The organism is Massilia sp. Soil_C_3, assembly GCF_057657035.1.
Genome location: NZ_JBDGJG010000004.1, coordinates 114,117 through 171,669, shown reverse-complemented (window position 1 = coordinate 171,669; position 57,553 = coordinate 114,117). Strand labels below are relative to the sequence as shown.

Genomic DNA, 57,553 nt, shown 5'->3' with positions numbered 1-57,553 from the left:
CTGATCGTCGCGGTCCTGGCGCTGTTGTTTGCCTGGATCGGCGGCTGGTTCGGCGGCAACGGCGTCACGCCGCAGGCCATGGCCAATACGGCCGAAGCATCGGGTTCGCCCCAGCCGGGCTTCCGCCGCGCCCACAGCAAGGGCATCTGCATCGTCGGAACCTTCGCGCCGACGCCGGCAGCGGCGCAACTGTCGACGGCGCGCGTGTTCTCGCAGGCGTCGACGCCGGTGCTGGGCCGCTTTTCCAATCCCGGCAACGATCCGCATGCGCCCGACAACAAGGCAGCCGTGCGCGGCATGGCGCTGCAGCTCAAGACGGACGACGGGCAGGAGTGGCGCATGGCGATGAACAGCTTCCCGTTCTTCGCGTCGTCCACGCCGGAAGGGTTCCAGGCGATGAACGTTGCGCGCCTGCCGGATCCCGCAACCGGCAAGCCCGACCCGGAAAAAATGAAGGCAGTCCTGGCAAAATATCCCGAGATCGCCAATTTCATGGCGTGGTCGAAGGATGCACGGACGCCCGACAGCCTGGCCAACACGCGCTTCAACGGCGTCAACGCATTCCGCCTGATCGACGCCCAGGGCAGGGAGCGCGCGGTGCGCTGGTCGATGCGGCCGCATGCGCCGTTCGTGGCGGCCGACCCGAAACGGCTCGAGAGTGCGAGCCGCGATTTCCTGGGCGAGGATCTCGAGCGGCGCCTGGCCGCCGGGCCGCTGCAATGGGATATGGTGATGCAGTTCGCCGCGCCGGGCGACCCGATCGAGGATCCTTCGAAAGCCTGGCCCGATACGCGGCCCGAGACCAAATTCGGGACCCTGACGCTAAGGCGCGCCGAGGCGCAGGCCGGCAGACCCTGCTTCGACCTGAACTTCGATCCGCTGATCCTGCCGAAGGGGATCGTGGCGACCGCCGATCCGGTGCTGCATGCCCGGTCGGCAGTCTATTCGGTCTCGTTCAACCGTCGTGAACGTGAAATCAGCCAGGGCCTGGCCAAGTCGGGCAACGGGAGCGTGCAATGAACCGTCAACCCCACTTCAACCTGCTGGCCCGCGTGCTGCACTGGTCGATGGCCGTCGCAATCCTCGCCATGCTGTTCGTCGGCGCCGCCATGGTGGTGTCGCTGCGTCACCGCGAGCTGCTGCTCGATCTGCATCGCCCGCTCGGGCTGGCGATCCTGTTGCTGGCGATCGTGCGCCTGGTCAATCGGCTGCGCCATCCACCGCCACCGCTGCCGGCGGACCTGCCGCGCATCCAGGCGTGGGCCGCCAAGGCCTCGCACTGGCTGCTGTATGCCCTGATGTTCGCGATGCCGATCGTCGGCTGGGCCATGCTGTCGGCCGGCGCCTATCCGGTCGAGTTGTTCGGGGGCGTCAACCTGCCATCGATCCTGCCGCATAGTCCGGTCATGTACGGCTTCCTGCGTCCGCTCCATGGCGTGCTGGCCTATGTGTTGTTCTTTACCATCCTCGCTCATCTTGGCGCAGCGCTGTTCCATGCATGGGTGAGGCGTGACGGCGTGTTCGGGCAGATGGCGCGGCGGGGGTAAGTCCGGTTTAACGCCGGTGCCTGCCGAAGAACTCGAGCGCCAGGCGGCTGGCGTTCGGCGTCGCTTTCGCATTGAACCTGAGCGTCGGGTCGCCGCCGCTCCATTCGTGGCGCAGGCCCGCGATGCGCACCACGCGCAGGACGAGCTTGCGGCGCGCCGTGAAGTCCTGGATTTCATGCGCGTTGCGGCTGCCGCCGCGTCCCGCCGGCATCGCGACGACGCGGTTGGCCGGCCCCGGCGGCAGGCCGTTCAACTGCAGCCATTGGCGCGTCAGGTGTTGCTGGTTGACCTGGCTGACCACCGGATCGTCTTCGCCATGGATCAGCAAGGCCGGCATCAGCGGCATCGCCTGGGCGGTCAGGTGCGTGGAGCGGCGTTTCAGCACGCCGTCGATCGCCGCATCGGCCTGCGTCGCAGCGCCGTGGCGCATGACGTGCAGGGCGCCCAGCGATGTATGGCCGACACCGAACACGGGGCCGGAATGCAGGGCGATCGCCGCGATCAGCTCGGGATGGTTCAAGGCCAGCACGGCAGCCATGCCGGCGCCGGCCGACAGGCCGCACGCATAGATGCGGCGGCGGTCGATACGGTGCCCGGCGCACACGTGGTCGATGAGCGCCGCCAGCACGCCGGTCTCGCCGCGGCCCTCCTGGGCGGCCCGGTCGAACCAGCGCCAGCAGCGCTGGGCATGCGCGGTCGCCGGTTGTTGTGGATACAGCACTGCGTAACCCTTCGCCTGCGCCAGCCGGTTCATGCGCGTGCCCTGCGCGAATTCGGCGGCGGTTTGATGGCAGCCGTGCAGCATGACGACCAGCGGCCAGCCCGCTTGTGCGGCGTGCTCGGGTGTGCGTTGCGGAAGATACAGCCAGTAGGGGAGTAGGTGATGTCCCTCGAGCCAGCGGCCCGAGGCGGCCGGCAGGCGCGCTTGCGCCGGAGGCGCCGTTTTCGGCCGCGCCGGCTTGGGGGGCCTGGCATTGGCCCGTGCGCTCGGCTTCGCGCTATAGATATCGAACAGCTTGGCAACCAGCTTGCGTTGCGATTTGGCGGCGCGCGTCAGGTCGCGCAGCAAACGGGTGCTCGAAGTAGTTTTTGCCACTGCCGCCTCCGCAGTTATGTTGCAGTGCAATATAACTGCGAAGGCGGACTTCTTCGGTGCGCTGGCTCACGCCATCCGCGCCCGCGCCGGCGTCAGGCGCGATATTCCGGCTCTTCGCGCCCCGCCACGTCCATCTTGATGGACAGCACCTTGCCGCTGAGCGGATTCTGTTCCAGTTCTTCCTTCGACCTGCCATGGCTGGCGCTGGTGATGTACAAGGTACGCAAGTCCGGTCCGCCGAAGGCGACCGAAGTCGGGCATTTCACCGGCAGCTTGATTTCGCGCACGATCTCGCCATTCGGCGCGATGCGCAGGATGCGAGCGCCTTCGAACATCGCCACCCAGTACATGCCCTCGGAATCCATCGTGGCGCCGTCCGGACGGCCGCCGTAGTCCGGCGCCGACTTGTCGCTCGGGAAGGTCACGATGGTGCGGCGGTTGCTCTGCTCACCGGTGGCCGGGTCGAAGTCGTAGCAGTCGATGCGGTGCGTGGTGGTGTCGGCGTGGTACATCGTGCGCCCGTCCAGGCTCCAGGCCAGGCCGTTCGAGTTGGTCATGCCGCCGCTCCAGGCCTGGCGCAACTGATCCTTGTCCAGCACGTACATCTCGGCGGCCGGTTGGTCGCGCGGTTCGTACATGGTGCCGATCCAGAACCGGCCCTTCGGATCGACCCGGCCGTCGTTGAAACGCACCTTCGATGGATCGTAGGGCGCGTCGGTGATCGGCTTTTCCGAACCGTCGGTGGTGTTCAGGCGCAGCAGGCCGTGGCGGGTGGCCACGACCAGGAAGTTGTTGTCGTCGATCGCCAGCGCCGATGGGTTCGACCCCATCTTCCACGAGGTGAACTTGCCGCTCGCCGCGTGCAGGCGGTTGACGGTGTAGCCCTCGATGTCGACCCAGTACAGCGCCGATTCGACTTCATGCCAGATCGCGGACTCGCCGACCAGCATCGGCGCATCGTGTACTACCTCAAATTTTTCCGTTGCCATAGTGTGGTGGTGTAGGTTTCAGAAAGCAGCCTTGGCGCGGGCGATCAGGCCGTTCGTGGAACTGTCGTGTTGGCCTGGTGCGGGTTCTCCGGCCAGCTCGGCTTCGATCTTCTTCGCCAGCACTTTACCTAACTCAACGCCCCACTGGTCGAAACTGTTGACATCCCAGATCACGCCCTGCACGAAGGTCTTGTGCTCGTACAGCGCGATCAGCGCGCCCAGGGTCGATGGGGTCAGGCGTTCCATCAGGATGGTGTTGCTCGGGCGGTTGCCGGGGAAAGTCTTGTGCGGTGTGAGACGCTCGATTTCTTGCGCCGCTAGGCCCTGGGCCTGCAGGTCGGCGCGCACTTCAATCGCCGTCTTGCCCTTCATGAAGGCTTCGGACTGGGCGAAGCAGTTGGCCAGCAGGGCGGTGTGGTGGTTGTCCATCTCGTGGGCCGGACGCAGGGCGGCGATGAAATCCATCGGCGTCACATCGGTGCCCTGGTGCAGCAGCTGGAAATAGGCGTGCTGGCCATTGGTGCCGCACTCGCCCCAGATCGCCGGGCAGGTCGGCGTGTCGACCGGCTGGCCGTCGCGGGTCACGCGCTTGCCGTTGCTTTCCATGTCGAGCTGCTGCAGGTAGGCCGGGAAGCGGTTCAGGTCCTGGTGATAAGGCGCGATCGACACCGAGGCGCAGTCGAGGAACTGGCGGTTCCAGAAGCCGACCAGGGCCAGCAGCGTCGGCAGGTTCCGCTCGAGCGGCGCGCTGCGGAAGTGTTCATCCAGCTCGTGCGCGCCGGCCAGGAAGTCCTTGAAGTAGCCGAAGCCCACGGCCAGCGCCACCGGCAGGCCGATCGCCGACCACACCGAATAGCGGCCGCCGACCCAGTCCCAGAATGGGAACATATTCGCCGGGTCGATGCCGAAGGTCTTGATCGCTTCGGTATTCGTGGAGACGGCGATGAAGTGTTTCGCCAATGCGTCCTCAGGCGCATGCTGCAGGAACCAGGCGCGCGCGGTCTGTGCGTTCATCATGGTTTCCGCCGTAGTAAAGGTCTTGGAGGCCACGATGAACATCGTGGTCTCGGGATCGACCTGGGCCAGCGCCGCATCCATGTCGTGGCCGTCGACGTTCGACACGAAGTGCATCGAGAGGCGCGGGTGCGCATAGTGGCGCAAGGCCAGCACCACCATCTTGGGACCGAGGTCCGAGCCGCCGATGCCGATATTGACGATGTCGGTGATCGGCTTGCCGGTATGGCCCAGCCACTCGCCGCTGCGCACGGCGTCGGTGAAGGTCTTTACACGATCGAGCACGGCGTGGATGTCGGCATTGACTTCCTGGCCGTCGACCGTCAGCGTCGCGCCGCGCGGCGCGCGCAGGGCGGTGTGCAGCACCGCGCGGTTCTCGGTGTTGTTGATCTTTTCGCCGGCGAACATCGCATCGCGGCGCGCCTCGAGGCCGCGCTCGCGCGCCAGCTGCACGAGCAGTTCAAGCGTGCGCCCGTCGAGGCGATTTTTTGAATAGTCTAGGAACAGGCCTGCGGCCTCGTCGGAGTAGCGCTCGAAGCGGTCGGGATCGGCAGCGAACAGGTCGCGCATCTGCCACGTCTTGGCGGCGTCGGCGTGTTGGGCGAGGGCTTGGAAGCTGGCGGTACTGGTCAAAGGAGGCTGGCGCATGGGGTCGGGGTGCGTGGCACAATGTTGGCAATAATAGATTATCGAATAATACAAGCATCTGCGCGTAAATTCACTACAAAAAACAGCGCGAACGCAATTTACAGGCTGCTTCTCCCCATCATGTGGCGCCGCTCGACCAGTCTTTTCTCATAGAGAACCAGGGCTGAGATGAGCGCAGCGTACCGATCTGTAGTAAAATTTCAGATACTAAATTCAGGAAGGAACGAACATGGCGCTCCACCCCGTAGTAGAACAGGTCACCAACCGCATCATCGGGCGCAGCAAGCGCTCGCGCGCAGCCTATCTCGAACATCTCGAAGCGGCCCGCATCAAGGGCGTCCAGCGCGGCGCCCTGTCGTGCACCAACCTGGCCCACGGCTTTGCCGCCTTCCCGGCCAACGACAAGCTGAAGCTGCGCGAATACAAGGAACCGTCGGTCGCCATTGTTTCTTCCTATAACGACATGCTGTCGGCGCACCAGCCGTTCGAGTATTTCCCGAAAGTGATCAAGGAAGCCGTACGCGAAGTCGGCGCCGTGGCCCAGTTCGCCAGTGGCGTGCCGGCCATGTGCGATGGCGTGACCCAAGGCCAGCCGGGCATGGAGCTGTCGCTGTTTTCGCGCGACGCCATCGCCATGGCGACCGCGGTCGGCCTGTCGCACAATATGTTCGACGCCGCCCTGTACCTGGGCATCTGCGACAAGATCGTGCCGGGCCTGCTGATCGGCGCGCTGCACTTCGGCCACATTCCGGGCATCTTCGTGCCGGGCGGCCCGATGACCACTGGCATCTCTAACAAAGAGAAAGCCGCGATCCGCCAGCGCTACGCCAAGGGCGAAGCCACCCGCGAAGAACTGCTCGAAGGCGAGTCGGCTTCTTACCACGGCGCCGGCACCTGTACCTTCTACGGCACCGCCAACAGCAACCAGATGCTGATGGAAGTCATGGGCTTGCACCTGCCGGGTTCGGCCTTCATCACGCCGGGCACGCCGCTGCGCGATGCACTCACTGCCGCCGCGGCCCACCGCGCTGTCGCGATCTCGCAGCAGGGCGGCGACTACATGCCGATCGGCCGTATCGTCGACGAGAAAAGCATCGTCAACGCCATCGCCGCGCTGCACGCCACCGGTGGCTCGACCAACCACACGCTGCACCTGGTGGCGATCGCGCGCGCGGCAGGCATCGTGATCGACTGGAACGATTTCGACGAGATGTCGAAAGTGGTGCCGCTGCTGACCCGCATCTATCCGAACGGCGATGCCGACGTCAATCACTTCCAGGCCGCTGGCGGCCCGGGCTTCGTGATCCGCGAACTGCTCGACGCCGGCCTGGCGCACGAGGACGTCAACACCATCCTCGGCCATGGCTTGCGCAAGCACTGTAAAGAGCCGTTCCTGGGCGACGACGGCAAGGTCGTGTTCCGCGACGCCACCCCGGTGAGCGGCGACGAGAACGTGCTGCGTCCGGCCACCAACCCGTTCAACAACAATGGCGGCATGGTGCTGGTCAAGGGCAACCTGGGCCGCGCGGTGATGAAAGTCTCGGCGGTAAAGAAAGAGCATTATTCGGTGGAAGCGCCGGCGCTGACCTTCGACTCGCAAGAAGACTTCATGCACGCCTATAAAGATGGCAAGCTCAACCGCGACTTCGTGGCTGTGGTCCGCTTCCAGGGCCCGCGCGCCAACGGCATGCCGGAACTGCATGCGCTGACCCCGGCGCTGGCCAATCTGCAGGATGCCGGCTACAAGGTGGCGATGGTCACCGACGGCCGCATGTCGGGCGCGTCCGGCAAGGTGCCGGCGGCGATCCACGTGTCGCCCGAGATCCTGGCCGGCGGCCCGCTTGGCCTGGTGCGCGACGGCGACATGATCCGTGTCGACGCCAATACCGGCACCATGGAAGCGCTGGTGCCGGCGGACGTCTGGGCGCAGCGCAAGCAGGCCACTGCCGACCTGACCTCGAGCCACATCGGCATGGGCCGTGAACTGTTTTCCATGTTCCGCAACTCGATCAGCGCGGCGGAGGAGGGTGCTGCCACCTTCCCGCTGCCGTCGCCGAAACAGACCGTCGTGCCGCTGCACGATGGCATTGACGCCGGCGAGATCATCCCCGGTTCCGACGAAGACCATCTTTTCAGGACTAATAAGTGAGCCAACCAATGACCCTACTTGAGATCATGCGCTCGGCGAGCGTCATCCCCGTCATCGCCATCGACGACCCCGACCACGCCGTGCCACTTGCTCGAGCTCTCGTTGCGGGCGGCATCCGCGTGCTGGAAGTGACGCTGCGCACCGAGCACGGCCTTGGCGCGATCCGCGCCATGAGCCAGGTCGAAGGCGCCATCGTCGGCGTCGGCACGCTCACCCAGCCCGAAGAGTTCGCCGCCTCGCGCGATGCCGGCGCCGTGTTCGGCGTGTCGCCGGGCCTGACCCAGTCGCTGATCGACGCGGCCAAGTCGAGCGGCCTGCCGCTGCTGCCGGGCGTGATGACGCCGTCCGAAGTGATGGCCGCGCGCGAGCAGGGATTCAGGCAACTGAAGCTGTTCCCGGCAGTGCCGGCGGGCGGCGTCGGCATGCTCAACGCGATCGGCGGCCCTCTGCCTGACGTGACCTTCTGCCCGACCGGCGGCATCTCTATCGAGAGCGCGCCGAAATTCCTGGCCTGCAAGAACGTGGCCTGCGTGGGCGGCTCGTGGCTGACCCCGAAGGACGCGATCGCGGCCGGCGACTGGGCGCACATCACCGAGCTGGCCAAGGCCGCGGCGGCGCTGCGCGCGGCTTAAGGACAGAAGGATCGCATGCTGCGATCGCGCCTTCCTTGCCGTTTTCGCCCCCTGAGCGAGGGCGAGACGGCGATGGCGTCGCTGCTGTTCGGCGACGCCATCGATTATCGCCGGGTACGCGTGTACAACCGGCGCTACATGCCATTCCAGCCGCGTAACTGCGCGATGACGCCGAATGGCAGCATGTATTTTCACCGATCCTGCTTCCTGCGCGACTACGCGCGCGGCGATCCGCCGGCCATCCACTGGTTCATGCACGAGATGGCGCACGTGTGGCAGCACCAGCTGGGCTATCCGGTGCGCCTGCGCGGGGCTTTCCGCATTGGCCTGTCCTACGGCTATACCCTGCACGAAGACGCCACCCTGGCCGACTACAATATGGAAGCCCAGGGCGATCTGCTGGCCGATTACTTCGTCCTGAAATTCCTCAAGAAACCGGGCGTGATGCGCCAGCAGCGCTACCGCGACAGCCTGGCGCTGTACGAGCGGGTGCTGGCCGAGTTCCTGCACGCACCGGGCGACCGCGCCAACCTGCACCGCGGGCCGGCGCGCTGGCTGGCAATGAGAATGCGGCCGGCCTGGATGTGAAAGACGTCGTGCAGGTGTAGTTTTGTGGCGGGCGGTGAACGCCCGCTGGCTTCCTACCTTTTCGATGCCGGCGCGGAGCCGTATTCGTCGGCGCCGAGGTCGATCGTGCCTTCGATGCGCGCCTGTCCGTTGATGTCGGTGACGCCATTGACGACGATGGCGCCGCCGGCAAAGTAGCGGCTCCACAGCGGCGAGGTCCAGCTCGTCAATGCGACGCTCGTTGCGCCGACACCGATGGCGGGCGAGGTCGGTTGCAGGTTCAGGTCGCCGCTATCCGGCGCGTTGAAGCGTGGATTGGCAAGCACCCGCACGCCGGGCAGGCTGCCGCCGCTGGCGTTCGTGCCCCACCACAGGTTGGTTCCCCACACATTGCCGCTATGGCCGCTGCCGTAATTCCCATAATTGTCCGCCGCGGGGCCCGTCCCGAAGAAGATGTTGTTGCTGAGGCGCGAGTCGATCACCTTGTGCTGGAACACGATCTCGGTGCCCCAGCCCTTGTTCTTGTAGAACGAGTTATTGTGCACATGGATGCGGCGGGCGGCGCCGACGCTCGCATTGTAGCCGCCGATCGTCAGCCCCACTTCACGGTTCTTGTAGACGAAGTTATTCGACATCACGATATCCTCGGTCGCTTTGCCGGCATGTTCGCTGGCGAACTCGAAACCGAGATCGTTGCCGCTCGAGATGTTGCCGTCGAAGACGATGTAGCGCCCGCCATCGACGTAGAAGCCGGCTGCCGAGCCCACATTCATATACCAGGGATTGGTCTTGCTCGAGTTGTTCACCGCACGGTTGTTCTTCACGATGCCGTTGCGCGCGCGGTCCTTGTCGCCGCAGTCGCACTCGCCCTCGAAGCCGATGAAATCGAGTCCGATATTGTTATTGTCGTGCACGTAGTTATCCAGGACTTCGAAGCGGTCGATATTCCCGTTGAGTACCAGCGCCTCGCTGGACTGCAGCACGTTCTGATAGACCTCGTTGCCTTGCAAGAGCAAGTCGGTGATGCCGGTGGCATTGGTGCCGAACACTGCCAGGCCATGGGCGCCGACCCAGCACGCATCTCCATCGTCCTGCGTACAGGTGCTCGTGTGCTTGATGCCGTGGATTTTGTTATTGACGATCTGCAGGTTGCTCCCGTTCCCTTCGACCAGGATACCGACCGGCGACGCGCTCACGCTGCTGGTCGTGAATGCGGTGATCTCGAATCCCTCGACGCGCACGTAGTTCGAGTTACGGATCGTGATCAGGCCCTGGCGGCCCGAGGGTATCACACCGGTGCCGCCGCGCAGGACGACGCCTGGATCGGCCTTGATCAGGATGGGTGCGCTGGCAGTGCCGGATTTTCCCGAGACGAGCACTTTCTGCGTGTAGGTACCTGGCAGCACACGGACCGTATCGCCCGCGACGGCGGCATTGACCGCGGTCTGGATCGACTGGCCTGGCGCCACCGTGATGACCGCGGCATGCGCCAGTTGCGTCGAGACCAGCAGGCACGCGGCGGCAGCGGCCGGCGTCGTCAATTTGAGGAAGGCTTCGAAGTGTTTCAAAGGTGTCTCCAGTGGGTGATGGTGCATAAATACTAATCACCCGACTTCGTTAACTCAACCTCTTTTTGTGTTTACAATCGATATTCGAAAGGATATTTAAGCAAATACGTAATAAAACGAACTAACTAAGAACGGATTCGACAGTTTCGTTAATTTTCGTTTGGCGGATTTCTGGCTTGATGCGACCGGATGCCCCGCGCACCGCCAGCGCCTGGCCGGCGGTCGTCGGAGGTGCGCTCCGTGCAGCATGGCGCTGGGCGCCGTCGTCGTCGACCTTGAACACGCTCACTAGCCGCGCCAGCGTGGCCGCCTGATCCTCGAGCGAGGCGGCGGCGGCTGCCGCTTCTTCCACCAGCGCGGCATTCTGCTGGGTCACGCTGTCCATCTGGGCGATGGCTTCGTTGACCTGCTCGATGCCGACGGTCTGCTCGGCGCTGGCCGTGGCGATCTCGGACATGATGTCGGTCACGCGGGTGATGCCTTCGACGATTTCCTGCATGGTCGCGCCGGCCTGGTCGACCAGGCGGCCGCCGGCATCCACCTTGGCCACCGAGTCGGCGATCAGGCCGCGGATCTCCTTGGCCGCGCCGGCCGAGCGCTGCGCCAGGTTGCGTACTTCGCTCGCCACCACCGCGAAGCCACGGCCTTGCTCGCCGGCGCGCGCCGCCTCGACGGCGGCGTTGAGCGCCAGGATATTGGTCTGGAAGGCGATGCCGTCGATGACGGCGATGATGTCGCCGATCTTCTTCGACGATTCGTTGATCGAGGCCATGGTCGACACCACCTGCGACACCACATCGCCGCCATGCGCGGCGATCTGCGACGCGTTTTTTGCCAGCACATTGGCCTGGCGCGCGTTGTCGGCGTTCTGGCGCACGGTGCTGGTCAGTTCTTCCATTGAGGACGCCGTTTCTTCCAGCGAGCTGGCCTGCTCCTCGGTGCGCGACGACAGGTCGAGGTTGCCGGTGGCGATTTCTTGCGACGCCGTGACGATGGTCTCGGTGCCGGCGCGCACCGCGCTGACGGTCTTGAGCAGGCTGTCGTTCATGGTCTTGAGGGCCGCGAGGAGCTGGCCGACTTCATCGCGCGAGGCCACGTCGATGCGGGCGGTGAGGTCGCCCGCGGCGACCTGGCGCGCCAGTCCCACGGCGTGACCCAGCGGCACCGTGATGCTGCGGGTGAGCAGCCAGCCGAAGACGGCGCCGATCGCGAGCGCGCTCACGCCGAGCGCCGTCAGGACCTGCCTGGCCGAGACATTGAGCGCGTCGATATTGGCCTGTGCCTCGGCCGACAACGACTCCTCAAAGGCGACCACCGCCTGCACCGACGCGACGTATTTGTCGACTTCGGGCATCACCTTGTCGCGGAAGAAGGCCTGGACCTCGGGATGCCCGGCCCCCAGCGCCGCCTTGCGCTTGAAACCCTCGTCGCGCAAGCCGGTATAGCGGCTGCGCTGGCTGGCGACGGCGTCCATCAGCGCCTTGCCCTGGCCGGTGTCGACCATCGCCTCGAGCCGCTTCTGCGTGGCGGAGACGCCGGCGCTGGTCTTCTTCATCTCGGCGTCGTAGTGCGCGTCCTCGGCCGGATCGGCGCTGGCGGCCTTGGCGCGGGTGCGCACGGCGTTGCCCTCGATGCCGCGCAGCCACTGCTGGGCGAGGTTGACGCTGAGCGCGGCGTCCGCCATCACGGTCTTGGCCTCGGCGATGCGGTTGAGCTGCCACAGCGCGCTGACGAGCATGACGGCCACGAGGGCGAGGACGGCGGCGAATGCGCCGCCGAGCCGGATTCCAATCTTGAGGTCGCTGATTTTCATTGTTGTCTCCTGTTCGAATGACGAGGTGCACGGTGATCCCACGCGACGTCACGGGTGTGACAATGTGTGAGATTTCATTGCTCTACATCAAGGATAAGCATGGATCGCGGGGCATGGACTACCGGGAGTCCACAAATATCCATGCTTGTTGCTGACAGGGGACAGAAAAATAGCGGAACGATATGAGTCGGTAAGCGATTGATATCGTTTGTTTGTGCGGCGACCACACAGATAGCGGGCCGCCGCAGCAGGTGCAAAAGTCGGACGGATCAGGCGATCGCGTCTTCTTCCAATTCCGCCTGCACGGTGCGCTCGACACGGCGTCCGCCAACCTGCGGCGTGCGCACGACCAGCGCGCCGCCAGCCGGCGCGCGCCGCGCGCTGCGGACCGCATTCTCGTCGCCGACCTTGAACACGCTCACGATCTGCGCCAGTGCGGCTGCCTGTTCCTCGAGCGAGCCGGCTGCGGCGGCCGCTTCTTCCACCAGCGCGGCATTCTGCTGGGTCACGCTGTCCATCTGGGTGATGGCTTCATTCACCTGCTCGATGCCGACCGTCTGCTCGGCGCTGGCCGAGGCGATCTCGGACATGATGTCGGTCACGCGCGTGATGCCATCCACGATCTCCTGCATCGTCGTACCGGCTTCGTCGACCAGGCGGCCGCCCGCGTCGACCTTGGCCACCGAATCGGTGATCAGGCCGCGGATCTCCTTGGCCGCACCGGCCGAACGCTGCGCCAGGTTGCGCACCTCGCTCGCTACCACCGCGAAGCCGCGGCCCTGCTCGCCGGCGCGCGCCGCCTCGACGGCGGCGTTGAGCGCCAGGATATTGGTCTGGAAGGCGATGCCGTCGATGACGGCGATGATGTCGCCGATCTTCTTCGACGATTCGTTGATCGAGGCCATGGTCGACACCACCTGCGACACCACTTCGCCGCCGTGCGAGGCGATCTGGGAAGCGTTCTTGGCCAGCACATTGGCCTGGCGCGCGTTGTCGGCGTTCTGGCGCACGGTGCCGGTCAGCTCTTCCATCGACGAGGCGGTTTCTTCCAGCGAGCTGGCTTGCTGCTCGGTGCGCGACGACAGGTCGAGGTTGCCCGACGCGATTTCCTGCGATGCGGTGACGATGGTCTCGGTGCCGGCGCGCACCGCAGTGACGGTCTTGAGCAGGCTTTCGTTCATGGTCTTGAGCGCGGCCGTCAGGGTGCCGACTTCGTCGCGCGAATCGACGTGGATGTCGGCGGTCAGGTCGCCCGACGCCACTTGCTGGGCCAGGCCGACGGCGCGCGCCAGCGGGTGGGTGATGCTGCGGGTGAGCAGCCAGCCGAACAGGGCGCCGATGGCGACCGCGGCGACGCCGATCAGGGTCAGCATGCGCTGCACCGAGGCGCTGATGGCGTCGATACTGGCATTGGCGTCGTCGGCCAGCTTTTCCTGGAAGTCGGCCAGCTTGCCGGCGGCCTCGGTATAGGCGCGCATCTCGGGCATGACCTTGCTGTCGAGGAAGGCCAGCAGTTCCGGATTGCCGGCCCCGAGTTCGGTCTTCATCTTGTAGGCCTGGTTGCGCACCGCGCCGTACTTGGCGCGCTGTTCGATCAGCGCCGTCAGCAGCACCTTGCCTTCGGCGCTGACAATCACTTCTTCGAAGATTTTCTGCAGCTCGCCGGCGCGCTTGCTGATCGCCTTCATGCCATCTTCGTAGGACTGCTCATCGGCCGGATCGGTGGCCCGGATTTTCGCCACCGTGCTGACGGCATTGGTGATGATGCCGGCACGCATCTCCTGGGCCAGCTTTGCTTTCTCGGTGGCCGACGCCATCTCTCCCTTGGCGGTGGTGATATGGTTCAGCTGCCAGAGGGCGGTGCCCAGCATGACGACCATCATGGCGAGGATGACGGCAAAGGCGCCGCCGAGGCGAATGCCGATATTGAGATCTTTGATTTTCATGGTTTCCAGTTCCGAGGACGAGAGAGCCTTGTGACTTGTCAAATCGCAGGATGTAACGTTGGGAGAGCGTTATCTAATCCGGTCAAAAGTACACGTTGTAGCTAAGCAGAGGAAACCCAAAAGTGTGGTTTATGCTCTCGATGTTGCGAACAGGAAACGAAATAATGTATGGATGTTACGGGTCAATAACACTTACATATTAGAGTTAATATATATTCAATATAATTTTGGTATAGATTTATATCGCCATCATATATATGGCTCCAATCGATTTTTAACAAATTTTCGACATTTGATTACAGCAAGGCTCTGTTTTCGGCGGCTTCCAGCACCCGCAGCAGATTGCCGCTCCACAGCTTCGCGAGATCGGCATCCGACATGCCGTCAGCCTTCAGGCGTCGTGTAATGCGCGGCAGATGCGCGACATTGTCCAGTCCTGCCAGACCGCCGCCGCCGTCGAAGTCGGCGCCCATGCACACGTGATCGATGCCGGCCACCGCAATCAGGTGCTTGAGCGACGCGATGTATTGTTCGAAGCTGGTCTGCCACAAGGGTTCGACCGCATCGAGCGCCAGCCACTCGCGGCTCAACGCGGCTTGTTCGGCCGGCGCCAGCGTGCCGATGTGTTCGAGCCGGTCGAACAGCGCCGCGCGTTGCGGGCCCATTTTCAGTTCGCTCAGGTAGATGGTGGAGGCGCAGATCGCGCCGCCGCCGGCCGCGATCTTGCGGATGCGTGCGTCGTCGATATTGCGCGGGTGATCGTAGCTGGTGCGCGAGCTCGAGTGCGACAGCAGCAGCGGGGAGGCGGACAAGGCCAGCATCTGGTCGACTGTGGCGTCCGAGGCATGGCTGGCGTCGATCACCATGCCCAGCCGGTTCATTTCGCGCACCCAGTCGCGCCCCAGCGGCGACAGGCCGTTCCACGCGGGCTTGTCGGTCGACGAATCGGCGAACTGGTTGTTCCTGCTGTGGACGATGCCGACCAGGCGCACTCCCTGGCGCTGGAAGTGCGCCAGCGCCGCCATCGCCGCGGCGCCGTCGCCCAGCGGATAGCTGTTCTCGATGCTCTTGAACGCCACCAGCTTGCCGGCGGCGTCGAGGCGGCGTGCCTCGGCAGCGGTGGTGGCGACGCCGATGCGGTCGGCATGGCGCGCCAGCGTCGTGTCGATCAGCTGCGAGCGCGCCAGCGCATGGGCGCGCGCCGCCGCATAGCCCTCGGGCGTCAACGGCCCCTGGTCGGTGAAGATGGCGAAGAAGCCGCCATCGAGGCTGCCCTCGCGCATGCGTCCCAGATCCACCTGGGCCAGGTCGACGGCGGGATCGTGGCGGGCTCCAAAGTCCCAGCCCGCGCGGCCAAAGTGCACCGGGGTGTCGAGGTGGGCGTCGAGCGTGAGCAGGCGGAGGTGCGTCTCGTCGATCTGCGGCGCGCCGCCGGGCGCGGCGCAGCCGGAAAGCGCGAACAGGCAGGCGAGGGCGAGGCTGGCAGTCGTGGTCTTTTTCATTCGGTCGTCTTGATCGGGGTGAAGTTCAGGTCCGCATAATCCCAGCTGAAATCGGCGATCGGCGACACCGGCGCGAGCTTGATGCCGCCCACCTTGCCGTCCTTGTCGAAGGCGAAGCTGAGGTAGGCCGGTTCCAGCGCAGGGTCGTCGAAGCGGGTGATCCAGGTATCGTACTGCCAGTGCTCGAGCTGGCCCGCCATGCGCTGGGTCGAGGTGAAGTCGACCCGCAGTCCATTCTTGTCCTGGGTGATCGCAAGCTTGCCATACCACGGATCGACATAGGTGCCGACGAGGCTTGCCGGCGGCAGCGACGGCGTCGATTTCACCGGTTTGGCCTGCCTGGCCTTCACAAGATCGAGTCCCTGCTTGACCTTCTTCGCCTTGTAGGCCTGGAAGGTCGCCGGCCAGTCGGCCTGTGGTTTACCCAGGTAGTGGTCGGCCAGCTCGTACATCAGGCCGCGCACCAGTTCTCCATCTTCGCTGTTGATGGCGATGGCGAAGCCCACGTTCTGCTCGGGCAGCAGCACCACGGCCGTGCCGAAGCCGAATACCGCGCCGCCGTGCCAGATCATGCGCGCGCCGCGATAGTCCATCAGGTCCCAGCCCAGGCCATAACTCGACAGCTTCGATTCGATCAGCTTGAGCTCGGGCGGCATGGGGCCGGTGGGCATCGGCATCGATGGCGTCCACATCTGCTCGTGGGCCGCGGCGCTGAACACGCGCTTGCCCTCCGGCGTGGCGCCGGCGCCGAGCAGTGTGTGCAGCCAGCGCGCCAGGTCGTTGGCGCTGCTGGCGATGCCGCCGGCCGGGGCCGCATTGCGTCCCAGGTCGTCGCGCTCGTCGAGCCGCGCCTGGTCGCCGGCGCCGCGCAGGCCACCATTCATTCGCGCGTGCGGATAGGCGCGGTTCGCGGTCGCGAAGTTATCGAGATTGTGGGTGGTCGACACCGTCATGCCGGCCGGACGCAGGACGTGCTCGCGGGTATAGTCTTCCCACGTCTTGCCGCTGACCTGCTCGATCAGCTGGCCGGCCACCACGTACATCAGGTTCGAATAGGCATAGGTGCTGCGAAAGCTGGTCGCCGGCTTCAGGAAGCGCACGCGGTGCACGGTCTCGGCACGCGAGAGCTTGCTGCGCGGGACGAACAGCAGGTCGCCGGCGCCGTAGCCAAGGCCGCTGCGGTGGGTCAGCAGATCGCGGATCGTGATCTCGCGCGTCACCCACGGGTCGTACATCTGGAAGCCCGGCAGGTGCTCGGTCACCTTGTCGTCCCACTTGATTTTTCCATCATCGACCAGCGTGGCCAGCGCCGCCACCGTGATCGCCTTGCCGGTAGAGCCGGTCGGGAACAGGGTGTCGCCATCGACTGCCGCCGGCGCGCCCAGCTGGCGCACGCCGAAGCCGCGCGCCAGGGTGGTCTTGCCGTCTTCGACGATCGCGATCGCCAGGCCCGGCACGCCGATGCGCTGGCGGAGCAGCTCGGCGCGGGTTTCGAAATCAAGCGGCGGCGCCGCCAGCGCGGGCGCGCAGGCGAGGGCCAGCAGCAGGGAAAGCGCAATCTTCATGGTGTCTCCTGGCAGGCATCGAGCAGGCGTTCGAAGGCGGGGCCACCGCGCATTGGATCGGCGACAGGATACGGCAAGCGCGCGGCATAGGCAGCAATTTCGGCCTCGGCCGCCTGTGCATCCATGCCGCCGGTGTTCAGGGCCACGCCCACGCAGCGGATCGCGGGATTGGTCACCCGGCCCAGCGCGATGGTCTGCGCGATTACGGTCTCGATCGACGGCAGCGGCGACGACGGATAGCCGAGCAGGTGGTCGCGCCGCGGATCGTGGCAGACCACGAACATATCGGGCTGGCTGCCGTGCAGGAGGCCCAGCGAGACGCCGGCGAAGGCCGGATGGAACAGCGAACCCTGGCCCTCGATCACGTCGACGTGGCGGGGCGCGGCGGCGGGGCTGAGGATCTCGGCGGCGCCGGCCACGAAGTCCGAGACCACGGCGTCGATCGGCATGCCGCTGCCGGCGATCATGATGCCGGTCTGGCCGGTGGCGCGAAAGCTCACGTCGGCGCCGCGCGCGGCCAGGCCGCGGCTCACTGCCAGCGCCGTGTACTTCTTGCCCAGCGCGCAGTCGGTGCCGACCGTCAGGATGCGGCGTCCGCTGCGCGGCAGGCCGGTGGCGATCGGGATGTCGGCCGGCGGCGTGCGTACGTCGACCAGGCGCCGGCCGCTGCGCTCTGCAGCTTCGCGCAGGGCGGGCAGGGCGTCGAGCCGCACGTGCATGCCAGAGACGATGTCCAGGCCGGCGTCCAGCGCCGCCGCCAGCGCCGGCACCCAGGCATCGGGGATGCCGCCGCCGGGCGCCGCCACGCCGATCACCAGCGCGCTCGCGCCCTGCGCCGCCGCCTGTTCGCAGGTGAGCGACGGCAGGCCGGCCGAGACGGTGGCTTGCGGCAGGCGCAGCTCGCCGACGCAGCGTTCGCCGGCCCAGTCGCGCAGGCCGAAGGCGGTCTTGGCGAAGCCCGGTTCGGTGACGTCGCCGAGGAATAGCAGGCAGCGGCCGACGGCGTGGTTTTCCAGTGCTGAAGGCATCAATACTCCCGGGTCAGGGTGAAGCCGACGGTGCGCGGCGCGATCACGCCGGTGCCGAGGGCGCCGTTCGGATAGGCGAACATCCCGTTCGGCATGAGCTCTGCCGTCGAGAGCTTGCCGTCGCTATTGCCCAGGTTCTTGCCGAATACCTCGACGGTCCAGTTGCCGAGTTCAAGTCCGGCATAGGCGTCGACCACGTTATACGACGGGATCTCGCGCTGGCGGCCGTTGGCCAGGCGGTAGTCGGGATCGAAGCTGGCGTGTTGTCCCGCCATGCGCCGTACCGAGGCGCCGGCGAAGGCCGGCGTGGTGTCGCCGATGGTCCAGCGGTAGTCGGCCAGCAGCGACGCCGTGTACTTCGGCGAGAACGGCAGGCGGTCGCCCTTGTAGCCGCCGACCAGCACAGGGTCGGTGTCGTCGTCCAGGCGCGCCTTGTTCCAGGCGCCGTTGGCCGACAGGCGCAGTCCCTGGAGCGGACGCCAGCCGGCGCTGATCTCCACCCCGTCGGCGGTCGCGCCGGCGCCATTGGCGTTGATGCCGAAGCCGTTCACGTTCGCCAGCAGCTGGATGTCCTTCCACTTGATGTGGAAGGCCGACAGGTCGAGCGACCAACGGCCATCGTTGCTCTGGGTCTTGAGGCCGGCCTCGTAGCTCATCACGCTGTCGGACTCGTAGCTGGTCGGCGTGCCGGGTGGCGCGGCCGGCGGCAGCACGTTCGGCCCGCCGGGACGGAAGCCCTTGGCCGCGCGCGCATACACGGCGGTGCGTTCGCTGAACTTGCGCTTGAGCGAGACGGCGTAGGTGAACACGTCTTCCGACGATTCCGCGCGGTTGTCGGCCGGGGTGGTCAGCACGCCGTCGCCGAGCTGGTGCGCGTCCTGCTTGTTGTGGCTGTAGCGGCCGCCGATATCGAGGTCGTACACCGGGTTCAGGTGGATGGTGGTGTTGGCGAAGGCCGCGACCTCGCGGTAGTTCGAGCCCAGTTTCACGTCGGCCAGCGTCGGCAGGCCGGAGGCCGGCGTCATCGTGCCCGGCACCAGGGCGTGGTAGCGCTGGGCCAGGTCGCCTTCCTCGTCGGTGTAGTACAGGCCGGCCAGCCAGTCGAGCCGGCCGCCGCCGTTGGAGGAGAGGCGCAGCTCTTGCGTGAACTTCTTGACCTCCAGTTCCATGCCCATGTACAGCTCATTGGGCACCTCCAGATTGTCTTCGACAAACTGGCTCAGATTGAACGTGACGTCCTCGCGCGCGTATTGCTTCTGGGTGCTGTAGCTGGTCGACGAGGTCAGGCTGGCGCTGCCCAGGTTCCAGTTGGCGGTGCCGTTGAAGACGCGGTAGTGGATGTCGCGCATCTGCGGCAAGAATTGCGACTGGGTCGGACGACCGTAGAGGGTTTCGAGGGTATCCGGATCGCTTTCGACCATGCTCGGCGCGTCGGTGGCGATGTTCTGCGCGACCGCCGTCAGGCGCAGGTCGAAGTCCTTGTGCGGCTTGTACAGCAGCGAGGCGCGGCCGCCATAGTTTTCGGCCTTGTTGATGTCCTTGGCCACGTCCGAACCGGCGGTGCCGATCGAATCGATGAAGCCCGGCTCCTTCTGGTACGAGACCGAGGCGCGCGCGGCAAGCGTCTCGCTGATCGGGGTATTCACCACCAGGTTCGTCCGGTACGAGACGCCGCCGCCGTCGACCGACGCCGCGCCAATGCGGGCGCGCATGGCGAAGCCGTCGAAGTCCGGCGCATTGGTCACGAACTTCACCAGGCCGCCGAGCGAGCTGGCGCCGTACAGCGCGCCCTGTGGGCCGCGCAGCACCTCGACCCGCGCCAGGTCGAAAGTATCGAAGTCGCCGGCCAGGATCGCGCCGTTGGCCAGGCCGCTGCTCGAGCCGAACGGCGTCTCGTCGAGGTACACGGCGACGGTGGAGGCCACGCCGCCGGTGTCGAGGCCGCGCAGCACCAGGCGGCCTTCGCCGGGCGTGCTTTGCACCAGCTGCAGGCTGGGCACCAGTTTCAGGTAGTCGGCAAAGCCGGTGGCCTGGTGTTTTTCCAGTGCGTCGCCGCCGACCACCGACATCGACTGCGGCACGTCGACCATGGTTTGCGCGCGCTTCTGCGCGGTTACGACCACCTGCTGGACGTCATCGCGCTGGCGCTGTTGTTCCTGTCCGGCGGCCCAGGCGCCGGATACCGCGAGTGCCATGGATGTCAGGACGATGCTGCCTGCTGCTTTTCTTGGCGTGGGAAATGCCATGTGGTTCTCTCCTGTTTCTCGTTATCGTTTCAGGGACATCAAGCATTGGCGCCGGCGGCGACGCCGCCGGCATGCAGCCGGTCCGCGTGCTGCATCGGACCGTCGAGGCGCCACAACAGGCCGGCGGCAAGCGCCGCCAATGCCGCCAGCAGGGCGAAGAAGGCACCGGGTTCGAAGCGGCTCCACAGGCTGCCCACCAGGCCGGCCGACAGGCTGCCGGCGAAGGTGACCAGGAACCAGGCCGCGACCGTGGTGCTGCCCAGGTGGCGCGGCGCCAGGCGGGCGAACAGCCCCAGGCCGGTGGGCAGGATGAACAGCTCGCCGATCGTCAGCACCAGGAAGAACAGCACCAGCCAGATCCAGCCGGTGGCGGCGCCGTCCGCGCGCCAACCGGCGGTGGCCAGCACCAGGTAGGCGCCGGCCACGATCAGCGCGCCGCAAGCCATGCGCCGCAGCGGCGCCTGGTCGACGCCGGCCGCCGCCCGGCGGTGCCAGTAGGCCAGCAGGGGTGGGGTGAGCAGCATCACGAACAGCGGGTTCAGGGACTGGAACCAGGTCATCGGAATGGTCCAGTCGCCCAGGGTACGATCGACACCGCTGTCGGCCCACAGGGCCACCGTGTTGCCGACCTGCTCGTAGGCGGCGCGGAACACCGTCACCGCCAGGCCGATGCCGACCAGGACCAGCACGGTCTCGCGACCCAGCCCGCGCGGGGGAGGAGCGCCCGCCGCCTGCGTGCGCGGCGTCTCGGGCGGCAGGTAGCGCTGTCCTGCAACGTAAATCACGAGGCCGAGCAGCATGCCGATGCCGGCCAGGCCGAAGCCGTAGTGCCAGCCATACAGCTCGCCGACCGTGCCGCAGATCAGCGGCGCCAGGAAGCCGCCGATGTTCACGCCGACGTAATACACATTGAAGGCCCAGCCGCGGCGGGCGTCGCCATGCTTGTACAGGTCGCCGACCTGGCTCGGGAGCGACGGCAGGAACAGGCCGTTGCCGAGGGCGATGGTGGCCAGCGCGACGTAGAACAGGGTATCGAAGGTCATCATGAAGTGCCCGGCCGCCATGATCGAGGCGCCGATGATGATGGCGCGCCGCTTGCCGAGCCAGCGGTCGGCCAGCACCCCGCCCAGGATCGGCGTGAAGTAGGCGGCCGCCGTGTAGGCGCCATAGATGAACGAGGCCTGGGTCTGCGCCAGCAGCAGCTCCTTGGTCATGAAGTAGACCAGCAGCGCGCGCATGCCGTAGTACGAGAACTGTTCCCACATATTGGTCAGGAACAGGATCGTCAGCCCGCGCGGATGGCCGAACCAGGTGGGCTCGGTGTGCATGCCCGCGCTCATCGGGAGGTGAATCCCGCGATCGCGGCCTGCCCGCCCCAGACTTCGGGGCCGGACCAGACATCGCCATCGACGTACGCGACGCCGGGACGGCGGTCATTGGCCAGGAAGATCGGGCCGTCCAGGTCGACGATGTCGCATTCCTGGCCCAGCACGAAGCTCGGCCCCATGGACAGGCTCGAGCCGCCCATATTGCCGACCATGACGCCAAGGCCCAGGCGCCGCGCTTCCTGCGCCATCAGCAGGCCTTCGGTCAGCCCGCCGCACTTGTCGAGCTTGATGTTGACCACGTCGTAGCGGCCGACGGCCGACGCGACGTCGCGCAGCGACAGGATGCTCTCGTCGCCCGCGAGCGGGATTGGCGAGCGCAATCCTTCCAGCTCGGCCTCGTGGCCGCGCGCCAGCGGCTGTTCGAGCAGGCGCACGTCCTGGGCCTGCAAACCGGCGATCAGGGCGTCGAGCTGGCCGGCCACGAAGCCCTGGTTGCCATCCACCCCGAGCCAGGCGTCGGGCCGTGCGGCGCGCACCGCGGTCACGCGCTCGAGGTCCAGATCGAGCTCGCCGGTCAGCTTGATCTTGATGGCGTGGGCCTGGGCGTAGTCGAGGGCCGTCGTCGCCATCGCTTTCGGCGTGTCGGCGCCGAGCGTGAAGGTGGTGCGTAGCGGCCTTGGCGCCGCCTTGCCGGCCAGCTGCCACACCGGCACGCCGGCGCGCGCCGCGTCGAGTTCCCACAGCGCGCAATCGACCGCATTGCGCGCGCCTCCCGGAGGCAGGATGGCGCGCAGCTCTTCGCGCGTGGGACCGGCGGCGATGGCGGCGCTGGCCCCGTCGAGCACGGACAGCATATGGGCCGCATTGTCGCCCAGGTAGTAGACGCCGCAGGCTTCGCCGCGGCCGCGATGGCGCCCGTCGCCCAGGGTGACGACCACCACCTCGAAGGCCTCGAACACATGGCCCGAGATGCGGAAGGGTTTGAGGAGTTGCAGCTTTTCGGTCGTGACCGAGATCGTCAGGCGGGCCATCAGTAGTTCACCGTCATGGAAAGAAGGCCGCCGCGCAGGGCCACGTAGGCCAGCAGCAGCGCGGACAGGAGGTACAGCACACTCCAGAACTTGCGCAGGCGTCCCGGTTCTTTGAAGGCCAGTTGCAGGTTGCGCGCACCGGAGGCCAGCGCCGCCACGAAGGCGAACAGGCCGCCGATCTGCAGGAGCCACAGCCACGGGTCGAGCGGGGAGGTCGCGTTTTCCAGGGTCGACTCGAAGGCCGTCACGACGCCGCCCCAGCCGGCCAGCACCGCCAGGATGGCCAGCGCCGAAAGACGCGTGGCCAGCACCGCCTGGCGCGACGGCTTGTCCAGCGTGTGCTGCAGCTTGTAGCGGCGGCGCACGATCCAGCCGCCCGGCATGGCCAGCACGGCGAACAGCAGCACCGCGGCGGCGACGCAGGCGGCCGGGATCAGCCAGGCGCCGTCCTTGCCGGCCGGGACGCGGTCGAACACCATGAAGGGCGACATGAAGTCCATGCTCCAGCGCACCACCTGACCGTTTTCGAGCTGGCCCGCGAGACGGTCTTCACCGTTCTTGTCGCGCCACACGAAGGGCGCGATCTCGACCCATTCGCGCGGGCGGCCATTGGGGCCGAGCAGGGCCGGCACCACCAGGTTGCCCTTGTCGTCGAGCGTGACCTTCACCTGGCCGAGCAGGCTGAACAGGGCGAAGAAGTTCGATTCGGAGCGGCGCGTGCTCTCCCACGAACCGGTCATCATCTCGGCATGGCGCTTGGCCTCGGCCTCGGGCACACGGCCGTCGGCGGGGAGGGTGGTGGGGAAGTAGCGATCCGAGAAATCCTGGAACACGGCGCTGCGCAGCGTACTGGATGCGCCCTCGCGCCCGCCGCTGTTGACCGACAGGTACAGGCCCACGCCGTCGTCCATGTACAGGTGCAGCGAGCTGTGGAAACCCTCGGTGTCGCCCAGGTGGGCGATCACGTCGCGGCCGTTGACGTTGGTTTCGAAGAAGCCCAGTTCCATGCGATTGAGCGGCGGCAGCAGCGTCGACTTGCCGATCTTGTCGAGCGGGCTGTCGTGCATCGTCTTGGCGGTGGCGGCGGACAGGATGCGCTGGCCATTGAATTGGCCGCCCTGCAGATGCGCGATCATGAAGTTGGCCATGTCCTGGCCGCTGGCCGAGAGCGATCCGGCCGGCGCCGAATTGACGATCTCGAAGCCGAGCGACGGCTTGCCGGGTTTGCTGTAGCCCTTGGCCATGAGCGGCTCCAATGCGGCCGGCAGGGGCTGGCGGAAGGTGGCGGTGCGCATGTTCAGCGGCGCGAAGATGTGCTGATCGACGTAGTCGTCGAACGGCATGCCGGACACGCGCTCGACGACGTAGCCGGCCAGCGAGGTGGCGTAGTTGGAGTAGGCGGGCGCGGTGCCGGCATCGAAGATGCGCTTGGGTGTCCATGCCTTGAGCAGTTCTCCCAGCGGCCTGGCATTGCCCTTGTCATAGACGATCAGGTACTTGACCGCTTCTTCGAAGCCGGCGGTGTGGGTCATGATCTCGCGCATCGTCACCGGTTTGCCGGCGCGCTCGGGGATCTTGAAGTCGAGGTAAGTGTTGACGTCGGCGTCAAGGTCGACCTTGCCCTGCTCGACCATCTGCATGACGGCGGTCCAAGTAACCAGCTTCGACACCGAACCGACGCGAAACAGCGTGCGCCCGCCATCGACCGGCGTGCGCTTGTCGACGTCGGCATAGCCGAATCCGCGCGCGCTCAGGACCTGACCGTCCTTGACGACGACGATCACCGCGCCCGGGATGTCGCTGGTGTTGAGCGCGAACGGCATGTAGCCGTCGAGCCAGGTGTCGAGATCGGTCTTGTCGAGGGTGTGGCCGCCGGCGACAGCGGGGGATTGGACGGCTGTCTGCGGCGTAACGGAAGAAGGCTTGGCCGGGCCCGGGGTGATCGGCGGCGGCGGCAGGGTTGGCGTTTGCGTGGCCTGCTGGGCAAGTGCGCCGGCGTTCCAGCACAGCATGCTCACCAGCAGAATCTTCAGAAATCTCATCGAGTCTCCCTTCTCCCTGTTCGTTCGGTTGATTTGCGATCCACCGGGCCAGCCTATAAAATAAAGCTTGATCCGAGTTATTTTTCTCTGATTGGAGAAATATCTTCCTAATCAGAGACTGTGTCAACATATAAAAAAATTGGCTTATGACATCTGAATCTCCAACACTCGGTGCATTGATCCGCAGCCTGCGCAGCCGCCAGGGCTGGACGCTGAAGGAAATGAGCGTCAAGAGCGGCATCCCGGTATCCACCTTGTCGAAGGTGGAGCATGGCCAGCTGACGCTGACCTACGACAAGCTGTATCAGCTGAGCCAAAAGCTGGGCATGCGCATGTCGGAGCTGTTCGCCGAGGAACCCGAGGCCGAACCGCCCGTCACTGCGCGCCGCAGCCTGGGCGACCTGCAGTCGGCGGTGCGGGTCGAGACGCCCAATTACGATTACCACTACCTGTGCGCCGAGCTAAGGCGCAAGCGCATGATCCCGGTGATCGCGCGCATCCGCGCCAAGTCGGTCAAGGAGTTCGGACAGCTGGTGCATCACTCGGGAGAAGAATTCACCTACGTGCTCAAGGGCGCGGTGGTGCTGCACAGCGAGTTCTACGATCCGGTGGTGCTCAGGGAAGGACAGTCGATCTATTTCGACTCGAGCATGGGGCATGCCTACCTGACGCCGGAAGGCTGTGACGAAGCCGAGGTGCTGACCGTGATGTCCAGCGCGGACGAGGAGCAGATGCAGTCGATGATGTCGACGCATACCCACGCGCATGCGGGGGAGGGAGATGGCGTGGAAACGGCGCCGGCAAAACCGCGCAAGCGCAGCATCAAAAAATAGCCGCTTATCCGGAAACGCGCATCGTGTAATGTGGACGCGTGGGCGGCAAGCCGCCCACGCCAAGGTCATTCGTAACGCAGGCAGTCTACCGGCAGCAAGCGCGACGCCCTCCGCGCCGGATAGAACCCAAAGAACACCCCCACCGCCGTCGAGAATCCGCACGCCACCAGGATGCCCGACATGGTGAGATACACCTCGAAGTCGCCGCCCCCGAACTTGGTGATCAGCGCCGCGCCGCCCGCCGCGATCGCGATCCCGACCAGTCCCCCGGCCAGGCAGATCACCACCGCCTCGGCCAGGAACTGCAGCAGCACGGCATTCGGCCGGGCCCCGATCGCCATGCGGATGCCGATCTCGCGCGTGCGCTCGGTGACCGACACCAGCATGATGTTCATGATCCCGATTCCGCCCACCAGCAGCGAAATCGCGCCGATCAGCCCGAGCAGCAGCGCGAGACCGGTGGTGATCTTGTTGGCCGTCTCGGCGATCGTGTTCAGGTTCTGCACCCTGAAGTCGTCCGGATCGTCGACCCGGATCCGGTGGCGGTCGCGCAGCACTTCCTTGATGTCCTCGATGGCGTCGACCATCGAGCCGTCGGGCCGGCCCTGGGCATTGATGTAGTGGACGTTCTGCGGGAACGGCGACTTGACCAGGTGGGCGCTGGCCGCCGTGATCGGCACCACGATCTGTTCCGCCAGGTCGGTGCCGTCGGGCTGGCGGCCTTCGCCGGCCAGCACGCCGATCACCTGGAACGACACGTTCTCGATGCGCAGGTAGCGCCCGAGCGGGTCGGCGCGGTAGAAGAACTGGTCGGCCACCTTCTGGCCAATCACCGCCAGCCGCGCGCTGGCCCGCACGTCGGCCTCGCCGAACAAGGTGCCCTGGTCGACCCGCCAGTTGCGGATCGTGAACATGTCCGGGGTCACGCCGAGCACGGTGCTGCTCAGGTTCTCGTTGCCGGCGCTGACCTTGAAGTTGCCCTGCAGCGCGGGTGCGGCCCCGGTCAGGCTGGGCAGGGCGTTCAGCGCCTCGGCATCGCCCTGGGTCAGCACCGCCACCTTGCCCTCGCGCGCGCGTTGCGCCGCCGTGCGGTCGCCGCCCGGCATGATGTAGACCATATTCGTGCCCAGCATCTGTAACTGCTTGCCGATGAAGCGCTGCATGCTGTCGCCCAGCGCCAGCAGCAGCACCACCGAGGCGATGCCGATCACGATGCCGAGCATGGTCAGCGCCGTGCGCAGGCGGTTGGCGGCCATCGAGCGGAACGACTCGATCAGGATCTGGATCGGGTTCATGACGCGACTCCCGCCCCCATGGGCGCGAACTGGCGCAGGCCGTCGGCGGCCGGTCCGTCGTACAGCACCCGCCCATCCTTTAGGCGCACCAGGCGGCGGCTGCAGGCGGCGATGTCCGGCTCGTGGGTCACCAGCACGATGGTGATGCCGCGCTCGCGGTTCAATTGGGCGAAGCTGTTCATGATGTCGTCGCTGGTCTGCGTGTCGAGGTTGCCGGTCGGCTCGTCGGCCAGCAGCAGGGGCGGATCGGTCGCCAGCGCGCGGGCAATCGCGACGCGCTGCTGCTGGCCGCCCGACAGCTGGTTGGGCGTGCGGCCCGCAAGATTGCCCAGGCCGACCCGCTCCAGTTCCGCCAGCGCGCGCGCATGCGCCTTGCCGCGCGAGACGCCGCCGTAGATCAGGGGCAGGGCGACGTTCTCTGCCAGGTTCATGCGCTTGATAAGGTTAAAGCTCTGGAACACGAAGCCGATCTTGCGGTTGCGGATGTCGGCCAGGGCGGGGCGGGAAAGCAGGCGGGTGTCGACGCCGTCGAGCAGGTAGGTGCCGCCGGTGGCCTGGTCCAGGCAGCCGAGGATGTTCATCAGGGTCGACTTGCCGGAGCCGGACGCGCCCATGATGGACACGAAGTCGCCGCGCTGCACCGTCATGTCGACGCCGTGCAGCACCGGGGTCTCGACGCTGCCGCTGACGTAGGTCTTGGTGACGCCGCGGATATCGATCAGCGGCCCGCTCATTGATTCTCCGGCTGCGCCAGCGCACGCGTCACCACGCGGTCGCCTGGCTTGAGGTCGCCCGAGAGTACCTCGGTGTAGCGGAAGTTGGACAGGCCGGCGCGGATATCCACTGGCTGCGGCTGGTTCATCGCGTCGAGTTTATAAATCTTGAACATGCGCGCGGTCTCGCTGTCGCTGCGGAAGGCGACGTCGTCGATGGCCGCGGCCGCAGCTGGCGCCGGCCTGGCGGCGACCTGCCTGATTTCCTTGCCCGCACCCTTGTTCTTTTCTTCTTCGCGCTTCTTCTCGGCAGCCTGCTCTTCTTCGGACAGGCGAAAGCGCAGCGCCGTGGTCGGGATGCGCAGCACGTCGGGCCGGTTCGCCACCACCAGGCGCACCTGGGCCGTCATGCCGGGCTTGAGCAGTTCGTCGGTGTTGTCGACGTCGAGCACGACGTTATAGGTCACGACGTTCTGTACCACGTTCGGCGCCAGCCGGAACTGGCGCATGGTGGCGTTGAATTCGCGGTCGGGATAGGCGTCGACCACGAAGCGCGCCGGCAGGCCATCCTTGAGGAGGCCAACGTCGGCTTCCGACACGCTGGTGTCGATCTGCATCTTGGTCAGGTCGTTCGCGATCTGGAACAGGTTCGGCGTGTTGAACGACGCCGCCACGGTCTGGCCCAGGTCGATGGTGCGCTTGATCACCACGCCGTCGATCGGCGAACGGATCACGCTGTTGTTGAGGTCCGCCCGCGCGCGCTCGAACTGGGCCTGGGCCAGCTTGAGGTTGGCGGCGGCGACGTCCATCTCGCGCCGCGACTGGTCGAGCGCCAGGCTGGAGACGAAGTTCTGCGCCACCAGCTGCTCGTTGCGCTTGTAGGTGGCCTGGGCCAGCTGCAGGTTGGCGCGCGCCGAGGCGATGCTGGCGTCGGCCTGCGCCACCTGAGCATTGAAGATAGTGGGCTCGAGCTTGAGCAGCACCTGGCCTTTTTTCACGCGGTCGTTGAAGTCGGCGTGCAGTTCGGCGACGGTGCCCGAGACCTGCGAGCCGACGTTGATCAGGGCCACCGGATTGATGGTGCCGGTGGCGGTCACGGTCTGGTTGATGGCGCCGCGGTCGACCGCGGTGCTGCGGTATTTCGACGGCGGGACGACGTTGTCCTTGGGCTTGAGCAGCACCGCCGCGGTCGCGACGGCGACGAGGATGGCGGTGGCGATGACGATGCGTTTCTTGGTAAAGATTTTCATTGGTTCCAGGCAAACGAACGGCAAATAAAGCATCGAGTGTGATGCCTTGGTAAAAGATTAGCAAATGCAGATTGCATGATCGTGGCATGAGCTAAAAAACTTAGGTCCCCGCCTTCGCGGGGATGACGACGTGGCCCGCCGTCGCGGGGGTGACGTATTGGGAGGGAAGGCCTCAATAATCCGCTAAAATAGCGTATTCCCTTTCCTCTACCAACCGCATCATGACTCAAGACGAACTGAAACAAGCAGTGGCGCGCGCCGCCATCGATTACGTTGTCGACGGTGAAATCATCGGCGTCGGCACCGGCTCGACCGCCAATTTCTTCATCGACGAACTGGCCGAGATCAAGGACCGTATCAAGGGCACCGTGGCCTCGTCCGAAGCCACCGCCGCCCGCCTGCGCGGCCACGGCATCCCGGTGTTCGACCTGAACGAGGTCGAGTCGATGGCCGTCTACATCGACGGCGCCGACGAGATCGACGCGCAAGGCGCGATGATCAAGGGCGGCGGCGCGGCGCTCACGCGCGAGAAGATCGTGGCGTCGGTATCGAAGAAGTTCGTCTGCATCGCCGACGGTTCGAAGCTGGTCGACACGCTGGGTAAATTCCCGCTGCCGGTCGAAGTGATCCCGATGGCGCGCGCCGTCGTGATGCGCAAGCTGGCGGCGCTCGGCGGCCAGCCGAAGCTGCGCCTCAAACCCGGCACCGACCAGCCTTTCATCACCGACAACGGCGGTGAGCTGATCGACGTGGCCGGCCTGTCGATTACCGATCCGGTGGCGCTGGAAGAGCAGATCAACCAGATCACCGGCGTGATCGCCGTGGGCCTGTTCGCCAAGGCTGGCGCCAACGTCTGTCTGCTCGGGACGGCGGAAGGCGTCAAGACCCTGTCGCTCTGATCGGGAGCCCGGCCATGAAATACGCGCTGGTACCGCTGCTTGCGGCCGTCCTGCTGGGCGGGTGTTCGGTTGTTGGCAGTGGGGGGGATTTGTCGGAGTCGACGGTGGTCGCGTCGCCCGACGTCGTCGAGATCCAGCGCGTGCCGTTCAGGGTCGGCGTGTCATCGACCACGGTCGAGCAGCTGGCCAAGGCGCAAGCCTGCGCCAGCGAGCAGGGCGCCGGCCTGATCACGGAGCCGGGACCGATCGAGGTCTACCGGATGCAGTGCCAGGATGGCAAGGTGTTCATGGCGCGCTGCGAATTGCGCCAGTGCCGCAAGATGTGAATCCGCGGCCCTGAACGTCAACCGCGGCCCTAAGACGTCGACCCGCAGCCCAAAAACCGTCATTCCCGCGAAGGCGGGAATCCAAGTCATCAGCAAACCACTTAAGTAAATCGTAGTGGAACGCTGGCACACTTGGATTCCCGCCTTCGCGGGAATGACGTTTTAGGGCCGCGGGAATGACGTTTTAGGGCCGCGGGAATGACGTTTTAGGGCCGCGGGAATGACGTTTCAGGGCCGCGGGAATGACGGTCTTGAGGTAAGTGGTGCTTGAATTACGCCGGTGGCGGCACGTAACCCATCGCCTGGTCGGCGCCTTCACCGAAGAAATGCTTCTCCATCTGCGTCGCCAGGTATTTGCGCGCGCGGTCGTCGGCCAGGTTCAGGCGGTTTTCGTTGATCAGCATCGTTTGATGCTTGAGCCATCCCTGCCATGCCTCTTTCGAGACCGACATATACAGCTTCTTGCCCATCTCGCCTGGGACCGGCGGGAAATCGAGGCCTTCGGCTTCCTTGTTCAGTTTGATGCAGTGGATGGTGCGGGCCATTGTGTACTCCTGTTGTGCGTTTTGTCGGGTAAGACCGCTATTATAAGGTCTTGATCAGTACCTGTGACCGGCGCTGCCAGTTGTACATGTGCTGCCGGTCCTTTGGCAGATCGTCCACGGTGGCCGGCACGAAGCCACGCTTCTTGAACCAGTGCGAGGTGCGCGTGGTCAGCACGAACAGTTTCGTGAGGCCGGCCGCGCGGGCGCGGTTTTCCATGTGCTTGAGGATGCGCTCGCCGTCGCCCTGGGTCTGGGCGTCCTGGCTCACCGTCAGGCAGGCCATTTCGCCCATCTTCGATTCGGGGAAGGGATACAGCGCGGCGCAGCCGAAGATCACGCCGTCGTGGTCGATCACCGAGAACTGGTCGATCTCGCGCTCGATCAGCTCGCGGCCGCGGTAGACCAGGGTGCCATCGGCTTCGAGTGGCTCAATGAGCTTGATAATTCCGCCGACGTCCTCAATTGTGGCCTGGCGCAGGCTTTCCAGGTTCTCGTGGCTGATCATGGTGCCCACGCCGTCGTGGGTGAACACCTCGAGCAGGGCCGAGCCGTCCATCTCGTAAGGGATGATGTGGGCGCGGTCGACGCCGGCATTACAGGCCTTGATCGCGTGCTGCATGTAGAAGGCGGCCGAATCGGACAGGAAGCCGGCCTGCAGCACGGCTTCGGCCATGTGCGACGACAATTCGCGCAGCTCGGCGCCGCCGGCGTCCTGCAGCATCGGCGATTCGGTGATGAAGATCAGCTTGTCGGCGTGCAGGGCGATCGCGGCCGACGCGGCCACGTCTTCCATCGTCAGGTTGAAGATCTCGCCGGTCGGCGAGAAGCCCAGCGGCGAGAGCAGCACCAGGTTGTCTTCGGTCTGCAGGATCGGGTGGATTTTTTCGGCGGCGATTTTGCGGGTGACGCCGGTGAGCTCGAAGTCGACGCCGTCGATCACGCCCAGCGGACGGGCGACCACGAAGTTGCCCGAGACGATGCTGATCTGGGCGTTCGACATCGGCGTATTGGGCAAGCCCTGGCTGAAGGCGGCCTCGATGTCGAGGCGCAGTTCGCCGGCGGCTTCCTTGGCGCATTCCAGCGCGGCGGTGTCGGTAACGCGCACGCCGTTGTGGAAGCGCCCCTCGACGTTACGCAATGCCAGCTGCTCGGCCACCTGCGGCCGCGAACCGTGCACCAGCACGATGCGGATGCCGAGGCCGACCAGCAGGGACAGATCTTGCGCCAGCACCGGCAGGGCGCCGGCGGCCACCAGTTCGCCCGGGAAGGCGACCACGAAGGTCTTGCCGCCAAAGGCGTGAATATACGGCGCGACCGAGCGCAGCCACTGGACGAATTGGGTAGGAGTTTCCATTTGCCGCATTATAATTCGCTGCGCGTTGTGCGCACCAAATCCTTGTAAAAATCAATGTCTGAACAGAGTAACAAGCCTTCGCCACCGCCGGCGCGCGAAGCAAGCGCCACCGCCACCAACGCCACCGCCCCTACGGCCGACCGCCGTCAGCGCCGGCCGCAGGGCGAGCCACGCCCGCGCCAGGAGCGCGCGCCGCGCGAAGAAACGCCGGTCGTGCGCAATCCACTGCCGCCGATCACCTTTCCCGAAGACCTGCCGGTTTCCGGCCGCCGCGCCGAGATCGCGAAGGCCATCGCGGAAAACCAGGTGGTCATCGTCTCGGGCGAGACCGGTTCGGGCAAGACGACGCAGCTGCCGAAGATTTGCCTGGAACTGGGCCGCGGCAGCAAGGGTCTGATCGGCCACACGCAGCCGCGCCGGATCGCGGCGTCGTCGACCGCCAAGCGCATCGCGCAAGAGATTGGCTCGCCGCTGGGCGAACACGTCGGCTTCAAGGTGCGCTTCAACGACACCTTGCAGAAAGGCGCCTCGGTCAAGCTGATGACCGACGGTATCCTGCTGGCCGAAACGCAGACCGATCCGCTGCTGCGCAACTACGACACGATCATCATCGACGAGGCGCACGAGCGCAGCCTGAACATCGACTTCCTGCTTGGTTACCTCAAGCAGCTGCTGCCGCGCCGTCCGGACCTGAAAGTGATCATCACCTCGGCGACCATCGACGCCGAGCGCTTCGCGCGCCACTTCGCCGCCAACGACAAGCCGGCGCCGGTGATCGAGGTCTCGGGCCGCCTGTACAAGGTCGAAGTGCGCTACCGCCCGATCGACCGCGACCCTGTGACCCCGGGCGTGCCTGCCGACGTCAGCAAACCCTTGCCGAAAGCCCAGGCCGCGCGTGAAAAGCGCGACCTGATGGATGGCGTGGTCGACGCCGTCGATGAGCTGTGCCGCATCGGCTCGGGCGACGTGCTGGTGTTCCTGCCGGGCGAGCGAGAAATCCGCGACTGCGCCGAGGCGCTGCGCAAGCACCATCCGCCGCACGTCGACATCCTGCCGCTGTTCGCCCGCCTGTCGGTGGAGGAGCAGGACCGCGTGTTCCGCCCGAGCGGCAACGCGCGCCGCATCGTCCTGGCCACCAACGTGGCCGAAACCTCGCTGACCGTGCCGGGCATCCGCTACGTGGTCGACACGGGCCTGGCGCGCGTCAAACGCTACAGCTTCAGGAACAAGGTCGAGCAGCTGCAGGTCGAACCGGTCGCGCAATCGGCGGCCAACCAGCGCGCCGGCCGTTGCGGCCGCGTGGCCGACGGCGTCTGCATCCGCCTGTTCGAGGAAGACGATTTTAACAAGCGCCCTAAGTTCACCGAACCGGAGATCCTGCGTTCGTCGCTGGCAGCCGTCATCCTGCGCATGAAGTCCCTGCGCCTGGCCGACGTCGAGACCTTCCCTTTCATCGAGGCGCCGCAGGGCCGCGCGATCGCCGACGGCTACCAGCTGCTGCAGGAAGTCGGCGCGGTCGATGACAACAACGACCTGACGCCGCTGGGCCGCAAGCTGGCCAAGCTGCCGCTCGACCCGCGTGTGGGCCGCATGATCCTGGCCGCGCTCGACAATCAGTGCCTGACCGAGATGCTGATCGTGGCCTCGGCCCTGTCCACGCAAGACCCGCGCGACCGTCCGATCGAGTACCAGCAGCAGGCCGACGAGAAGCACAAGAAGTTCGCCGACGAGAAGTCCGAATTCCTGAGCTACCTGAAGATCTGGGCCTGGTTCGAGGACGCGATCGCGCACAAGAAGACCAATCGCCAGCTGCAGGACAACTGCCGCGCCAACTTCCTGTCGCAGCTGAGATTGCGCGAGTGGCGCGACGTGCATTCGCAGCTGTTGACCATCGTGCGCGAGCAGGGCTGGCGCCTGAATGAAAGCCCCGCCACCTATGAACAGCTGCACCTGGCGCTGCTCACCGGTTTGCTCGGCAATATCGGTTTCAAGTCCGAGGACGAGCAGGGCGGTGTCTACCTCGGTGCGCGCGGCATCAAGTTCCACATCTGGCCCGGCTCGACGCTCGGCAAGAAGGCGGGACGCTGGGTCATGGCGGCCGAGCTGGTCGAGACCACGCGCCTGTATGCGCGCACCATCGCCCAGATCCAGCCGGAGTGGGTAGAGAAGATCGGCGGCCACCTGCTCAAGAAATCCTGGGGCGAGCCGCGCTGGGAAAAGAAGCAGGCGCAGGTCACGGCGCTCGAGCGCGCGACCTTGTATGGCATCGTCATCTATGGCGGCCGGCGCATCAACTACGGCCAACGCAACCCGCGCGAGGCGCGCGAGATCTTCATTCGCGACGCGCTGGTGGCGGGCGACTACGAGACGCGCCTGCCGTTCTACATCCACAACCACAAGCTGGTCAAGGACATCGAGAACCTCGAGCACAAGTCGCGCCGCCAGGACGTGCTGGTCGACGACCAGCTGATCGCGGCCTTCTACGATAACGAGATTCCGCACGACGTCGTCAATGGCGCCGGTTTCGAGAAGTGGTACAAGGACCAGGCGCGCGACAATCCGAAGCTCTTGTACCTGAACCGCGAAGAACTGATGCGGCACGAGGCGGCCGGCGTCACCACCGAGCTGTTCCCGAAGACGATGGTCGTCACCGGCATCGAAATGGGCCTGACGTACCACTTCGAGCCGGGCAGCGTGCGCGATGGCGTCACGCTCGCCGTGCCGCTGTTCGCGCTGAACCAGATTCCGCAAGAGCGGCCGGCCTGGCTGGTGCCGGGCATGATCAAGGAGAAGGTGCACCTGCTGCTCAAATCGCTGCCGCAGAAGCTGCGCCGCCACTGCGTGCCGCTGCCCGAATATGCGGCACGTTTTGTGGAGCGCATCCATGCGGCGAACGCGTTCGGGCGCGGCGACCTGGTCGACGTGCTGATCATGGACGTGCGCGCGCAGACTGGCGTGGGGGTGAAGACCGCCGACTTCAAGATCGAGACCCTGCCGGCGCATATGTTCATGAACTTCAAGGTCATCGACGAGCATGGCCGTCAGCTGGAGATGGGACGTAATCTGTCGACGCTCCAGGCCGAGCTGGGTGGACAGGCGCGCCAGAGCTTCCAGAAGATGGCGGAAGCGACGCCGGCCGCGGCCAATGCGCGTGCGCAGGCGGCGCGGCCGGTGGCGGCTGCGCCGAGCGCGCCCGCTGCACCTTCCGGCAAAGGCAAAGGTGGTGCGCCGCAGACCGCGCCGGCCTCCGCGCCTGTGCAGGAATCGGCATCGGGCCGCCAGCACGCGGGTCTCACCAGCTGGACCTTCGGCGAGCTGCCGGAGCTGCTGGAGATCAACCAGGGCAAGCTGACCCTGATCGGCTTCCCGGCGCTGGTCGACAAGGGCACGCATTGCGACCTGGAGGTGTTCGACGATCCGAACGTGGCCGCGCGCACCCACCGCGTGGGCCTGCGCCGCCTGTTCGCGCTGCAGTTCAAGGAACAGCTCAAGTTCGCCGAGAAGAACATCCCCGGCCTGCAGGGCATGGGCATGCAGTTCATGAACATCGGCTCGCAGGAAGACTTGCGCGACCAGATCGTGGCCAAGGCGATCGACATCGCCTGCCTGCAGGATCCGCTGCCGGTCGATGCCGCCTCGTTCAACCAGCGCCGTGACCAGGGCAAGGGCCGCATTGGCCTGCTCATCAACGAGGTGGCGCGCCTGGCGGGGCAGATACTGGGCGAATACCACGGCCTGCCCAAGCGCGTGCAGACCCTGCCGTCGGCGGTGTCGGCGGACATCCAGGCGCAGCTGCAGGCGCTGGTGCACAAGCGCTTCATCGCTGACAACGAATACAGCCAGCTGGCGCACTTCCCGCGCTACCTGAAGGCGATCAACGTGCGTCTCGAGAAGTTGCGCGGCAATCCGTCGCGCGATGCGCAACTGATGGCCGAATGGCAGACGGCGGCCGCCCAGTTCCAGCGCACGCTCAAGAATATGGCGGGCAAGAACAACGATCCGCGCATGGTCGAGTTCAGGTGGATGCTGGAAGAGCTGCGGGTGTCGCTGTTCGCGCAGGAGCTGAAGACGCCGATGCCGGTGTCGGCCAAGCGGCTGCAGAAGGTGTGGGAGTCGATGTTGCGTTAATGGACATCGGGCCGCTGTGTTATCGGCCTACTGCCGTCCTCCGGCCCGCACCCCGCAAACGTCATTCCCGCGGAGGCGGGAATCCAGGTTTGCGTGCTACGCCACAAGATCTGACTGTAGTGGCAACGCATCGGACTGGGATTCCCGCCTCCGCGGGAATGACGTTTTTGGGCAGCGGGCCAGATCGATTGTCGTCGTCCAGCCAGCCGGGTTCACGTCCTATTCGCTACAAATCCCTTGTTCTTTCGCACGCCTGTGCTAAAGTACTTGCATGAATACCACGGCCAAAAGCGAAGCCACCTACGCCACCATCCTCGATGCGGCGGTCGGGATGGCGTCGACCGAGGGCATCGGCCAGCTGTCGCTGGGCGAACTGTCCAAACGCACCGGCATCAGCAAGAGCGGCGTGTTCTCGCGCGTCGGCTCGCTTGAGGCCCTGCAGTCGGCCGTGCTGGACGAGTACGATCGCCGCTTTTCCGAAGAGATTTTCGTGCCGGCGCTGGCGGCGTCGCGCGGCTTGCCGCGCCTGTCCACGATGGTCAATCTGTGGCTCAGGAAGATTGCCGGCGAAACCGCGCGCGGCTCTTGCCTGTATACCGCGGGCGCTTTCGAATTCGACGACATTCCCATGCCGCATCCGCTGCGCGAACGCATCGAGGCGGGCGTGCTGCGCTGGCGCGCGACCTTGCGCAAGACGGTGCTGCAGGCGATGGAGGCAGGGCATCTGCGGCCCGACACCGAGCCCGAACAGCTGGTGTTCGAGATCTACAGCCTCGTGATCGGCGTGATGCACGACGCGCGCTTCCTGCATGACGCAGACGCGCCAAAGCGGGCGCAGCGGGCATTCAACCGCCTCATTTCCACCTATCGGAGTTTCAGCGACCTGGAATAAGGTCGGGCCGGGGAGGGCGTCGCCTTCCCTTTTTTTACATTAATTTCGCACGACTGTGCGAAAGCGGGCTGTGCACGAGGAGTCGATCATGTCTGGATTGTGGTTACTGGTGGTGTCCCTGGCCGGACTGGCAGGGTATGTGGTGCGCGACGTGCTGCGCCGGGTTCCGCGGTCGAACGAGGATTTTGTGTTCTGTTGAGGGGGCAGGATGATGACGAGAAGGACGACGGTCGCGCCGCCGCCCCTCATCCGGCGTTAGCCGATATTGCTGCCGCGGATGCGGCTCAGATCCTTGTCGTCGCCCAGGTTGCCGGAGCGTGGATCGGTGCTGTGGCCCGGACCCTGGTTGGCCCGCGAGTCGCCCATGCCGGCGCCCGCGCCGCCCAGGCTGCTGGAGCCGGCGTGTCCGGCGCCCACGCTGGAACCCATCGCGCCGCCCGCATAGGTGGCGCTGCCGGTGCCGGCGCCGCCGACCATGCCGCCCATCGGCACGCCCGGCCCCATGGTCGGTGCGCCCGAACGGTTCGGGTCGGTGCCATAGAAGCTGTGGATGCCGCTGGCCCAGCTCAGGTCGCTCATATCCGGCCAGGCGTCCTTGTCGAAGCCCGGCGCGGTCTTGAGGCGGTCTTTCTCGACGTTGAGCACGAAGCGCTTGTTGACCGTGTCCAGGTGCAGCGCCTGCCAGGGCACGGCGAACAGTTTTTCTCCCATGCCCAGGAAGCCGCCGAAGGCCAGCACGGCGTAGGCCACCTGGCCAGTCTGCATGTCGAGCATGATTTCCTTGATGTCGCCCAGATCTTCCTCGGCGGCATTGACGACGCTGTCGCCGATCAAGGTGTCGGCGCCCATCAGGGACGGTCCCGGACCTATATTGTTGCTGTCCTTGTAGATACCGTATTTATCGCGGTCTGCGTAGCCCATATGTTCCTCCTTGTCTATTGACGTTGCGAACAACGCGAAGGTCACTCCGATTGGAGCAGACCCTCGCCCTACGAAGGGTTCATGATAGAACGCTACCGGATCGGGGCGCGCGCGCTAGCGCCGAGCAGGCTGGAGCCTTATGAGAGCCAGCGCACAGATGAGTACGCTTGGCATGGCTAATCTGCCAAGCTATGTCTAGGAGGAATTAGAGATGACTGTCATTTCGCGCTGCACCAACGCCGGCCCCCTGGGGCAACTGATCCGCACCCGTTCCTTCGCCTCGCTGCTGGCGCGCCTGCTGCGCCGCGACTGAGGTTAACGACTGTCCGCCCGGCAGCGCCGGACGGACCAGAGTGAACGCTTACGGCTGCCCGCCGCCGCCCGCGACGCCATACACGTGGCCGGTGGTATAGCTCGATTCGTCCGACGCCAGCGTGACGAACACTGCCGCCAGCTCGGCCGGCTGGCCGGGACGCTTCATCGGCGTATCCTCCCCGAACTTCTCGCGCCCCTCTGGCGAATTGCCGCCCGCCAGCTGCAGAGGCGTCCACACTGGCCCCGGCGCCACCGCATTCACGCGGATTCCCTTCGATGCCATCTGCTTGGCCAGCGACTTGGTGAACGCCACCTCGAAGGCCTTGGTCGCCGCATAGTCGAGCAGTTTTTCCGGCGGATCGTAAGCGGTCTGCGACGAGGTATTGATGATGACGCTGCCGGCCGACATGTGCGGAATCGCCGCCTTGCTGATCCAGAACACCGCATAGACATTGGTCTTGATGGTCCAGTCGAACTGCTCGCTGGTGATGTCGAGGATCGAATTATTGTTCTGCTGGCGCGCGGCATTGTTGACCAAGATGTCCAGGCCGCCCAGTTCACGCACCGCCGTCTCCACCAGCTTCTTGCAGAAAGCCTCGTCGCGGATATCGCCGGGAATGGCGACCGCCTTGCGGCCGGCGTCGCGGATCAGTTGCATGACTTCGCGCGCATCCGGTTCCTCGGCCGGCAGGTAGCCGATGGCGACGTCGGCGCCTTCGCGCGCATAGGCGATCGCGGCGGCGCGGCCGATGCCCGAGTCCCCGCCGGTGATCAGGGCCTTGCGTCCCGCCAGGCGGCCGCTGCCGCGATACGTGGTTTCGCCGTGGTCGGGACGCGGCGTCATCTTGCTGGCCAGGGCCGGCCATGGCTGATCCTGCTTGGGAAAGGGCGGACGCGGATAGCGCTTGGCAGCTTCGCGCGCCGCGCCCGGCGCCGGCTGGTTGCCGCCGGCCGCTTGCTGGGCCAGGGCCGGGACGGCGGCGGCCGAGGCGGCCACGCCCGCGGCAACGGTGCTGACGAAGCGACGACGCGACGGCGTCACGCCTTCTGGCTTCTGGTCTTCCGAATTCATGCTTGCTCCTCGATGGTGGTGGGGCTGCAAACGCAGCCAGGTAGTGGCGAAGATGTTAGTCGTTATCGAAAAGACACGGAACACGGTAGCTTATTGGCAAGATATGGTGCAGGTCTGTTGTAAGCAGGTGGTTTGCCTGTTGAGCAGAAGTGTTCTGGGGTAACATTTCGTTTTTACCGATTTGTGTTTTCCCATGGCGATCATCCGCGCATTCCTTGTTTTTGCCTTGCTGGGGCTGAATTCCTTCGTATGGGCCGCCCAGCTCGAAACGGCTCCGACCGCCTCTACCGCCGCGGCGGCCCAGCCGACCGTGCGCGCCGACTTCACCGTCGCCACCCGGAAGGTCTTCGTGTTCCGCGCCACCCTGGCCGGCCACTCGCCGCAAGATCGCCTCGAAGCGGCCCAGCGGCGCCTCGACAAAGCCCTGTCGGCCAAGGGGCCGCAGCGCGCCACGGTCAACGGATTGGCCGAGGGCAGCCAGGTGCTGCTCGACGGCGCGCCGCTGTTCCTGGTAACGCCGGCCGACATCAATATGCTGGCCGGCGACACGACCCAGGACGTCGCGCACGACAGCGCCCGCAAGCTGGAACGCGCGCTGGCCGCGCGGCGCGAGGCGAGCGACCCGCGCGTGCTGGTCGAAGCCGCGGCGCTGTGCGTCGCCGCCACCCTCGCCTACGTCTTCGTGCTGCGCGCGCTGGTGCTGCTGCGCAGCGCCGTCAAGAGCCGCTTCGAGCGCCTGCTCGGCGTGCGCCTGGCGCGGGTGAGCTTTCGCAACGTGCGCCTGCTCGACGCCCACCTGTATGTGAGCTTCCTGCGCCAGGTGACGATGGCAGTGGTATGGGGCCTGCGTCTGCTGGCCACCTATATCTGGATCAGCTTCCTGCTCGGCGAATTCGCCTACACCCGCAGCTGGGGCGAGTGGCTCAAGGGCTACCTGATCGAGATGGCGGTGGGGATCGGCCAGTCGATGGCGGCCGCCATTCCCGGCCTGCTGGTGGTGCTGGTCATCGCCGCGCTGGCGCGCCTGGTGATGCTGACCGCGGCCTCGGTGTTCAAGCGGGTCGAGAGCGGCGAATTGCAGGTGGGCTGGCTGGACCAGGACACGGCGGCGCCGACCCGGCGCCTGGTCAATATCGTGATCGCCCTGTTCGCGCTGGCGATGTCCTATCCCTACCTGCCAGGCTCGCACACGGCGGCCTTCCAGGGTGTGACGGTGCTGGCCGGCCTGATGGTGTCGATCGGCGCCTCGAGCATCGTCGCGCAAGGCGCCGCGGGCCTGATCCTGATGTACACCCGCTCGCTGAGAAAAGGGGAATACGTGCGCGTGGGCGACAAGGAGGGCACGGTGGTCGACATGGGCATGTTCGAGACGCGCCTCTGCACCGGCAGCGGCGAAGAAGTCCTGATGCCCAACGCCTGGGTGCTGTCCAACACCACCAGCAACTTCTCGCGCGACGGCGTGATCGACGATGGTTTCGTCACCGAGGTCAAGGTCACGGTCGGCTACGACACGCCGTGGCGCACGGTGCACGCGCTGCTCGAACAGGCGGCCGGCGCGACGCAAGGCATCGCGGCCGAACCGAAACCCTTCATCGTGCAGGCGGCGCTATCGGATTTCTACATCGAATACCGCCTGTGCGCGCACGCGGCGGCCGACAGCCCGCGCAGCCGGGCCGAGGTGCGCAACCACCTGCACCAGAACGTGCTGGACGTGTTCGATGCCGCCGGCGTCAGGCTGACGTCGCCGCATTTCCATCACGTCGCGATGAAACGGGCTTGAATGCAAAAACGGGTGACCCGGCCATGCCGCGTCACCCGTTTTTATTGGGTACTTCAGGATCGTGTGGATCAGTCGACGGTCGCGCCGCTGTCCTTCACGATCTTCGACCATTTCGCGCTCTCAGCCTGCACGAACTTGGCGAAGTTCTCCGGCGTATCGCCCACGTACTCGGTGCCGGTGTCGGCCAGCACGCGCTGGAAGTCAGGCTGCTTCATGACTTTCTGCGATTCGGCGTTGATCTTGTCGACGATGGCTTTCGGGGTCTTGGCCGGCACAAACAGGCCGTACCAGGCATAGGACTCGATGTTCAGGCCCGCTTCGGCGAAGGTCGGCACGTCCGGCAGCAACGGCGAGCGCTTGTTGCCCGAGATGGCGATCGGCTTCACCTTGCCGCTCTTGATGTGCGGCATGATCGCGATGGTCGAGTCGAACATGATCGGGATGTGGCCGCCCAGCAGGTCGGAAATCGCCGGCGCCGAGCCCTTGTACGGAACGTGCACCATGTCGAGCTTGGTCACGCCGCGGAACAGTTCACCGGTCAGGTGCTGCGGGGTGCCGTTGCCGGCCGACGCGTACGAGAACTGGCCTTTCTTCGACTGGATGTGGGCCAGCAGTTCCTTGACGTTCTTGGCCGGCACCGATGGGTGGGCGACCAGCACCAGCGGCGCGCGCAGCAGGTTGGTGACCGGGATCAGGTCCTTGGCCGGGTCGAAGGCCATCTTCTTGTACAGGCTCGGGTTGATCACGATCGGTGCGCTCGAGGTGATCAGGAGGGTCTGGCCGTCCGGCTTGGCGCGGGTCACGGCCGCGCTGCCGATATTGCCGCCGCCGCCGCCGCGGTTATCGATGACGAACGACTGTTTCAGGTCGGTGGTCAGGCCTTTCGCCAGCGGGCGCGCCGCGATGTCGGACGGGCCGCCAGCCGGCCATGGCACGACCACGGTCACGGTGCCGGTTGGCCAGTTCTGGGCGAAGGCGCTGGTGGAGAGGACGGTTGCTGCCAGAGCGAAGACGAGGGATTTTCCTTTGGACGGGAAGACTCGCATGGTTTTGTCACCTATATAGTTGAATTATTACGCGATTTTTCGATAACCTGCTGAAACGATTTTACACGAATGCCCATGCGGATTGCGTACGTAGTAGTACGTGCGTCATCCGGGTCCTGGTAAAGTGCGATGCGTATTGACGCGCCAGCGCCGGAAATGACATATACACGCGTGTTCTGGCCGGCGCCGCCTTGCCATCGTCCCGACCCGCACGCTCATGACCATCGGGGCAACGCATCCACGAAGTCGAGCAGCGCGCGGTTGACGGCATCCGGCCGTTCCTGTTGCAGCCAATGGCCGGCGCCGGGAACGACGATCGTATCGCGCAGATCGGGCGCCAACCGCGGCATGGCGCCGATGATGGCATCCATTCCCGGTATCTGCAGGCCGGCATCGCGCTCACCGACGGCAAACAAGGCCGGTACCGTCACTTGCATGCCGTGCAAGCTGCGCTGCAGTTCCCAGTTGCGGTCCAGGTTGCGGTAGTAATTCAGGCCACCGCGAAAGCCGCTGCGTTCGAACGCGGCGGTATAGACATCCAGGTCGGCCTCGGTCAACCAGCCGGGAAGCGTGTCCGGGTCGGGCAGGGCGCCCAGCAGTCCCTGCGAATGCGTCACCATGCCAAACGGATTCGGCGTGCCGTCGCCCGGCCGGCGTGGTCCTGCCTCGCCCGATGCCGAGAAATATATCTGGCGCAGGCTCGTGCGTATATCGCGCTCGAGCTCCTGTTCTGCCACGCCAGGTTGCTGGAAATACAGGGTATAGAACAGTGCGTGATCATGGTTGGGGAACAGCCGCGTCGGCGGGATCGGTGCGCTTTCCATCAATGGCACCCCAAGCGCGGCCACCGCATGGAAGCGGTCCGGTCGCATCAGTGCCGCTTGCCAGGCCACAGTGGCGCCCCAGTCGCCGCCCACGATGGCCGCCTGCCGCACGCCCAGTTCGTCAAGCAAGCCGACCAGGTCGCCGACGGCATGGAATACGGTGTAGTCGTCGATCGCATCTGGCCGCAGCGAATCCCCGTAACCGCGCAGGTCGGGCGCGATCGCCCGGAAACCCGCCGCCGACAAGGCGGCGATCTGGTGGCGCCACGCATGGGAGGTTTCAGGAAAGCCGTGGCACAGTAATACCAGCGGCCCTCGGCCGGCGTCGAGGAAAGATATGGTCGAACCGCGTGCATCGATCGTTCTGCGTTGCATGGATACCTCCATCGGGAACATGCGAAACATCATAAGTTACGCAACTTCGGCGGTCAAGTGGCGTAACATATACGGTTACAGATTATTGGTCGATGAAAGGCGGTTGATGAGACGCGATGGAAGGCTGTCACGCATGCTGCACGTGCTGGTGCACATGGACAAGCGTGGAGGAAAGGCGACGTCCGAGACCATCGCGCTGATGCTGGGGACGAATCCGGTTGTGGTGAGGCGAACCATGGCTACGCTCAAGGCAGCCGGCATCGTCAGCTCCGAAGGCGGTCACGGCGGTGGATGGACGCTGGTGCGCGAACTCGGCACGATCACCGTGCGTGACGTCTACCTGGCGCTTGGCGCGCCTGCCGCGCTGGCGCTCGAGGCTGCCACTGACCATCCTTCATGCCCGGTCGAACAGTCGGCCGTCGCCGCGCTCGACGCCGTCTTCGGCGCCACCGAGGCATTCATGTTGCGGCGGATGGGCGAGATCTCGCTGGCCGCGATCGGCCAGGACGTCGAGCGGCGCGTTGGGCCGCGGCAGACCGGCTGATTTCAGGGCGCCGCGTCGCCGGCCTTCTCGGCGATCGGCCGCACATGGCGCAGCAGCGCGTCAAGCATCTTGCCCGGCTCTTCGTTGAACATTTCGTGGCCCGAGTGCTCGAACCACACCAGTTTCTTGTGCGGCGCCTTCACCGTCTCGAACCACTCGGCGGTCACGCTGGACGAGACGTTGTAGTCGTACCGTCCGTTGAATACGATGATCGGGCAATCGAAGCGTTTATGAACGCTGAAGTCGGTCGAGATGACTTCGGCCAGCAAGTGTTCCTGCGAGAAGTCGTTGGCCTTCCAGATCGTGCGCAGGTCGGCGTCGGTATACTCGGGCGCCAGGCGCGCCGCCGCGCTTTCGTGGGCGAAGTCCTTGCGGCCGTGCATCGCGCCGCCATAGTAGCCCAGCCACTTGCGCTGCAGGTACAGGTCCTTGAGCACGATCGGGCGGCCCGGCGCCGCATAGGCGCCCAGCGATTCGAGTTCCTGCACCGCCTTGGCGTTGTTGTCGCGCCGCGCGGCGTCGAGCGCGAAGCGCAGGCCGCGCCGTTCGCTCTCCGGCCCGTTGGTGGCCTGGCCCATGCCGATGTAGGCGTGCAGCCACTCCGGATGCTTACTGGCCAGCTCGATGCCGAGCGAGCTGCCCCAGGAGTGGCCGAGCACGAAGATGCGTTCCTTGCCGAACTCGCGCCGCAGCCATTGCACCATTTCCTCGGTGTCGGCGACCATGCGCGCGCGCGTCATGGTCGGCGCCACGACAGCCGGATCGTTGGCGGCGTAGGTCTTGCCGGCGCCGCGCTGGTCCCATTGCACCACGGTGAAGAAGTCTTCCCAGCCGCGCTGGAAATACCAGCTGGTCGGCATCGACACATAGCCCGGGCCGCCGTGGATCATCAGCAGCACCGGATTGCGGCGGTCGACGCCTCGCACCGAGATCCACTGGTCGATGCCGCCGATGCGCACCGCTTCAAGCCGCTCGATGGCGCCCGGCATGACCAGGCGCCGCATATCGGCGACGATCTTGACCGCTTCGGCGCGGCTTTCGGGTTTCTGGGCGAAGGCCGGGGACAGCGCGGCGGCGCTCAGGAAGAGGGTGAGCAAGGCGATGGCAAGCGTGAGATTCTTTGGCATTCGGAATCCTTGATAGAAGGTTATCCGACATTATCTATCAACTCACTATGGTCCCTCCTGCTCAGGGCCTTGCAGGAGACAGCGGTTCCCAGATGACGGTCGGCATCCAGCCGGTGGCGGCCAGGGTGGCCTGCATGACGGTGGCCGCGTTTTCCTTGGCGGTATTGAGCACGGCAGGCTGGCTGCAGGCCGCCTGCACCGCCTTCTGCGCGGTGCCCAGCGCATTGTTCATCGCGGTGGTGCGGGTCTGGGCAGAAGGGATGAAGGCTTGCAAGCCCTGCTCGGTGACCGCATAGAAGTAGGAGCCGCCCCGGTTGCGCGCATCGTGGTTGATGCGCGCCTGCAGCGGCGTCGGCGGAGGCAGCACGATGGTGAGGGTGCGCGCGCGCTCGTCGATGTCTTCGTAGCGCGCCTGGCGCAGGTCGGTCGCCACCGTGCAGTCGCCGCGCGCAACCAGCAGCACGCGGGTGCTTCCCAGCCGCACTTCCCATTGCGACCAGGGAATGTCGACCGCGTTCGGCTGCGTGAATTCGATGACGTCCGCGTAGTTCATCTTGAGCGAGACCAGGTGGCCCATCTTTTCCAGGGAGACCAGCGGCGGCGGAAGCGCGTCCTGCTCGGGCGGCTTCTTGATGAAGACAAAGATGATGGCGGCGGCCGTGATGGCGACGAGCAGGATCGGCAGGCGTTGCGGAGATTTCATGGACGACAGGCTGGATGCGTTGAACCCGGCCAGTCTACTGGATGATGGCGATGGCTGCCGCATGCCTGGGGGCGGCCCGCCGCCTCATGCATAATGAGCGCTAAAGGAGACGCCATGACCGATCACACTGACGCAGCAATCCTCGCATCCTGGTCGCGCAATGCGAACCCCTGGACCAGCGCAGTGCGTAGCGGAGAAATCGAGAGCCGCACGCTGGTGACCAATGCCGCCATCGTCGAGGCGGTGCGCGCGCGCGCGCCGCGCACCGGCGTCGATCTCGGCTGCGGAGAAGGCTGGCTGGTACGTGCGCTGCCTGAGGTAGAAATGGTCGGCGTGGACGCGATCGCTGGCCTCGTCGAGCAAGCGCGTGCCGCCGGCGGTGGCGACTTCCGCGTGCTGTCGTATGAACAGATCGCGGCCGGCGAGCTGGCGCTGGCGGTCGACGTCGCCGTCGCCAACTTCTCGCTGATCGGACATGAAGCGGTCGACGGCCTGTTCGCCGCCGCGCCGACTTATCTGCGGGCCGGTGGAACGCTGATCGTGCAGACCGTGCATCCGCTGATGGCCTGCGGCGACGCGCCCTATGCCGATGGCTGGCGCGCGGGCAGCTGGGCCGGTTTCAGCATTGACTTCCAGGATGCGCCGCCCTGGTACTTCCGCACGATCTCGAGCTGGATCGCGCTGTTCGAGCGGCACGGCCTGCGCGTGGTCGAGATGCGCGAGCCGCTGCATCCACGTACCGGCAAGCCGGTGTCGCTGATCCTGGTGGGCAAGCTGGCCGCACAGGCTCCGGTCAGCGCAGCAGCTTGAGCCCTGGCGGCAGCGCATCGCCCAGCAAGCGCGTCTCGACGGCCTGGTCCAGCTCCACCACCTCGCGCACCATCGCGGTCCACATCGGCGGCGCACCGCTGGCGGCCAGGCGCCGCAGCACATCCGCGCGCACTTCCTCGTTGATGTCGCGCGAACGGTCGCCCGTCATGCGCGCGATGTGGGCGGCGGCGAAGCCGGCCGGCTCCACCTTGCGCCAGTCGAGCTGCAGCAGTTTGACCAGCCAGCTTTCGGCCACCTCGGGCGGCGCCACTTCGTGGGCGCTGGACTGGAACGACTGGCGCGCGCCGACGCGGCCCAGGGCCCACAGGTAGCGACCATAGCGCGCGCTGGCGCGGGCGTCGAGCTTGCCGGCGGACGGGATGTCGTCGATCTGGCCCAGCAGCCATTCCCCGATCTCGGCTTTATAGGCCGACGGGATGCGTTCGAGCGAGGCGCCGACGCGCAGCATGTCTTCTTCGCTGCCGTCGACCAGGGTGACCGGCCGGCGTCCGCGTTCGGATTCGTCGGCTTGCAGGTTGAAGGCGAAATCGTCCAGCACGCGCAGCTGGGATTCGGTCGACAGGCCGCCCGCCACCCGGCGCCACAGCGTCCACCATTCGGCGCGCACCTGGCTGTCCCTGTGGTGCTGGACGCCGCCCTCGAACATCGCCCACAACTGCTCCATGCGCCATTCGTCGAGCGGGTGGCCGAAGCCGGGACGCAGGCAGTAGCCGGCGAGATTGAGCCAGGCGCGCTCGTGCTCGACCGAGCGCCGCCGGCCTTTCGCGCGCGCCAGCAGGGCGTCGAACAGGCGCCGCAGCAGGGGCGTGGTCCAGCGTTCGCGCGCGCCGAGCAGGTGTTCCAGGCCGGCGCGCAGCTGTTTCACTTCCTTCGGGTCGACCTGTTTCGAGCGGGTGCCGAAGACGCGCTCGATCTTGTCGACGGCGGCGTCCAGCTCCAGAGGCAGCACCTCTTCTTGCGTGTCGCCGTCGCCGTCGTCATTGCCGCGCAGCTGGAATGCGAGTTGCCAGCGCTGGCCGCCATCCTCGGCCACGCAATGCACGTCGAGCGTGCCGACTTCGCTCAGCGTCGTCACCAGCCGCACCGGGATCTCGGTCGGCGCGCCGCGCGCGGCGCGCAGCACGGTGGCGATCGCCGGCAGGCGCACCACCTTTGACGGATCCAGGTCGACCAGGTCGCCGGGCTGCGGCGGGGCGCCGCTGTCGGCGATGGTCGACACCAGGTGGAAGCGTACCGGGCGTCCGACGCGCAGCGCGAAGCTGCGGTCCGCCAATGCCACCTCGAGCGCGGCGGGTGTGCCGCGCGGGAGCAGGCAGACGGCGCGCAGCTTGTCGCCTTGCGCCTCGCCATCGAGCAGCAGGTAGTAGCTGCGCGCGGCGCCGCTTTCGATGGCCGGGGCCAGGCCCTGGCGCGCCAGCGTATAGGCCACGGCGCCGCGGGCGACGGCGATGTCGGGGTTTTCGTTGTGCAGCACGCGCACAGGAGCACCGCGCCATGCCGTCAGTGTATCGACAAGCCGCTGCGCCAGCGCCGCGCCCCTGAACACGCCGCCGTTGAGCAGCACCGTGTCTGGCACCGGCAGCGTGCCATCGTCGGGCAGGCCAAGCGCCTCGCGCGCGGCGGCCGCGTGCTGGCGCAGGAAGAGCGCCAGGTGGCGCGTGATGGCCGGGTCGCTCGCATATGGCAGGCCGAATTCGACGATGCCGGCGCGCGCGCGTCTCGCGTCTTCCTGCGCTGCATTGAGCGGCAAGAAGCCATCGAGCACGATGCGCTCGATGTCCTCGCGCCGCAAGTCGGCCTTGCGGCTGGCGCCGATCAAACGGCTGCCGGCGCCGAGCAGGGTGACGGTGACGCGGTCCGGCGCATCCTCGGCCAGCAGCTGCTCTTTCGCAGCGCGGCAGCGTTCGGTGAGCTGGGCCAGGCGCGCGCTCGACAGGCGGGTGCGTGTGGCGTCCTCTCCTGCCTGTTCGGCCATGCGTAACTCGACCAGGTGGGCCAGCGCCAGGTCCATATTGTCGCCGCCCAGGATCAGGTGGTTGCCCACGCCGATGCGGGTGAGCGATGGTTCGCCATCCTTGGCTTCGACCTTGACCAGGCTGAAGTCGGTGGTGCCACCGCCGACGTCGGCTACCAGTACCAAGCGCGCATCAGCCAAATCTTCGCTCAGGTTCGCACGATGCCGGTACAGCCAGTCGTACAGCGCGGCCTGCGGTTCTTCCAGCAGGCGCACGTTCGGCAGGCCGGCCAGCTTCGATGCTTCCAGCGTCAGCGCACGCGCGCCTTCGTCGAACGAGGCGGGCACCGTGAGCACGATCTGCTGGCGTTCGAGCGGCTGTTTGGGAAAGCGCGTGTTCCACGCGGCGCGCAGGTGGGCCAGGTAGCTGGCGCTGGCCGCCACCGGCGACACCTTGGCCACGTCAGCATCAAAGCCCCAGGGCAGGATGGGCGCCATGCGATCGACGCCGGGATGCGACAGCCAGCTCTTGGCGCTGGTCACCAGGCGCCCCGGCGTGGCCGCGCCGAGCGCGCGCGCCAGGCGGCCGAGCGCGACGCATTCGACGCCGGCCACATCGAGGGCATTCCAGGGGAGTTGCAGTTCACCGGGCGCGAGTTCGTCCGCGCCCGGGTGGTAGCGCATCGACGGCAGCAGCGGCGCGCCGGCGACTTCGCCGGGCGCCACCAGCTGGTCGATCGACAACAGCTCGATCGCGCCTTTGCCGTCGCGGGCAAAAGCCAGCACCGTGTTGGTGGTGCCGAGGTCGATGCCTACCAGGTACGTCACTGTGCGTCGGAGACAGTACGAACGTCGAACTCGACCTTCCAGCGCTGGCCGTCACGGGCGACAGCCGCCAGTTCCAGCGTGCCCGCGTCAGTGGCCAGCGCATGCAGTTTCACCTGCACGACTTCACCAGCGACACGGCCTTCGGCCGGCAGCGTGGCCTGGATCTCGTTCAGTTCCTGCAGTTCTTCAGGACCCCAGAACTCAAGCACGTCGCCGATGCGATCCTGGCGGCGGGTGGTCGAACCGAAGAAGCGGAAGGTCACCGGCTCGCCGATCACCAGGCCGAATTCCTGCCCCGGCAATTCGAGCTCGCTGCCTTCTTCCATGCCGAATGGCGCCACGCAGAGCGCTTCCAGCGGCGGCTCCATGCCGGGAATGGCCGGCATCGACGATTCGACGCCGACATAGTAGGAACGCGCCGTGCCGCCGCGGATGCGCACGCCGCCGCCACGCCGCGCGTAGCTGAAATAGGCCGCGCCGCGCGCCACCGCCAGGTCCAGGTCGGCGCCTTCGAGCATGCGCGCGGCTGAAGCGCCTTCCATGTACAGCCAGTCGTTGATGGTGTCCATCACGCGCTGGGCCAGGATGCCGGACTTGAACACGCCGCCGTTGAACAGCACCGCGCTCGGATGCAGGAAGCTGTGCTCCGCGGTCACGCGGCCCTGGAAACCTTCGAGTTCGGCGGTGGCGCCGGCCTGGCGCGCCAGGAAGGCGGCCAGGTGGCGCGTGATCGCGGCGTCCTGCGCATACGGCAGGCCGAGCTGGGTCAGGCCGGCGCGGGCGCGCACGGCCGGACGTGCCGACGCATCCACGCGGGGGAAGAATCCGTCGGTGATGAAGGAGGTGACTTCCTCGCGCGTGAGTTCGGTGCGGATCGAGCCGCCGATCAGCTTCGAGCCGCGGCTCGGCACCACGATCGGGTGGGTGGTGGCGTTCGGATTGGCCAGCAGTTCTTCCTTGGCGCTGCGGCAGCCATAGGTGAGGGCGCGCATCTGCCAGGCGTCGAGCTGGGTGCCATTGGTGGCCAGCTTGCGCGCCACGAAGTGGGCCAGGGCCAGGTCCATATTGTCGCCGCCCAGCAGGATGTGGTCGCCCACGGCCACGCGGTGCGGTTCGAGCTTGCCGTCGCGTTCGAGGATCGCGATGAGCGAGAAGTCGCTGGTGCCGCCGCCGACGTCGACCACCAGGATGATGTCGCCCGGTTGCACTTGCTTGCGCCAGCGGCCGCCGCTGCCCTGGATCCAGCTGTACAGGGCCGCTTGCGGCTCTTCCAGCAGGGTAGGGGCGAAGCCGGCCTGGCGCGCCGCTTCCGCGGTCAGTTCGCGCGCGGCCGGATCGAACGAGGCGGGGATGGTGACCGTGACCGATTGCTGGTCGAACGGCGCTTCCGGGTGCGCCGCGTTCCAGGCCTGGCGCAGGTGTTCGAGGTAGCGGGTCGAGGCGGCCAGCGGCGACACCTTGGTGACTTCTTCAGGCGCATCCTGCGGCAGGATCGCGGCGCGGCGGTCCACGCCGGGATGGCACAGCCAGCTCTTGGCCGACGACACCAGGCGGATCGGCGTGGTTGCGCCGCGGCTCCTCGCCATCTCGCCGGCCACCGCGGTTTCTTCGCCCTGGCTCCAGGGCAGGGCGCGTTCGCCGGCCGGCATCTCGTCCGGGTGCGGCAGGTAGAGGAAGGACGGCAGCAGCGGCAGCGCCTCGATCGTGCCGGGCGCGGTCAGCTGCGGGATCGGCAGCACGGCGTCGACGGCCTTCTCGCCGTCGCTGGCCTGCAGGTCGACATACGAGAGGGCGCTGTGGGTGGTGCCCAGGTCGATGCCGATGGCATAGCGTGCGTTTTCCGGCTGGCTCACAGTTCCACCTCCGCCGGGGCCAGTACGCGCGCGTCATGGCTCTCGGCCAGCTGCGGCAGCGTGACTTTCGATGCGCGCCAGCCGCGATGGCTCAAGGTGCCGTTGAACGGCGCCTTGCCGACCACGTTGCCGGTCAGGCGCACGCTGGCGGCGTCGAAGCCTTCGTTGAGGGTGATGCGGCTGCCTTCGGCCTCAAGGCGCACCGGTTCGATGGCGAAATGCTCGCGCAGCACGCGCGCGCAGCCTTCGTGCACGACGCGGGCGGCGGCGCCGATGTCGGCGTCCGAATAGGCGCTGAGGTTTTCGTGGGCGAAGTCGATCAGGCGGGCTTCGCGCTGGAATAGGCTCAGCAGTTGCAGTGCCGAATCCGGGCTTGGCGCGCGCAGCGGCGTCGGGGCCGGAGCTGGCGCTGGAGTAGGGGCTGGAGTCGGGACGGGCGCCGGGGCAGGTGCGGCGGTCGGGCCGACGCCGTCATCGCGCACGCGCGCGGCGAACTCGGCGTCGCCGAGCGACTTGAACAGGGCGCCGAAGGCGATCGACAGGCGGCTGAAGAAGCCAGGCAGATTGGAAGGTGTGCTCATTTTTTTCTTGGTAATCAGGTGCGGGATGGCTGCCTGTCATGTCAGACAATGGGAGAGCCACCCCCGGAAAAAGGCGAATCATACCAGTTGGCGCCTGTTTTTCGCGCCGACAACTGGCTGGAAAGTTTATTCGATGAGTCGTGCGCCGCCCAGCAAGGCAGCCGAATAATCGGTGAAATCGTCGAGGCCGCGTTTGACGATGGTCACCAGCGCCGGCAGCGGCGACGCCTGATAATCCCATTCGGCGCGGCAGAACTCGCCGGTGCGCTTGAGATCCTCGGCCAGGGTGGGTGCGATCCAGCCATGTTCGGCCAGCAGGGTGATGACTTCGCGCTCGTCCTGCGGCAGGCCGAGGCGGGCGTTACCGATCACATAATCTCCCATCTCGATCGCGGCTTCCCAGACGCGGATCACGTTCAGGGTGGCGGCATCCTGGCGCGTAATGTCTTCAGGGAAAGTATTCGGGTCTTTTTCATACTCGTCGCGGGCACGCCGGCAGCAGCGTTCGATGATGCCGGCCTTGCTGACCAGAATGTCGTCATCCATGGCGTCTCCGTTGTCGGTGGTCGGTTTGCCCACAAGGGCGAAACCACCCAGATGGTGCCAGTACGTCAATAAACAAGGCGCGGCTCTAATGCCGCCAGCTTAAGCGGCTGAGCCAGCGGTAAGGCCGTCGTCCCCGCGCAGGCGGGTACCCAAGTGCTGCAAATGTCGTCGAAACGCCTGCAAGATTGGGTTCCCACCTGCGTGGGAACGACGTTTTTACGCTAACTCAAGAAGGCTGTTGCCTTTGAGTTTTGCCTTTGCTAAGCCATCAAGGCGCGCCTCCTGCCTTGTCCTGATCATGCGACCAAGGTCCAATTGTCTGAACTGTGCGAGCGGTCGAGCATCTGACAGGTATTCCAGGGAGGCGTCATGAAGCTCGAGGGGAATGTTGCTGTCGTTACCGGCGCCGCCAGCGGCATCGGCAAGGAAATCGCGCTCACCTATGCGCGCGAAGGTGCGCGCATCGTCATCGCGAATGAGGCACAGGTCGAGGCCGGCTAGGCTGGAAAGGAACCGCCCCGTGAACGCCCCCGACAAGCTCGATAGCAACCTCGAAGAACGCCTGTCGAGGAAGCTGCTGGACGTGTTCATCCGGGCCGGCATCGTGTTCGGGCTGGCGCTGCTGAGCTACCGCATCTTCGCTCCCTTCCTGTCGCTCATCGTGTGGTCGGTGGTCCTGGCGGTGACCTTGTATCCGGCGCACCAGAAGCTGGCGCAGCGTATGGCGGGCAAGCAGGGGCTGGCGGCCACCCTGCTGGTGATCGCCGGCATCGTGTTGATCGGGGTGCCGACGGCGATCCTGATGACCTCGCTCGGCGAATCGCTGCAGGACGCCGTCGCCAGCCTCCGCGCCGGCACCCTGAAGGTTCCCGCGCCGTCGCCCGACGTGGCCGAATGGCCGCTGGTCGGCAAGCGCATCCACGAAGTGTGGTCGGAGGCGTATGCGGACTTGCCGGCGCTGCTGCGCAGCAGGCAGGCGCAAGTGGCGGACCTGACCAGGAGGGCGCTGCAGGTGGTGGCCAGCATCGCCGGCGCAATGCTGGTGTTCCTGTTCTCGTTCATCATCGCCGGCATCATCATGGCCTGGGGCCGGGCGGGCGCCAACGCCATCAGGTCCATCTTCGTGCGCATGGTGGGCATCGAGCGCGGTGAAGAGTTCTCCCTGCTGTGCACGGCGACCATCCGGGCAGTGGCGCTGGGCGTGCTGGGCGTGGCCTTCATCCAGGCCATCGTGATCGGCCTGGTGCTCATTCTGGCCGGCGTGCCGTTTGCGGGCCTGCTGTCCCTGCTCATCCTGGTGCTGGGCATCGTGCAGGTGCCGGCCATCCTCGCTACCTTGCCGGTGATTATCTATATCTGGACCAGCGGGGACTACGGCAGCACACAGGCGATCATGTATTCCGTGCTGCTCCTGCTCGCCGGCTCGCTCGACAATGTGCTCAAGCCGCTCCTGCTGGGGCGCGGCGTGGATGCGCCGATGCCCGTGATCCTGCTCGGCGCCCTGGGCGGCCTGGCCAGCGCCGGCCTCTTGGGCATGTTCGTCGGCGCGGTCTTCCTGGCCCTGAGCTACCAGGCCTTCATGTGGTGGGTGGCGAACAGCCCCGATGCCGTGGCGCCTGCGCCAGCGCCTGTGCCGGTGACAGCGGCGGCGCCGCCGGAGTAGCCGTGTGCGACGCGCTCGGGAAGCGGTCGGGCAGGGGCGCGCTGGCGCTGGCAGGCGCGGCGCTGCTGGGCGCCTGCGGGACGGTCGGGCCCGACTTCGAACGTCCTGAGATGCCGGCCGCGCTGGCCGGCTGGGACGGCGGTTCGCTGGCCTCGCTGAAATCCGGCGCCGGCGCGCCGGGACGCGGATCGATCCAGCAATGGTGGCGCGGCTTCGACGATGCCGTGCTCGACGCGCTGATCGCCGAGGCGCAGCGCGTGAACCCCACGGTGCGCGCCGCCGGCCTGCGCATCATGGAAGCACGCGCCGAGCTCGGGATCGCCGGCAGCACGCTCTATCCTCAGGGGCAACAGCTCAGCGGCGAGCTGCTGCGCGTGGGACAGCGGCGGGCAGGCGGGCCGGACAGCAGCCTGAGCAACTTCGACACCCATCTCGACATCAGCTGGGAACTCGACTTCTGGGGCAAGTTCAAACGCGGTATCGAGGCGGCCGACGCCGGCTACCTGGCCAGCATCACCCGCTACGACGATGTGCAGGTCTTGATGGCGGCCCAGGTGGCCAGCCTGTATTGCACGATCCGCACCACCGAGGCGCGTCTGGCGATCGCGCGCGACAACGCGGCCTTGCAATTGCGCAGCCTGGAGATCACCGAGCTGCTGTTCCGTGGCGGTAACGAGGCCGAGCTGGATGTACAGCAGGCCCGGACCTTGTACCTGGGCACTCTCGCCACCATCCCTCCGCTCGAGATCGGCCTGCGCCAGGCGCAGAATGCCTTGAGTATCCTGCTGGCGCGCGCGCCCGGCCCGCTGCCCGAGATGAGCGCGGGGGAGGCGGGCCTGCACACGATGACCAGGCTGCCTGCCGACCTGATTACCGAACTGCCCGCCGATCTGCTGCGGCGCCGGCCCGATGTGCGGGCGGTGGAGATGCAGCTTGCCGCCCAGTCTGCCCTGATTGGCGTGAGCGCGGCCGAGCTCTATCCCTCGATCTCGCTATTGGGATCGGTGGGCCTGTCGGCCACCTCGCTGGATGGGGCGCCGCGGGTGCTGAACTGGGCGCTCGGCTCCGGCCTGCTGTGGAATGTGTTCGACCATGGCCGGCTGAGCAATGGCGTGCTGGTGCAGGATGCCCGCTTCCAGCAGCTCTATGAGCAGTACCAGGGGGCGGTGCTGAATGCGGCGCGCGAGGTCGACGATGCGGCCGCCGGCTTTGCCCGGACTGGCGCGCAGATCGTGCTGCTGGCAGATGGCGTCAAGGCCGCCCGGCGTTCGCTGGATATTGCCAGCTTCCAGTATCGCGAGGGCTTGACCGATTTCCAACGCGTGCTCGATTCCCAGCGCTCCCTGTTTAGCCAACAAGAGCTCCTAGCCACGAGCCAGGGCAGCCTGGCGCAGAACCTGATCGCCCTCTATAAAGCCATGGGCGGCGGCTGGGAGCAGGGCAGGAGCCGCCCGCCCGTGGATGAGGCGACCCGCGCCGTCATGGAGCGGCGCAGCGACTGGAAGGACATCCTGCGCGCGCCGTTGCCGGCGCCCGGTGCCGAGGCCGAAGTTAAAGCTGAAAAAGCACCTGATGGGGGACGCAGGCCATGAGTCCGGATCCAGTCAAGCTCGAACAGTCGGCACCGCCCGGCGAGGCTGCGCCGACGCCCGTCCCGGCGGCATCCAGCGTGCCGGCGCCGGCGCGGCCGGGCAAGAAAAGCCGGCTGGGCTTGATCGTCGTGCTGGCGCTGATCGTGGCCAGCCTGGGCTGGTATCTGGTGGCGGATCGCCTGACGCCCTACACCTCGCAGGCCCGGGTGCAGGCCTTCGTGGTGCCGGTGGCGTCCGAGGTGACGGGCATGGTGCACGAGGTCTACGTCAAGAACAACGACGAAGTGGAGGAGGGACAACTCCTGTTCCATATCGACCCCAGCACCTACCGCATCGCCCTGCGGCGCAGCCTGGCGGACTATGAATCGGTGCGGCGCTCGGTCAATGCCTCGGCGCTGGCGGTCGAGGCAGCCCAGGCGGCGCTGCAGGCCGCCAGGGCCATGCATGTGTTCGCCCGTCAGGATGCGGGCCGGATGGAGCAGATCTTTGCCGAAGACCCCGGCGCGCTGTCGATCCGCCGGGTGCAGAATGCGCGCGCTTCGCTGGCCACGGCGCGCAGCCAGGAAATCGCCGCCCAGGCGGAGCTGCGCCGCGCCGAGGAGGCGGCCGGCGAGCAGGGAGAGCGCAATGCGCAACTGCTCAGCGCCCGCGCGGCGGTCGAAAAGGCCGAGCTCGATCTGGAACGTACGGCCGTGACCGCACCCGCACGCGGCCGGGTGACCGACTTGCGCACCGATGTCGGCCAGGTCGTGCAGGCCGGTTCGGCGGCGATGACCCTGATCGCCGTCCACGACCTCTGGATCAGCGCCGACATGACCGAGAATAACCTCGGCAATATCGCGCCGGGCGACGAGGTCGCCATCGTGCTCGATGTCGTGCCGGGCAAGGTCCTGAAAGGGCGGGTGCGCAGCGTGGGCAGCGGGGTCAATTCGGGCCGGCAGGCCCAGGCCGGCACCTTGCCCGAGATCGACAACAGCCGCGATTGGTTGCGCCAGGCGCAACGCTTCCCGGTCGCCGTGGAATTCGATCCTTCCGAGCGCGCCCAACTGCGCGCGGCCAGGATCGGCGGGCAGGCCGACGTGCTGGTGTATACGGATGACTACGGCCTGATGAACTGGCTGGGCGCCGTCTTCATCCGCCTGATGAGCTACCTTTCTTATCTTTATTGATGATGGAGCGCGCTGACAAGGCGGTGTTGCGGCTGGCGATCGGCCTGGCGCTGGCCGTGCTGCTCGCCTATGGCCTGGCGCTGCCGTCGCCGTTCGTGCTGTGTGTCATGACCGTGCTGTTGCTGAGCAAGCCGGGGCCGCCGATGCCCCTGCTGAAGGGTCTGGTGGTGGCCCTGCTGGTCGCCGTGGTGCTGGCGGCCGGCGTGCTGATGGTGCCGCTGCTGGAGCATTACGCCAGCGTCGCGCTGGTGCTGACGGCGCTGCTGCTGTACGCGGTGTTCTTCGTCGGCCTGCAAAGCGGCAGCCCGCTGGCGAATATCGTGGCAATTGCCTTCACCCTGGTTCCGGTGGCCGGGGTGGTCGACCAGGCCCTGGTGCCGGCGATCAGCACCGCCATCGCGCTGGGGCTTTTTGTCGGCGTGCTGGTCGGCAGCCTGTCGCATGCCTTGTTCCCGGATGGGGAGGAGTCCGGCGCCAGGCCGGCGCCCCCCGCCGTTGCCGCGCACGCGGCCAGATGGCGCGCCGCGCAGGCCACGCTGGTGGTGATGCCGGTGCTGGTGCTGGCCCTGATCCACCCGGCTTTCTATCTGTCCGCCATCATCAAGTCGGTGCTGCTGGGCCAGCAGGCCGGCTCCACCGGTGCCCGCGTGGCGGGGCGGGTACTGGTGGGGTCGACCCTGGCCGGCGCGGGCATGGCGACCCTGGCCTGGTTCGGCCTGGCCTTGCTGCCGACCCTGTGGATGCTGGTGCTGTGGATGGCCGCCGCCGCGTTCTGGAGCGGGGCCCGGCTGTTCGGCCTCAAAGCCTCGTCGCTGCCACCGTCGTTCTGGAGCAATGCCCTGGTGACCATGCTGATCCTGCTGGGGCCGGCCATCGAGGATAG

At 66.2% G+C, this 57,553-nt stretch carries 45 protein-coding genes and 1 pseudogene (2 of these 46 only partly in view); 18 read left to right on the top strand and 28 right to left on the bottom strand.

Annotated elements, in window-relative coordinates:
* Both AC3A6F_RS08960 and AC3A6F_RS08955 read left to right on the top strand, forming a co-directional pair.
* On the top strand, positions 1-1,020 hold the 3' portion of the coding sequence (locus AC3A6F_RS08960) for a catalase family peroxidase (RefSeq protein ID WP_487679917.1). The gene continues 54 nt to the left of window position 1, outside the view; 1,020 of the gene's 1,074 nt are visible here — the last part of the coding sequence; its start codon lies beyond the left edge, outside the window; it ends in the stop codon at positions 1,018-1,020.
* On the top strand, positions 1,017-1,547 hold the full coding sequence (locus AC3A6F_RS08955; RefSeq protein ID WP_487679915.1) for a cytochrome b: 531 nt from the start codon (positions 1,017-1,019) through the stop codon (positions 1,545-1,547). The genes AC3A6F_RS08960 and AC3A6F_RS08955 overlap by 4 nt, the downstream gene beginning before the upstream one ends.
* A 7-nt stretch (positions 1,548-1,554) precedes the next feature.
* Here the strand turns inward: AC3A6F_RS08955 and AC3A6F_RS08950 are convergent, their stop codons facing one another.
* The 3 genes from AC3A6F_RS08950 to pgi form a co-directional block, all read right to left on the bottom strand.
* Positions 1,555-2,643 (bottom strand): extracellular catalytic domain type 1 short-chain-length polyhydroxyalkanoate depolymerase, encoded by a 1,089-nt coding sequence (locus AC3A6F_RS08950; RefSeq protein ID WP_487679913.1) that lies wholly within the window; start codon positions 2,641-2,643, stop codon positions 1,555-1,557.
* Positions 2,644-2,735: 92 nt separating this feature from the next.
* Entirely contained in the window at positions 2,736-3,632 is an 897-nt protein-coding gene (locus AC3A6F_RS08945) for an SMP-30/gluconolactonase/LRE family protein (protein WP_487679911.1), read from the bottom strand.
* An 18-nt stretch (positions 3,633-3,650) separates the two neighbouring features.
* On the bottom strand, positions 3,651-5,294 hold the full coding sequence (gene pgi / locus AC3A6F_RS08940) for a glucose-6-phosphate isomerase (RefSeq protein ID WP_487679909.1): 1,644 nt from the start codon (positions 5,292-5,294) through the stop codon (positions 3,651-3,653).
* A gap of 229 nt (positions 5,295-5,523) precedes the next feature.
* On the opposite strand from pgi, the gene edd reads away from it, so the two are divergent.
* The 3 genes from edd to AC3A6F_RS08925 are packed head-to-tail and all read left to right on the top strand — an operon-like array spanning position 5,524 to position 8,663.
* Positions 5,524-7,443 (top strand): phosphogluconate dehydratase, encoded by a 1,920-nt coding sequence (gene edd / locus AC3A6F_RS08935; protein WP_487679907.1) that lies wholly within the window; start codon positions 5,524-5,526, stop codon positions 7,441-7,443.
* An 8-nt stretch (positions 7,444-7,451) separates the two neighbouring features.
* Positions 7,452-8,075 (top strand): bifunctional 4-hydroxy-2-oxoglutarate aldolase/2-dehydro-3-deoxy-phosphogluconate aldolase, encoded by a 624-nt coding sequence (eda, locus tag AC3A6F_RS08930; protein WP_487679905.1) that lies wholly within the window; start codon positions 7,452-7,454, stop codon positions 8,073-8,075.
* Between the two features lie 15 nt (positions 8,076-8,090).
* Entirely contained in the window at positions 8,091-8,663 is a 573-nt protein-coding gene (locus AC3A6F_RS08925; protein WP_487679903.1) for a Rhs element Vgr protein, read from the top strand.
* 53 nt (positions 8,664-8,716) lie between these two features.
* On the opposite strand, the gene AC3A6F_RS08920 is transcribed toward AC3A6F_RS08925, so the two are convergent.
* The 10 genes from AC3A6F_RS08920 to AC3A6F_RS08875 all read right to left on the bottom strand — a co-directional run bounded on the left by AC3A6F_RS08920 (position 8,717) and on the right by AC3A6F_RS08875 (position 24,711).
* The gene (locus tag AC3A6F_RS08920) at positions 8,717-10,210 is read right to left on the bottom strand and encodes a right-handed parallel beta-helix repeat-containing protein (protein WP_487679901.1); all 1,494 of its coding nucleotides are present in this window, start codon (positions 10,208-10,210) and stop codon (positions 8,717-8,719) included.
* Between the two features lie 121 nt (positions 10,211-10,331).
* A complete protein-coding gene (locus AC3A6F_RS08915; RefSeq protein WP_487679899.1) occupies positions 10,332-12,023 on the bottom strand; it encodes a methyl-accepting chemotaxis protein in 1,692 nt (563 codons plus the stop codon).
* 269 nt (positions 12,024-12,292) lie between these two features.
* Positions 12,293-13,969, bottom strand: coding sequence for a methyl-accepting chemotaxis protein (locus AC3A6F_RS08910; protein ID WP_487679897.1), 1,677 nt, complete (start codon positions 13,967-13,969; stop codon positions 12,293-12,295).
* Positions 13,970-14,265: 296 nt separating this feature from the next.
* A complete protein-coding gene (locus tag AC3A6F_RS08905) occupies positions 14,266-15,471 on the bottom strand; it encodes a dipeptidase (RefSeq protein ID WP_487679895.1) in 1,206 nt (401 codons plus the stop codon).
* Positions 15,468-17,036, bottom strand: coding sequence for a serine hydrolase (locus tag AC3A6F_RS08900; protein WP_487679893.1), 1,569 nt, complete (start codon positions 17,034-17,036; stop codon positions 15,468-15,470). Before AC3A6F_RS08900 ends, AC3A6F_RS08905 begins: the two co-directional genes overlap by 4 nt.
* Positions 17,033-18,064 (bottom strand): N-acetyltransferase DgcN family protein, encoded by a 1,032-nt coding sequence (locus AC3A6F_RS08895; protein WP_487679891.1) that lies wholly within the window; start codon positions 18,062-18,064, stop codon positions 17,033-17,035. Before AC3A6F_RS08895 ends, AC3A6F_RS08900 begins: the two co-directional genes overlap by 4 nt.
* Positions 18,064-20,259: a TonB-dependent receptor gene (locus tag AC3A6F_RS08890; protein WP_487679889.1), complete on the bottom strand. Its 2,196-nt coding sequence runs from the start codon at positions 20,257-20,259 to the stop codon at positions 18,064-18,066. Before AC3A6F_RS08890 ends, AC3A6F_RS08895 begins: the two co-directional genes overlap by 1 nt.
* An 89-nt stretch (positions 20,260-20,348) precedes the next feature.
* Positions 20,349-21,638 (bottom strand): peptide MFS transporter, encoded by a 1,290-nt coding sequence (locus AC3A6F_RS08885; protein WP_487679887.1) that lies wholly within the window; start codon positions 21,636-21,638, stop codon positions 20,349-20,351.
* 8 nt (positions 21,639-21,646) lie between these two features.
* Positions 21,647-22,669: a dipeptide epimerase gene (locus AC3A6F_RS08880; RefSeq protein ID WP_487679885.1), complete on the bottom strand. Its 1,023-nt coding sequence runs from the start codon at positions 22,667-22,669 to the stop codon at positions 21,647-21,649.
* On the bottom strand, positions 22,669-24,711 hold the full coding sequence (locus tag AC3A6F_RS08875) for a serine hydrolase domain-containing protein (RefSeq protein ID WP_487679883.1): 2,043 nt from the start codon (positions 24,709-24,711) through the stop codon (positions 22,669-22,671). Before AC3A6F_RS08875 ends, AC3A6F_RS08880 begins: the two co-directional genes overlap by 1 nt.
* A 146-nt stretch (positions 24,712-24,857) precedes the next feature.
* Between AC3A6F_RS08875 and AC3A6F_RS08870 the strand changes: the two genes are divergently transcribed.
* A complete protein-coding gene (locus tag AC3A6F_RS08870) occupies positions 24,858-25,544 on the top strand; it encodes a helix-turn-helix domain-containing protein (protein WP_487679881.1) in 687 nt (228 codons plus the stop codon).
* 65 nt (positions 25,545-25,609) lie between these two features.
* Here AC3A6F_RS08870 and AC3A6F_RS08865 read toward each other — a convergent pair whose 3' ends face one another.
* From AC3A6F_RS08865 to AC3A6F_RS08855, 3 genes are read right to left on the bottom strand one after another with little or no spacing between them, the layout of a single operon-like run.
* Positions 25,610-26,839, bottom strand: coding sequence for an ABC transporter permease (locus AC3A6F_RS08865; protein WP_487679879.1), 1,230 nt, complete (start codon positions 26,837-26,839; stop codon positions 25,610-25,612).
* Complete coding sequence (locus AC3A6F_RS08860; protein ID WP_487679877.1) at positions 26,836-27,573, bottom strand: ABC transporter ATP-binding protein; 738 nt, start codon at positions 27,571-27,573, stop codon at positions 26,836-26,838. The genes AC3A6F_RS08865 and AC3A6F_RS08860 overlap by 4 nt, the downstream gene beginning before the upstream one ends.
* On the bottom strand, positions 27,570-28,802 hold the full coding sequence (locus AC3A6F_RS08855) for an efflux RND transporter periplasmic adaptor subunit (RefSeq protein ID WP_487679875.1): 1,233 nt from the start codon (positions 28,800-28,802) through the stop codon (positions 27,570-27,572). Before AC3A6F_RS08855 ends, AC3A6F_RS08860 begins: the two co-directional genes overlap by 4 nt.
* A 221-nt stretch (positions 28,803-29,023) precedes the next feature.
* Between AC3A6F_RS08855 and rpiA the strand changes: the two genes are divergently transcribed.
* Both rpiA and AC3A6F_RS08845 read left to right on the top strand, forming a co-directional pair.
* On the top strand, positions 29,024-29,701 hold the full coding sequence (rpiA, locus tag AC3A6F_RS08850) for a ribose-5-phosphate isomerase RpiA (RefSeq protein WP_487679874.1): 678 nt from the start codon (positions 29,024-29,026) through the stop codon (positions 29,699-29,701).
* Positions 29,702-29,715: 14 nt separating this feature from the next.
* Positions 29,716-30,027 (top strand): hypothetical protein, encoded by a 312-nt coding sequence (locus AC3A6F_RS08845; RefSeq protein ID WP_487679872.1) that lies wholly within the window; start codon positions 29,716-29,718, stop codon positions 30,025-30,027.
* Positions 30,028-30,299: 272 nt separating this feature from the next.
* Here the strand turns inward: AC3A6F_RS08845 and AC3A6F_RS08840 are convergent, their stop codons facing one another.
* Positions 30,300-30,572: an oxidative damage protection protein gene (locus AC3A6F_RS08840; RefSeq protein WP_123071474.1), complete on the bottom strand. Its 273-nt coding sequence runs from the start codon at positions 30,570-30,572 to the stop codon at positions 30,300-30,302.
* 40 nt (positions 30,573-30,612) lie between these two features.
* Complete coding sequence (gene argA, locus AC3A6F_RS08835) at positions 30,613-31,926, bottom strand: amino-acid N-acetyltransferase (RefSeq protein ID WP_147934468.1); 1,314 nt, start codon at positions 31,924-31,926, stop codon at positions 30,613-30,615.
* A 54-nt stretch (positions 31,927-31,980) separates the two neighbouring features.
* On the opposite strand from argA, the gene hrpA reads away from it, so the two are divergent.
* Positions 31,981-36,054, top strand: coding sequence for an ATP-dependent RNA helicase HrpA (gene hrpA / locus AC3A6F_RS08830; protein WP_487679869.1), 4,074 nt, complete (start codon positions 31,981-31,983; stop codon positions 36,052-36,054).
* A gap of 271 nt (positions 36,055-36,325) precedes the next feature.
* The gene (locus tag AC3A6F_RS08825) at positions 36,326-36,946 is read left to right on the top strand and encodes a TetR/AcrR family transcriptional regulator (RefSeq protein WP_487679867.1); all 621 of its coding nucleotides are present in this window, start codon (positions 36,326-36,328) and stop codon (positions 36,944-36,946) included.
* Between the two features lie 255 nt (positions 36,947-37,201).
* Here the strand turns inward: AC3A6F_RS08825 and AC3A6F_RS08820 are convergent, their stop codons facing one another.
* Both AC3A6F_RS08820 and AC3A6F_RS08815 read right to left on the bottom strand, forming a co-directional pair.
* A complete protein-coding gene (locus AC3A6F_RS08820) occupies positions 37,202-37,867 on the bottom strand; it encodes a PRC-barrel domain-containing protein (RefSeq protein WP_487679865.1) in 666 nt (221 codons plus the stop codon).
* Positions 37,868-38,228: 361 nt separating this feature from the next.
* A complete protein-coding gene (locus tag AC3A6F_RS08815; RefSeq protein ID WP_487679863.1) occupies positions 38,229-39,254 on the bottom strand; it encodes an SDR family oxidoreductase in 1,026 nt (341 codons plus the stop codon).
* A gap of 193 nt (positions 39,255-39,447) precedes the next feature.
* On the opposite strand from AC3A6F_RS08815, the gene AC3A6F_RS08810 reads away from it, so the two are divergent.
* Positions 39,448-41,034, top strand: coding sequence for a mechanosensitive ion channel family protein (locus AC3A6F_RS08810; RefSeq protein WP_487679861.1), 1,587 nt, complete (start codon positions 39,448-39,450; stop codon positions 41,032-41,034).
* Between the two features lie 68 nt (positions 41,035-41,102).
* Here the strand turns inward: AC3A6F_RS08810 and AC3A6F_RS08805 are convergent, their stop codons facing one another.
* On the bottom strand, positions 41,103-42,080 hold the full coding sequence (locus AC3A6F_RS08805) for a Bug family tripartite tricarboxylate transporter substrate binding protein (RefSeq protein ID WP_123070935.1): 978 nt from the start codon (positions 42,078-42,080) through the stop codon (positions 41,103-41,105).
* Positions 42,081-42,295: 215 nt separating this feature from the next.
* Positions 42,296-43,279, bottom strand: coding sequence for an alpha/beta fold hydrolase (locus AC3A6F_RS08800; protein WP_487679859.1), 984 nt, complete (start codon positions 43,277-43,279; stop codon positions 42,296-42,298).
* Between the two features lie 106 nt (positions 43,280-43,385).
* Here AC3A6F_RS08800 and AC3A6F_RS08795 point away from each other — a divergent pair, with 106 nt between their 5' ends.
* Complete coding sequence (locus tag AC3A6F_RS08795; protein WP_487679857.1) at positions 43,386-43,823, top strand: Rrf2 family transcriptional regulator; 438 nt, start codon at positions 43,386-43,388, stop codon at positions 43,821-43,823.
* A 2-nt stretch (positions 43,824-43,825) separates the two neighbouring features.
* Here AC3A6F_RS08795 and AC3A6F_RS08790 read toward each other — a convergent pair whose 3' ends face one another.
* Positions 43,826-44,950, bottom strand: a complete 1,125-nt coding sequence (locus tag AC3A6F_RS08790; RefSeq protein WP_487679855.1) for an alpha/beta fold hydrolase — start codon at positions 44,948-44,950, stop codon at positions 43,826-43,828.
* A 61-nt stretch (positions 44,951-45,011) separates the two neighbouring features.
* Complete coding sequence (locus AC3A6F_RS08785) at positions 45,012-45,653, bottom strand: DUF4230 domain-containing protein (protein WP_487679853.1); 642 nt, start codon at positions 45,651-45,653, stop codon at positions 45,012-45,014.
* Positions 45,654-45,767: 114 nt separating this feature from the next.
* Between AC3A6F_RS08785 and AC3A6F_RS08780 the strand changes: the two genes are divergently transcribed.
* Positions 45,768-46,463, top strand: coding sequence for a methyltransferase domain-containing protein (locus AC3A6F_RS08780; RefSeq protein ID WP_487679851.1), 696 nt, complete (start codon positions 45,768-45,770; stop codon positions 46,461-46,463).
* Here the strand turns inward: AC3A6F_RS08780 and AC3A6F_RS08775 are convergent.
* From AC3A6F_RS08775 to hepT, 4 genes are all read right to left on the bottom strand, one after another.
* Positions 46,447-49,266 carry an Hsp70 family protein gene (locus AC3A6F_RS08775; protein WP_487679849.1) on the bottom strand — a complete coding sequence of 940 codons (2,820 nt, stop codon included), beginning with the start codon at positions 49,264-49,266 and terminating at the stop codon, positions 46,447-46,449. The genes AC3A6F_RS08780 and AC3A6F_RS08775 overlap by 17 nt on opposite strands.
* A complete protein-coding gene (locus AC3A6F_RS08770; protein ID WP_487679847.1) occupies positions 49,263-51,119 on the bottom strand; it encodes an Hsp70 family protein in 1,857 nt (618 codons plus the stop codon). Before AC3A6F_RS08770 ends, AC3A6F_RS08775 begins: the two co-directional genes overlap by 4 nt.
* The gene (locus tag AC3A6F_RS08765; RefSeq protein WP_487679846.1) at positions 51,116-51,700 is read right to left on the bottom strand and encodes a DUF2760 domain-containing protein; all 585 of its coding nucleotides are present in this window, start codon (positions 51,698-51,700) and stop codon (positions 51,116-51,118) included. The genes AC3A6F_RS08770 and AC3A6F_RS08765 overlap by 4 nt, the downstream gene beginning before the upstream one ends.
* A 126-nt stretch (positions 51,701-51,826) precedes the next feature.
* A complete protein-coding gene (hepT, locus tag AC3A6F_RS08760; RefSeq protein ID WP_487679844.1) occupies positions 51,827-52,246 on the bottom strand; it encodes a type VII toxin-antitoxin system HepT family RNase toxin in 420 nt (139 codons plus the stop codon).
* Positions 52,247-52,615: 369 nt separating this feature from the next.
* On the opposite strand from hepT, the pseudogene AC3A6F_RS08755 reads away from it, so the two are divergent.
* From AC3A6F_RS08755 to AC3A6F_RS08735, 5 genes and pseudogenes are all read left to right on the top strand, one after another.
* Positions 52,616-52,723, top strand: a pseudogene (locus tag AC3A6F_RS08755) (SDR family NAD(P)-dependent oxidoreductase); the annotation flags it as partial.
* Positions 52,724-52,766: 43 nt separating this feature from the next.
* Entirely contained in the window at positions 52,767-53,909 is a 1,143-nt protein-coding gene (locus tag AC3A6F_RS08750) for an AI-2E family transporter (protein WP_487679842.1), read from the top strand.
* A gap of 2 nt (positions 53,910-53,911) precedes the next feature.
* Positions 53,912-55,501 carry an efflux transporter outer membrane subunit gene (locus tag AC3A6F_RS08745; RefSeq protein WP_487679840.1) on the top strand — a complete coding sequence of 530 codons (1,590 nt, stop codon included), beginning with the start codon at positions 53,912-53,914 and terminating at the stop codon, positions 55,499-55,501.
* Positions 55,498-56,670: an HlyD family secretion protein gene (locus AC3A6F_RS08740; RefSeq protein WP_487679838.1), complete on the top strand. Its 1,173-nt coding sequence runs from the start codon at positions 55,498-55,500 to the stop codon at positions 56,668-56,670. The genes AC3A6F_RS08745 and AC3A6F_RS08740 overlap by 4 nt, the downstream gene beginning before the upstream one ends.
* Positions 56,670-57,553: the 5' portion of a DUF2955 domain-containing protein gene (locus tag AC3A6F_RS08735; RefSeq protein WP_487679836.1), read on the top strand. Its footprint extends 127 nt past the window's final position; the window shows 884 of its 1,011 coding nt (coding positions 1-884); its start codon is at positions 56,670-56,672; the stop codon falls past the right edge of the window. Before AC3A6F_RS08740 ends, AC3A6F_RS08735 begins: the two co-directional genes overlap by 1 nt.

Bases quoted from the DNA above. Each gene is read 5' to 3' on its own strand.
- AC3A6F_RS08955 (WP_487679915.1), top strand. From the start codon at position 1,017: ATGAACCGTCAACCCCACTTCAACCTGCTGGCCCGCGTGCTGCACTGG.
- AC3A6F_RS08945 (WP_487679911.1), bottom strand. From the start codon at position 3,632: ATGGCAACGGAAAAATTTGAGGTAGTACACGATGCGCCGATGCTGGTC.
- pgi (WP_487679909.1), bottom strand. From the start codon at position 5,294: ATGCGCCAGCCTCCTTTGACCAGTACCGCCAGCTTCCAAGCCCTCGCC.
- edd (WP_487679907.1), top strand. From the start codon at position 5,524: ATGGCGCTCCACCCCGTAGTAGAACAGGTCACCAACCGCATCATCGGG.
- eda (WP_487679905.1), top strand. From the start codon at position 7,452: ATGACCCTACTTGAGATCATGCGCTCGGCGAGCGTCATCCCCGTCATC.
- AC3A6F_RS08925 (WP_487679903.1), top strand. From the start codon at position 8,091: ATGCTGCGATCGCGCCTTCCTTGCCGTTTTCGCCCCCTGAGCGAGGGC.
- AC3A6F_RS08915 (WP_487679899.1), bottom strand. From the start codon at position 12,023: ATGAAAATCAGCGACCTCAAGATTGGAATCCGGCTCGGCGGCGCATTC.
- AC3A6F_RS08910 (WP_487679897.1), bottom strand. From the start codon at position 13,969: ATGAAAATCAAAGATCTCAATATCGGCATTCGCCTCGGCGGCGCCTTT.
- AC3A6F_RS08905 (WP_487679895.1), bottom strand. From the start codon at position 15,471: ATGAAAAAGACCACGACTGCCAGCCTCGCCCTCGCCTGCCTGTTCGCG.
- AC3A6F_RS08900 (WP_487679893.1), bottom strand. From the start codon at position 17,036: ATGAAGATTGCGCTTTCCCTGCTGCTGGCCCTCGCCTGCGCGCCCGCG.
- AC3A6F_RS08895 (WP_487679891.1), bottom strand. From the start codon at position 18,064: ATGCCTTCAGCACTGGAAAACCACGCCGTCGGCCGCTGCCTGCTATTC.
- AC3A6F_RS08890 (WP_487679889.1), bottom strand. From the start codon at position 20,259: ATGGCACTCGCGGTATCCGGCGCCTGGGCCGCCGGACAGGAACAACAG.
- AC3A6F_RS08885 (WP_487679887.1), bottom strand. From the start codon at position 21,638: ATGCACACCGAGCCCACCTGGTTCGGCCATCCGCGCGGGCTGACGATC.
- AC3A6F_RS08880 (WP_487679885.1), bottom strand. From the start codon at position 22,669: ATGGCCCGCCTGACGATCTCGGTCACGACCGAAAAGCTGCAACTCCTC.
- AC3A6F_RS08875 (WP_487679883.1), bottom strand. From the start codon at position 24,711: ATGAGATTTCTGAAGATTCTGCTGGTGAGCATGCTGTGCTGGAACGCC.
- AC3A6F_RS08870 (WP_487679881.1), top strand. From the start codon at position 24,858: ATGACATCTGAATCTCCAACACTCGGTGCATTGATCCGCAGCCTGCGC.
- AC3A6F_RS08865 (WP_487679879.1), bottom strand. From the start codon at position 26,839: ATGAACCCGATCCAGATCCTGATCGAGTCGTTCCGCTCGATGGCCGCC.
- AC3A6F_RS08860 (WP_487679877.1), bottom strand. From the start codon at position 27,573: ATGAGCGGGCCGCTGATCGATATCCGCGGCGTCACCAAGACCTACGTC.
- AC3A6F_RS08855 (WP_487679875.1), bottom strand. From the start codon at position 28,802: ATGAAAATCTTTACCAAGAAACGCATCGTCATCGCCACCGCCATCCTC.
- rpiA (WP_487679874.1), top strand. From the start codon at position 29,024: ATGACTCAAGACGAACTGAAACAAGCAGTGGCGCGCGCCGCCATCGAT.
- AC3A6F_RS08845 (WP_487679872.1), top strand. From the start codon at position 29,716: ATGAAATACGCGCTGGTACCGCTGCTTGCGGCCGTCCTGCTGGGCGGG.
- AC3A6F_RS08840 (WP_123071474.1), bottom strand. From the start codon at position 30,572: ATGGCCCGCACCATCCACTGCATCAAACTGAACAAGGAAGCCGAAGGC.
- argA (WP_147934468.1), bottom strand. From the start codon at position 31,926: ATGGAAACTCCTACCCAATTCGTCCAGTGGCTGCGCTCGGTCGCGCCG.
- hrpA (WP_487679869.1), top strand. From the start codon at position 31,981: ATGTCTGAACAGAGTAACAAGCCTTCGCCACCGCCGGCGCGCGAAGCA.
- AC3A6F_RS08825 (WP_487679867.1), top strand. From the start codon at position 36,326: ATGAATACCACGGCCAAAAGCGAAGCCACCTACGCCACCATCCTCGAT.
- AC3A6F_RS08820 (WP_487679865.1), bottom strand. From the start codon at position 37,867: ATGGGCTACGCAGACCGCGATAAATACGGTATCTACAAGGACAGCAAC.
- AC3A6F_RS08815 (WP_487679863.1), bottom strand. From the start codon at position 39,254: ATGAATTCGGAAGACCAGAAGCCAGAAGGCGTGACGCCGTCGCGTCGT.
- AC3A6F_RS08810 (WP_487679861.1), top strand. From the start codon at position 39,448: ATGGCGATCATCCGCGCATTCCTTGTTTTTGCCTTGCTGGGGCTGAAT.
- AC3A6F_RS08805 (WP_123070935.1), bottom strand. From the start codon at position 42,080: ATGCGAGTCTTCCCGTCCAAAGGAAAATCCCTCGTCTTCGCTCTGGCA.
- AC3A6F_RS08800 (WP_487679859.1), bottom strand. From the start codon at position 43,279: ATGCAACGCAGAACGATCGATGCACGCGGTTCGACCATATCTTTCCTC.
- AC3A6F_RS08795 (WP_487679857.1), top strand. From the start codon at position 43,386: ATGAGACGCGATGGAAGGCTGTCACGCATGCTGCACGTGCTGGTGCAC.
- AC3A6F_RS08790 (WP_487679855.1), bottom strand. From the start codon at position 44,950: ATGCCAAAGAATCTCACGCTTGCCATCGCCTTGCTCACCCTCTTCCTG.
- AC3A6F_RS08785 (WP_487679853.1), bottom strand. From the start codon at position 45,653: ATGAAATCTCCGCAACGCCTGCCGATCCTGCTCGTCGCCATCACGGCC.
- AC3A6F_RS08780 (WP_487679851.1), top strand. From the start codon at position 45,768: ATGACCGATCACACTGACGCAGCAATCCTCGCATCCTGGTCGCGCAAT.
- AC3A6F_RS08765 (WP_487679846.1), bottom strand. From the start codon at position 51,700: ATGAGCACACCTTCCAATCTGCCTGGCTTCTTCAGCCGCCTGTCGATC.
- hepT (WP_487679844.1), bottom strand. From the start codon at position 52,246: ATGGATGACGACATTCTGGTCAGCAAGGCCGGCATCATCGAACGCTGC.
- AC3A6F_RS08740 (WP_487679838.1), top strand. From the start codon at position 55,498: ATGAGTCCGGATCCAGTCAAGCTCGAACAGTCGGCACCGCCCGGCGAG.